The organism is Paracoccus litorisediminis (assembly GCF_009711205.1).
Taxonomy (GTDB): domain Bacteria; phylum Pseudomonadota; class Alphaproteobacteria; order Rhodobacterales; family Rhodobacteraceae; genus Paracoccus; species Paracoccus litorisediminis.
In genome coordinates this window covers 669,156-726,075 of the sequence record NZ_WMIG01000001.1, presented here as the reverse complement: position 1 = coordinate 726,075, position 56,920 = coordinate 669,156, and the positions used below count along the sequence as shown (strand labels likewise).

The following is a 56,920-nucleotide window of genomic DNA, read 5'->3' as shown; positions in this document are numbered from 1 at the left end:
GTCTCGAACACGCCGGGTGTGGTGACCGAGGACACCGCCGACATGACCATGGCGCTGATCCTGGCCGTGACCCGCCGTCTGCCCGAGGGCATGGCCGAGATGCAGGAGGGCAGCTGGCAGGGCTGGTCGCCGACCAACCATCTGGGCGGGCGCATCGGCGGCAGGCAGCTGGGCATCCTTGGCATGGGCCGGATCGGTCAGGCGGTGGCCCGCCGCGCGCGGGCTTTTGGCATGGGTGTGCATTACCACAACCGCCACCGCCTGCGCCCCGAGGTCGAATCCGCGCTGGAAGCGACATGGTGGGAAAGTCTCGACCAGATGCTGGCGCGCGTGGATATCGTCAGCGTGAATGCGCCCCATACGCCGGCGACCTTTCATTTGCTGAATGCCCGCCGTCTGAAGCTGATGAAACCGACGGCGGTGGTGGTGAACACCTCGCGCGGCGAGGTGATCGACGAAAACGCCCTGACCCGGATGCTGCGCGCCGGCGAAATCGCGGGTGCAGGCCTTGATGTGTTCGAACACGGCCATGACATCAACCCGCGCCTGCGGGCGCTGCCCAATGTCGTGCTGCTGCCGCATATGGGCTCGGCCACGGTCGAGGGGCGTATCGAGATGGGCGAAAAGGTCATCATCAATATCAAGGCTTTCATCGACGGCCACCGGCCACCGGATCTGGTCCTGCCCAATATGGTCTAGGGCGCGCGCGGCGTTTGCGTCCGTTCCGTCGCTGATTTGCGTCATGTCGTTTTTCGGCGACAGAATGTCGCGGGCGTCATGCCGGTCAGGCCGCGCGCTCTGTCACAACTCGGTCAGGGAAGCTCGCGCGCGAAAGGAATGCTGGCCATGAATACCCATGTGAAGGCTCTGGTGGTCGGAGGCGGCGCGGTCGGCTGCGGGATCGCGTTGCATCTGGCGCGCGCTGGCTGGGACACCATGCTGGTTGAGCGCGATGAACTGACCGCGGGCTCGACATGGCATGCGGCGGGGCTGCTGCCCTTGTTCAACATGGGCTATGCGACCGGCCATATCCACGACTACTCGGTCAAGCTTTATGCCGGGCTTGAGGCCGAGACCGGGCTGAATGCCGGTTTTACCCGCTGCGGCAACCTGCGCATGGCCCAGACCGACGCGCGGATGGACGAATACCAACTGTATTCTGCCACCGCCGAGACCATCGGGGTCGAGCATGAATTTCTGACACCCGCGCAGATCAAGGAGCGCTGGCCGCTGGTCCGCACCGAGGATCTGAAAGGCGCGCTGTTCCACCCGACCGACGGCTATATCAACCCTGCCGACGTGACGCAGGCGATGGCCAAGGGCGCGCGCATGGCTGGCGCGCGGATCGAGCGGCGGATTCAGGTCAACGGCTATCTGTGGACCGGTGACGAATGGATCGTCACCTGCGAGCGCATGGTGGAAAAAGGCGGCAACCTGATCCCCTCGGGCGAGGTGTTCGAAATCCATGCCGAACATGTCGTGACCGCGACCGGCAACCACGCGCAGCGCACGGCGCGACTGCTGGGCATCAAGATCCCGGCGATTCCCGTGGAACACCAGTATATCGTGACCGAGCCCGACCCGGCGCTGGCCGCATGGCGCGCGGCAGGCAATCCGGAACATCCGGTCCTGCGCGATGCCGATGCAAAATGGTATGTGCGCGAGGAGCGCGGCGGCTGGATCCTTGGCCCCTATGAACGCAACGCCCCGGCGCGCTTCCTGTATGACGTGCCCGAAAGCTTCCGCGCCGATCTGTTCCCGCTGGATCTGGAGCGGATCGAGGAAGAATACATGTCGATGATCCACCGGATTCCGACCTCGGAGACGGTGGGTCTGAAGGACGATTTCAACGGCCCGATCTGCTACACGCCGGACGGCAACCCGCTGGTCGGTCCGGCACCCGGCCTGCGCAACATGTGGCTGGCCGAGGGCTTCAGCTTTGGCATCACCGCCGCTGGCGGTGTCGGCCATTACCTTGCCCAGATGATGACGGCGGGCGAGGCCGAGATCGACATGGCCGCCCTTGACCCGCGCCGCTTTGGCGGTTGGACGACCACCGAATATGCCGCGAAAAAGAACGAGGAATGCTATGAGCATGTCTTCGTCCTGCACCATCCCGATGAGGAACGCGAAGCCTGCCGCCCGCTGCGCACCGCCCCTGCCTATGATCGCCAGATCGCGGCAGGCGCGCAGATGGGGCAGGTGAATGGCTGGGAGCGCCCGAACTATTACGCCCCCGCCGGTTTCGACGACCATGCCGCGCGCAGCTTCCGTCGCGGTGGCTGGTGGCAATTTGCGAAAGCCGAGGCCGAGGCGATCCGCCAGACCGCCGGCCTGATCGATGCCAGCGCCTTTGCCAAGCATCGCGTGACCGGTCCCGGCGCGACGGCTTTCCTTGACTGGTTCACCACCAACAAGCTGCCCAAGGTCGGGCGCATCAACCTGACCTATGCCCTGACCGAGACCGGCACCACGCGCACCGAATACACCATCGTCCGGCTGGCCGAGGATGACTACTATCTGATCTCGGCGGGGGCATGGACGGATTACGACTCGGACAACCTGCGAAAGCTGGCCGAGGAGAAGCGCGTCGCATTCGGGCAGGTGATCGTGCAGGACATCACCACGCAATGGGGCGTCTATGCCATTGCCGGGCCGAACAGCCGCAAGATCCTGCAGGAGATTGTTCGCGACGCCGATCCGGCGACCGTCCTTGGCAACAAGCGCTTCCCGTGGCTGACGATGCGCAATATCGAACTGGGCATGTGCCCGGTCCGCGCCATTCGTGTCGCCTATACCGGCGAGCTGGGTTGGGAGCTGCATTACCCGATCGAGTTTGGCCGCTACCTGTGGGACCTGTTGCTGAAGGCTGGTGAGAAACACGGGCTGAAGCTGGTCGGCGCGCGGGCGCAGAACTGGCTGCGACAAGAGAAATCCTATCGCGCCTTTGGCACCGAACTGGGCCGAGACGCCACGCCGCTTGAAGCCGGGCTGGACCGCTTCGTCGATCTGGACAAGGACTTCCGTGGCAAGCAGGCGATGCTGGACAAGGGCATTCGCAGCAAATGCGTGACCCTGCTGATCGACGGGCCGGACGACGCCGATCCCTGGGGCCGCGAGGGGCTGTTCCTGGACGGCACCCGCGTCGGGCGGCTGACCTCGGGCGGGTATTCGGCGGCTTTCGGCAAGCAGATCGGCATGGGCTATGTCCGCCCCGATCTGGCCCAGCCGGGGACGAAGCTGAAGGTGCGGATGCAGCTTCAGCTATGGGACGCGGTGGTGACCGAGGACAGTCCCTATGACCCGGAAAACAAGGTGATCCGCATCGACGGCTGACCTGATGCAAAGGCCCGCCCGCAAGCGGGCCTTTTGCGCCACATGCGGGTCGGCTATGCGCCGGGGCTTGGTTGACCCGTTGAAAGACGCGGTATAGGTCCAACGCAAGCGAGGACGACCTCCCCCGTTCACCGGGCTGTTTTTGTTCGGGACGACCCGAGATTTCCGGAGGTCATGATGCGCAAGGTCGGCGATCGCATTCGTCACGCACTCAGCTTTGAAATTCTTGGCCTGCTTATCGCCACGCCGCTGGGCGCGTTGCTTTTTCACATGCCGGTGCATGAGATGGGCGTGGTCGCGCTGGTCGGTGCCACCATCGCGACGACGTGGAATTTCATCTATAACTACGTCTTCGACGTGATCTTGCAGCGTTTCACCGGAACGACGCTGAAAAGCGGCGTGGTCCGCATCTTTCACGCGGTCCTGTTCGAGGCGGGTCTGCTGCTGATGCTGCTGCCCTTTGTCATGTGGTATCTGGGCGTCACGTTCTGGCAGGCGCTGGTGATGGATATCTCGTTCGCGGTCTTCTACATGGTCTATGCCTTCGTGTTTAACTGGGCCTATGACCGGATCTTTCCGCTGCCGGAATGGCAGACGGCCTCATCCTCGCAGCGTCTCTAGGCGCCTTTCCAGCTCGGCATGCAGGCTTTGGCGTTCCTCGGGTGACAGGAACGCCCCCAATTCGATCTCGCGCTTGCCGTCGGTCAGGACAAGGTAGTCCTCGACCGGGCCGTTATGGCGTAAAGCCACGCGGACCCAATAGGGATTGGTCTGCCAGACCCGATCCGGCCTGCCGGGGTCGGAACGCGTCAGGGTCAGATTGCCCCGATCAAGCAACATGACCTCTCGCATGCCCGCGTCGCGATAGCTGCGGCTTATGGCATGCCACAGCCCCCAGACCGCCAGACCGGCAAAGGGCAGCAACCCCCATAGTTCCGGCGTTCCCAGCAGGGCCAGCAGCGGCAGCGCCAGCCCGGCGGCGGTCAGCGCGATCACCCAGACGAAACCCCGTCGGGGCAGGGACCGATAGGGCCAGACCTCCAGACGAAAAATGGCCCCGGATCGCTCCGGGGCCATGTTTTGCCATTGGTAAGGCATCGCGGGATCAATGCGCGTGGCTGCGATCCCAGTCTTCCTGCTTCGGCAGCGTCTCGAACGTGTGTTCGGGCGGCGGCGAGGGCAGGGTCCATTCCAGCGTATCGGCATGCTCGTTCCAGTAGTTCGGGACGTTCACGCGCTGACCCCGGAACAGGGTGTAGAAAACGATGCCGATGAAAAACAGGAACGAGGCGAACGAGATATAGGCCCCGATCGACGAGATGTTGTTCCAATAGGCAAACTCGACCGGATAGTCGATGTAGCGGCGCGGCATGCCCTGACGGCCCAGGAAATGCTGCGGGAAGAAGATCATGTTCGAGCCAAGGAACATCATCCAGAAATGCAGCTTACCCGCCCATTCCGGATATTGCCGGCCCGACATCTTGCCGATCCAGTAATAGACCCCGGCAAAGATCGCAAAGACCGCGCCCAGCGACATCACGTAGTGGAAGTGGGCCACGACGTAATAGGTGTCGTGATAGACCCGGTCCAGCGGGGCTTGGCTCAGCACGACGCCGGTGACGCCGCCCACGGTGAACAGGAACAGGAAGCCAAAGGCCCAAAGCATCGGCGTCTTGAACTCGATCGAGCCGCCCCACATCGTCGCGATCCACGAAAAGACCTTGATGCCGGTAGGCACGGCGATGGTCATGGTGGCCAGCATGAAATAGCTTTGCTGGGTCAGCGACATGCCGACGGTATACATGTGGTGGGCCCAGACGACGAAGCCCAGGATACCGATCGCGGCCATGGCCAGAACCATCGGCAGATAGCCGAAGATCGGCTTCTTGGCGAAGGTCGAGATGACGTGGCTGATGATGCCAAAGCCCGGCAGGACGATGATGTAGACTTCCGGGTGGCCAAAGAACCACAGGATGTGCTGATACAGGATCGGGTCGCCGCCGCCGGCGGGATCAAAGAAATGCGTGCCGAAGTTGCGATCCATCAGCAGCATGGTGATGGCGCCCGCCAGAACCGGCAGCGACAGCAGGATCAGCCAGGCGGTGATGAAGACCGACCACGCAAACAGCGGCACCTTGAACAGGGTCATGCCCGGCGCGCGCATGTTCAGGAAGGTGGTGATGATGTTGATCGCGCCAAGGATCGACGACGCCCCCGAAACGTGGACGGCAAAGATCGCAAGGTCCATCGAGTAACCGGCCTCGGTCGTCGACAGCGGCGGATACAGCACCCAGCCCACGCCCGAACCCGGCTGGTCGCTTCCCCCCGGAGCAAGCAGCGAGGCGATGCCAAGGCAGACGCCGCAGACATACATCCAGTAGGACAGGTTGTTCAGGCGCGGAAAGGCCATGTCCGGCGCACCCAGGTGCAGCGGCATGAAATAGTTGCCGAAACCGCCGAACAGCGCCGGAATCACCACGAAGAACATCATCAGGACGCCGTGATAGGTGATCATCACGTTCCAAAGATGGCCGTTCGGGGTGCATTCCGCCGAGGCGTCGGCGATGAAGCGCGCGCCCTCAAGGCACATGAACTGCACGCCGGGATGCTGCAGTTCCATCCGCATGTAGACGGTGAACGACACCGAGATCAGGCCGACGAGACCGGCCGTGAACAGGTACAGGATACCGATATCTTTGTGATTTGTTGACATGAACCAGCGGGTGAAGAAGCCGCGGGTGTCATGATGGTCTCCGTGGCCGTGAACGGCTGCGTCTGCCATGCTGAACTCCCTAAACATGCGCGGGCCGGCCGTTCGGGGCCGACGGACTCGGCTCAAGTTCTAGAATGAAAAATCTGACCCGGCAATCGCGGCTGCTGCTGCCAAGAGCGTTCCCAAGGGTGACGAGGCACGCTGGGAACGCCCCTGTTGCAGGACCGCGACAGGTCGCGAGGTCAGTTGGTCGCCGGAGCCGCTGCCGGGGCCGCCGCTGCATCCGCCGCGGGGGCTGCACCCGCCTCGGGCGAATGCTGGGCAAGGAACGCAACCACGTCGGCCTGATTCTTGGCCATCTTGAAGGTCATCTTGGTCTTGAGCGTCTTATCCCCGACCTTTTCTTCGACATATTTGTTCGGGTCGGTGATGTAGGCGGCCAGATCATCGGTGGTCCAGACCTCGCCGGCCTCGCCCAGTTTCACCAGCGCGTCGGAATACTTGAAGCCTTCCTGGGTCCCGGCCTTGCGACCGACGACGCCGAACAGGTTCGGGCCGGTCTTGCCGCCCTTGACCACATCCGTGCCGTCGGGCGACTGGATCATGTGGCAGGCCTTGCACTTCTTGAACTCTTTTTCGCCATTCGCGGCGTCCTGAGCCATGGCCGGGGCAGCAAGTGCGACGGCGGCGAGCGTGGCGAAAATGGTCGTCTTCATGGCATTTCCTCTGGGTCGTTGTCCTGAAAGCGGATGGGACCTCTCCCTCCCCCTGATGCGAATTGGCTATCATGGGCGAGGGCGTCAGGATACCGTCAAAAAGTCGCAAGAAGCGTAAAGCTGCTTGTTGGTGCGGGATAAAATCAGCCTTGGATCGGCGGGAAATTCTGCGGAAAGGTTCGCATCAAGGCCACGTCCAGATCGTCCAGCCCGACAGGGTGGCCCAGATCGACAAGGCTGGTCACGCCATGACCCGAGATTCCGCAGGGCACGATGCCCGCGTAATGCGTGAGGTCGGGCTCCACGTTGATGGAAATGCCGTGGAAGCTGACCCATTTGCGCAGCTTGACGCCAATGGCCGCGATCTTGTCTTCGCGCATCGTGCCGTCGGGCAGGGCGGCCTTGTCGGGGCGCGCGATCCAGACGCCGACGCGGCCGTCGCGGATTTCGCCCTTCAGGTTGAATTCGGCCAGCGACTGGATCACCCAGTTCTCCAGCGCGGCGACAAAGGCGCGGATGTCGCGCCCGCGGCGGTTCAGGTCCAGCATGACATAGACGATGCGCTGGCCCGGCCCGTGATAGGTATATTGCCCGCCGCGCCCGGCCGCGTGGACCGGAAAGCGCGCGTCCAGCAGGTCGTCAGCTTTCGCGCTGGTGCCAGCGGTGTAAAGCGGCGGATGCTCGACCAGCCAGATCAGCTCATCAGCCTCGCCCGCGTGAATGGCGGCGGCGCGCGCCTCCATGAAGGCGACGGCGTCGTCGTAATCGGTCAGTCCGGGGGCGGTGATCCATTCGGTCATGGCCGTCATTTGGCGGCAAAGCGCGCCCGCTGCAAGAGGGGCGGCGCTATGATGAATCCTGCTCATCATCATTGTGCGGATGTTGAATTTCACTAAATGCCCCTGAACGTCTATATAGACGGTTCACCTAGCCCGGAATCCGCCATGACCCTGCCTCTTTCGCCTGTCTTCGAAGCCCTGCGCGCGGCTGCCCGCGACCGCATCCTGATTTTGGACGGGGCGATGGGGACGCAGATCCAGCAGCTTGGCTTTGGCGAGGGCGACTTCCTTGGCCATGGCGGGGCCTGCGCCTGCGGCTGTCACCCGCCCGCGCTTGGCGAGCATCCCCAGCAGGGCAACAACGACCTGCTGATCCTGACCCAGCCCGAGGCGATCGAGGCGATCCATTACCGCTATGCCAAGGCCGGCGCGGATATCGTGGAAACGAACACGTTTTCCTCGACCACCATCGCGCAGGCTGATTACGGCATGGAGCACGCGGTCTATGACCTGAACTTCCACGGCGCGCGTCTGGTGCGTCAGGCGCTGGACCGCGCCACGGCCGAGGATGGCCGCCCGCGCTGGGTTGCGGGCGCGTTGGGGCCGACCAACCGCACGGCCTCGATCAGCCCGGATGTGAACAATCCGGGCTACCGCGCGGTGACCTTCGATCAACTGCGCATCGCCTATGCCGAGCAGATCCACGGTCTGATCGACGGCGGTGCCGATATCATCCTGATCGAGACGATCTTTGACACGCTGAACGCCAAGGCCGCGATCTTTGCCTGCGAAGAAGTCTTCGAGGAAAAGGGCCTGCGCCTGCCGGTGATGATTTCCGGCACGATCACCGACCTGTCGGGGCGCACGCTGTCGGGCCAGACGCCGACCGCCTTCTGGTATTCGCTGCGCCACGCGACGCCGATCACCATTGGCCTGAACTGCGCTTTGGGTGCCGAGGCGATGCGCCCGCACCTTGCCGAACTTTCGGTCGTCGCGGATACGCTGATCTGTGCCTATCCCAATGCGGGCCTGCCCAACGAAATGGGCCAATATGACGAGTCGCCTGAGGATATGGCCGCCCAAGTCGCCGATTTCGCGCGCGAGGGGCTGGTCAATATCGTCGGCGGCTGCTGCGGCTCGACTCCGGAACATATCGCGGCGATTGCCCGCGCCGTGGCCGATATCCCGCCGCGCGCGCTGCCGGAAATCGAGCCGCGCCTGCGCCTGTCGGGGCTGGAACCCTTCGTCAAGACCGACGAGATCCCCTTCGTGAACGTGGGTGAGCGCACCAACGTCACCGGCTCGGCCCGTTTCCGCAAGTTGATCACCAATGGCGATTTTGCCCCCGCTTTGGATGTCGCCCGCGATCAGGTCGAGAACGGCGCCCAGATCATCGACATCAACATGGATGAGGGGCTGATCGATTCGAAGCAGGCGATGGTCGATTACCTGAACCTGATCGCCGCCGAGCCCGACATTGCCCGCGTGCCGGTGATGATCGACAGCTCGAAATGGGAGGTGATCGAGGCCGGGCTGAAATGCGTGCAAGGCAAGCCGGTGGTGAACTCGATCAGCCTGAAGGAAGGCGAGGAGCAGTTCCTGAAGCAGGCGGATCTGTGCCGCCGCTACGGTGCCGCCGTCGTGGTCATGGCCTTTGACGAAACCGGGCAGGCCGACACGGAAAACCGCAAGGTGGAAATCTGCGCCCGCGCCTATGACCTGCTGGTCAACAAGGTCGGCTTCCCGCCCGAGGACATCATCTTTGACCCGAACATCTTCGCCGTCGCGACCGGGATCGAGGAACATGACAATTACGGCATGGACTTCATCGGCGCGACCCGGCGGATCACGCAATCGCTGCCCCATGCCCATATCTCGGGTGGGGTCTCGAACCTGTCCTTCAGCTTCCGCGGCAATGAACCCGTGCGCGAGGCGATGCATGCCGTGTTCCTGTATCACGCCATTCAGGCGGGCATGGACATGGGCATCGTCAATGCCGGGCAGCTGGCCGTCTATGACCAGATCGCGGCCGACCTGCGCGAGGCCTGCGAGGATGTGGTCTTGAACCGCACGCCCGCCAATGGCCGCACGGCCACGGAAAACATGCTGGACATTGCCGAGCGCTTCCGCGGCGAGGGCGGTGCCAAGGCCCGTGAAAAGGACCTCACCTGGCGCGAATGGCCGGTGGCGCAGCGTCTGGCGCATGCGCTGGTCAATGGCATCACCGAATACATCGACGAAGACACCGAGGAAGCCCGCCTGTCGGTCGAGCGTCCGCTGCATGTCATCGAAGGCCCGCTGATGGACGGGATGAACGTCGTCGGTGACCTGTTCGGCGCGGGCAAGATGTTCCTGCCGCAGGTGGTGAAATCTGCCCGCGTGATGAAACAGGCCGTGGCCCATCTGCTGCCCTATATGGAGGCCGAAAAGGCCGAGAAGGGCGGCTCGACCAGCGCTGGCAAGGTGCTGATGGCGACGGTCAAGGGCGATGTCCATGACATCGGCAAGAACATCGTCGGCGTCGTTCTGGCCTGCAACAATTACGAAATCATCGACCTTGGCGTCATGGTTCCGGCAGCGAAGATCCTTGAGATCGCCAAGGCCGAGAATGTCGACATCATCGGCCTTTCGGGCCTGATCACGCCGTCCCTGGATGAGATGGTGCATGTCGCCGCCGAGATGGAGCGCGAAGGCTTCGACATTCCGCTGCTGATCGGCGGCGCGACCACCTCTCGCGTGCATACCGCCGTGAAAATCCACCCCCGCTATGCCAAGGGGCAGACGGTCTATGTGACTGACGCCAGCCGCGCCGTGGGCGTGGTGGGCAGCCTGCTTTCGGGCCAGAAGACCGCCTATGTCGACACCATCCGCACCGAATATGCCGATGTGGCGAACAAGCATGCTCGCGCCGAGGCCGAGAAGAAGCGCCTGCCGCTGGCCTCGGCCCGCGACAATGCCGTCAAGATCGACTGGACCGGCTATGAGGCCAAGACCCCGGAATTCCTTGGGTCAAAGGTGATCGACGACTTCGATCTGGCCGAGATCGCGCGCTATATCGACTGGACCCCTTTCTTCCAGACATGGGAGCTGAAGGGCGTCTATCCCCGCATCCTTCAGGACGAGAAACAGGGTGAGGTCGCGCGGCAACTGTTCGCTGACGCGCAGGCCATGCTGAAGCGGATCATAGACGAGAAATGGTTCCAGCCCCGCGCCGTCATCGGCTTCTGGCCAGCGAACCGGCTGGGTGACGATATCCGCCTGTTCACTGCGGACGACCGCGAACAGGAGCTGGCGACGCTGCACACCCTGCGCCAGCAGATCGCCAAGCGTGACGGCCGCCCGAACGTGGCCATGGCCGATTTCGTCGCCCCCGAAGGTGTCCGTGACTATGTCGGCGGCTTCGTGGTGACGGCGGGGGGCGAGGAGCAGGCCATCGCCAACCGCTACAAGGCCGCGCATGACGATTTCTCGGCCATTCTGGTGCAGGCACTGGCCGACCGCTTCGCCGAGGCCCTGGCCGAGATGATGCATGAGCGCGTCCGCAAGCAATACTGGGGCTACTCGACTGAGGATTTCGCCCCCGAGGAGCTGATCGGCGAACCCTATCCCGGCATCCGTCCCGCGCCCGGCTATCCGGCCCAGCCCGACCATACGGAAAAGCTGACCCTGTTCCGGTTGCTGGACGCCACGGCGGCCACTGGGGTCGAGCTAACCGAATCGATGGCGATGTGGCCCGGTTCCTCGGTTTCCGGCCTCTATCTGGGCCATCCCGACGCCTATTACTTCGGCGTGGCCAAGGTCGAGCACGATCAGGTGCTGGACTATGCCGCGAGGAAGGGCATGATCGTTTCCGAGGCCGAACGCTGGCTGGCCCCGATCCTCAACTACATTCCGCAAGCTGCCGTGGCGGCGGAATGAAAGAACTTCGCGGCGGCTGCAAAAGACCCCTTTTCATCCGCCGCGCAACCGTCTAAGAGGCGCTTGCTACGAAGATGCGGTCGTGGCGGAATTGGTAGACGCGCAGCGTTGAGGTCGCTGTTCCTTAACCGGAGTGGAAGTTCGAGTCTTCTCGACCGCACCAAAGCAATGAAAGCCGTGCAGCCTTGAATGGCTGCGCGGCTTTCGTCTTTTTCGCGATCATGACAAGGCTGCGACAAAGAAATGGCACGTTTGCGCCAGTGCTGTGACGGCATCCGGGTGCTGGCGATTGCTTGGGCGTGGACCTGCCCGAATCCCCGATTGCGGACCTGCCCAAAACCCCAGCCACATGAACGGCTTGGATGCCAAAGCGCATTCCCGCAGTGGCGTAAGATGCGCAGCCGGGCAGGGGCCTCTGCCCGATTTTGGGGCAGGCTTGGGCCGCTGCACAACATCTGCACATGCCAGTTGCCATACCGCATCGCCCCCGCTTAGGCTTGAATTGCGGAAAACAAGAACCACGAGAAACAGGGAGTCCCGCATTTGGCAGTCGCAGCCGGTAACGACGCATTCGTCGTCTTCGATCATGTGCAGAAAAGCTATGACGGTCAGACCCTTGTCGTGAAGGATCTGAACCTCAGCATCGGCAAGGGCGAGTTCCTGACGATGCTGGGGCCTTCGGGATCGGGCAAGACCACCTGCCTGATGATGCTGGCAGGCTTCGAGACCGCGACTCATGGCGAAATCCGCCTGAACGGGCGCAACATCAACGACGTGCCGCCGCATAAGCGCGGCATTGGCATGGTGTTCCAAAGCTATGCGCTGTTCCCGCACATGACCGTGGGCGAGAACCTGTCCTTCCCGCTGGAAGTGCGCGGCATGAACTCGTCCGAGCGCAATACCCGCGTCGCCCGCGCGCTGGACATGGTGCAGATGTCGAAATTTGCCGCCCGCCGTCCGGCCCAGCTCTCGGGTGGCCAGCAGCAGCGGATCGCGCTGGCCCGGGCGCTGGTCTTTGACCCGGAACTGGTGCTGATGGACGAACCGCTTGGCGCGCTGGACAAGCAGCTGCGCGAACACATGCAGTATGAGATCAAGGCGCTGCATGACCGGCTGGGCATCACGGTCGTCTATGTGACCCATGACCAGGGCGAGGCGCTGACCATGTCGGACCGCATCGCTGTCTTCAACGATGGCCGCATCCAGCAGCTGGCCCCGCCTCCGGTGCTGTATGAGAAGCCCGAGAACAGCTTCGTCGCGGGCTTCATCGGTGAAAACAACGCGCTGCAGGGCAATATCGAGCAGCTCGAAGGCGGCAAGGCGCTGGTGCGGCTGGGCAATGGCGATCTGATCGACGCGACTCCGGGGAATATCTGCGAAATCGGCAAGCCCACCACCGTCTCGATCCGGCCCGAGCGGATCGAGTTCAAGCCCAGCCTGATGCCCGCCGGCGCCCATACGCTGGAGGCCGAGGTCAAGGACGTGGTCTATATGGGCGACATCCTGCGGGCGCGGCTGAAGGTGGCGGGTCACGACAATTTTGTCATGAAATACCGCAACACGCTGGGGCAGGTGAAGCTCTCCCCCGGTGAGACGATCCGCATCGGCTGGCATCCCGAAGATGCCCGCGCGCTGGACCCGGTCTGATTTTCAACAAGAATTTTCTATCCAATGTGAGGGAGCACTACATGAAACGGACGCTCATCCTGACCTCGGCGCTGGTGGCGATTGCCTCGGGTGCCTATGCTCAGGACAAGGAAGTGAACCTGCTGAGCTGGGGCGGCGCCTATGGCAACAGCCATGTCGAGGCCTATGCCAAGCCCTTCGAGGCCAAGACCGGCATCAAGGTCAAGGTCGCCGATGCCGACAACCCGGCCACCCCGATCAAGGCGCAGGTCGAGGCGGGCAACGTCTCCACCGACGTGGCCTCGGTTGAATATGCCGATGCCGTGCGCCTGTGCGACGAGGGCCTGCTTGAGCCGATCGACGCCTCGATCCTGGTCCCGGCCGCTGATGGCACCGGCGCCTCGGCCGATTTCATCGAGGGCGCGGTGACGGATTGCTTCGTCGGCACCGATGTCTATTCGATGATCCTGGCCTATGACGACAGCAAATTCGCGGATGCCAAGCCCAGCGGTGCCGCCGATTTCTTCGACACAGCCAAGTTCCCCGGCAAGCGCACCATGCGCAAGGGTGCCAAGTTCAATCTGGAATTCGCGCTGATGGCCGATGGCGTCCCCGCCGCCGAGGTCTATCAGGTTCTGGGCACGCCCGAGGGCGTCGACCGCGCCTTCAAGAAGCTCGACAGCATCAAGAAGGACGTGATCTGGTGGGAAGCCGGCGCGCAGCCGCCGCAGCTTCTGGCCGATGGCGAGGTCAGCATGGCCTATGCCTTCAACGGCCGGATTTTCAACGCCGCGCAGGGCGAGGGCAAGCCCTTCAAGATCGTCTGGGACGGCCAGATCTATGAGATGGAAGGCTGGGTGATCCCGAAAGGCGCGCCGAACCTTGAAGCCGCCAAGGAATTCGTCGCCTTCTCGACCTCGCCCGAGCCGCAGGCTCGCGCCGCCGAGTTCATCAGCTATGGCCCGCCGCGCAAATCGGCTGCCGCGCTGGTCGGCAATATCAACGGTACCGACGTTCCGATGGGTCCGAACCTGCCGACCACCGCCGACAACATGAAGGCGGCGCTGGGTTCCAACCTCGACTTCTGGGTCGATCACGATGCCGAGCTGAACGAGCGTTTCAACGCCTGGCTCGCCAGCTGATTTTTTGGCCGCGGCGGCAGGTTCGCCGCGGCCTTTTCTGCACCCGCCGGGTGTCAAAAATCACGGCCAAAGAGCCGGATACGCAAACAGGGAGTTAAAAAAGCCATGAGAAGAACACTGATTCTGACTTCGGCCCTCTGCGGTCTGGCCTTTGCGGCCCAGGCCCAGAACAAGGAGGTGAACGTCGTCTCCTGGGGTGGCGCCTATGAGAAGTCGCAGGTCGAAGCCTATAACAAGCCCTTCGCCGAAAAGACCGGCATCAAGGTCAACATGATCGCCGCCGACAACCCGGCCACGCCGCTCAAGGCGCAGGTCGAGGCCAAGAACGTCACCGGCGACGTCTTTGACATCGAGGTTTCGGACGCGATCCGCCTGTGCGACGAAGGTGCGCTGGTCGAGATCGACCCGGCCTCGCTTCCCGCAGCACCCGACGGCACCGCGGCTGCCGAGGACTTCCTTGACGGCGCGCTGCAGGATTGCGCGGTCGCCAACATCTATTGGGGCACGGTCATCGCCTTCGACACCACGAAGTTCGCGGATACGAAACCGTCGACCGCCGCCGATTTCTTCGACACGACCAAGTTCCCCGGCAAGCGCGGCCTGCCCAAGAACCCCAAGCGCACCCTGTATCTGGCGCTGATCGCCGATGGCGTCGCGCCCGACAAGGTCTATGAGACGCTCTCGACCCCCGAAGGCGTCGCGCAGGCCTTCAAGAAGCTCGACACGATCAAGAAGGATGTCGTCTGGTGGGAAGCGGGCGCGCAGCCCGTGCAGTTGCTGGCCGATGGCGAGGTGGTGATGGCCACCGGCTATAACGGCCGCTTCTTCGACGCCATGGTCGGCGAGGGCAAGCCCTTCGAGATCATCTGGGACGGGCAGTACATGGACATGGACATGTTCGCCATTCCCAAGGACGCGCCGAACCCCGAAGCCGCGATGGAATACCTGAAATTCGCGACCGACACCCAGCGTCTGGCCGATCAGGCAAAATACATCGCCTATGGCCCGGCGCGCAAAAGCTCGGCGGCGCTGGTCGGCATGTACCAGGACGGCAAGACCGAGATGGCCCCGCATATGCCGACCGTCGCGGATCACATGAAGACCGCCGTCATGGATGACCCGGAATTCTGGGCCGACCACAACGCCGAGCTGACCGAGCAGTTCAACTCCTGGCTGGCGGCAAGCTGACCCAATTCCGCCGCCGTCCATTCCGGGCGGCGGCGCCCTTCGACCGACTGACGACCTTTGAAGGACCAGGATGGCCAAAGCCCTTGACCCCCATGCCGCGATCGTGACCGAGGCCGTCGGCCTTCTGCCCGAGGGCACGCTGCAGACCGCCGACGGACAGCCGCTTTCCCGCGCCTTGGCGCGCAGCTCGCGCCGGGCGCGGCGGCGGGCCTTTCTGCTGGTGCTGCCGCTGCTGGCCTTTATCCTGCTCACCTTCGTGTTGCCGATCGGCCAGATGCTGCAACGCTCGATCAAGAATGACGGCTTTTCCGCGAACATGCCGCAGCTGAGCGCTTGGTTCGATGCCAACCCGCGCGGCACCGAACCCGATGAGGCGGCATGGGGCGCGCTGGCCGCCGACCTGCAGGCCGCCGCCGAGTCCAAGACCATCGGCGTGGTCGGCACGCGGATCAATTATGACATGGCGGGCACGCGCTCACTGTTCACCGGGGCGGGCCGCAAGGTCAGGGACGGGCTTGAGCCGCCCTATCGCGACGCGATGCTGGACATCGACCAGAAATGGGGCGACCCCCGGCTGTGGTCGGTGATGCGCGAGGCGTCCTCGCCCTATACCGGCAACTTCTATCTGGCCGCGATGGACCGGACGCGGGACGATAACGGCAATATCGTGCAGGTGGCCGAACAGCAGCGGATTTACCTCAAGCTGTTCATGCGCACTTTCTGGTTGTCGCTGATCATTACCTGCACGACGTTCTTGCTGGGCTTTCCGATCGCGCATCTGCTGGCGACCTTGCCCATGCGCAAGTCGAACCTGCTGATGATCCTTGTCCTGCTGCCCTTCTGGACCTCGCTGCTGGTCCGGACCACGGCCTGGATGGTGCTGTTGCAGCAGCAGGGCGTGGTGAACGATATCCTCGTCTGGCTGGGCGTCATCCGCGACGATCAGCGGCTGCAGATGATCTTCAACCAGACCGGCACGATCATCGCCATGACCCATATCCTGCTGCCGTTCATGATCCTGCCGCTTTATTCGGTGATGCGCACGATCAATCCGTCCTATGTCCGCGCCGCCCGTTCGCTGGGTGCGACCAGCTGGACCGCCTTCCGCCGGATCTATTTCCCGCAAACCCTGCCGGGATTGGGGGCAGGGGCGCTGTTGGTCTTCATCCTTGCGGTCGGCTATTACATCACGCCTGCCTTGGTCGGCGGCTCGTCCGGGCAGCTGATCTCGAACATGATCGCGATGCATATGACGCAGACGCTGAACTGGTCGCTGGCGGCGGCGCTGGCCACATTGCTGCTGGGCGGGGTGCTGATCCTGTACTGGGTCTATGACCGCCTTGTCGGCATCGACAATCTGAAACTGGGGTAATCGACATGGCGCTTCCAACCTATGCGACCAAGCTGGAGCGGGCCTGGCATTACGCTTATCTCGCGATCTGTGCGGCGATCTTCTTCTTTCTGATCGCGCCGATCGTCGTGGTGATCCCGCTGAGCTTCAACGCCGAGCCCTATTTCACCTTCACCGACAAGATGCTGTCCTTTGACCCGACGGGTTATTCGATGCGCTGGTATGACAGCCTGCTGACCTTCGGCATGGTCAAGCCCGAGGCTCCACGTGATCTGGGCTGGTGGGCGGATGTCTGGCAGAACGCGAAATGGGTGCAGGCGGCGAAAAGCTCGATGATCATCGGCTTCTTCGCGACGATCGTGGCAACCGTGCTGGGGACACTGGCGGCACTGGGGCTGTCACGGCCGGAAATGCCCTATCGCCGGGTGATCATGGCAATCCTGATCTCGCCGATGATCGTGCCGATCATCATCACGGCGACGGGGATGTTCTTCTTTTATTCGAACCCCTGCGAGCCACTGACCTGGATCGGGCTGAACCCGCAATGCGGCAGGCTTGCCGGGACCTATCTGGGCGTGATCCTGGCCCATGCGACGCTGGGCATCCCCTTTGTCATCATTACGGTGACGGCGACGCTGGTCGGGTTCGATCAGTCGTTGTCGCGGGCGGCGGCCAGCCTTGGCGCCAACCCACGCACGACGTTTTTCCGCGTGATCATGCCGCTGATCCTGCCCGGCGTGATCTCGGGCGCGCTGTTTGCCTTTGTCACCTCCTTCGATGAGGTTGTCGCGGTCCTGTTCATCGCCGGCCCCGACCAGCAGACCATTCCGCGCCAGATGTGGAACGGCATCCGTGAGCAGATCTCGCCCGCGATCCTGGCCGTCGCGACATTGCTGGTGATCTTCTCGGTCGCGCTGCTGACGGTGGTGGAACTGCTGCGTCGCCGGTCCGAGCGGCTGCGGGGCGTCACGCCGCATTGAGCGGCTCACACCCCGGCCCTGAACCCGCCGCCCTTCGTGGCGGCGTTTTCATGGCGGTCGCGGCTTCTTCGTTTCCGAAATACCCCCGCCGGAGGCCGCTGCTGGTGCCGCCCGGACCGTCCGCCCGCCGCAGCGCGCCTGCCTCTATGGCAGGACCGAGATCCAGAACCAGATCGTCAGCATCGACAAGGCTGTCGAGACCAGCACCGTCGAGGCTGCGACGCGTTTTGCGGAATTGTAGATCGCCGCGAACAGATAGGCATTCACGCCCGGCGCCATGCTGGCGGTGATCACGGCGGAACGCATCGCCTCGGTTGGCAGCTTGAACATCAGCCCCAGCCCATAGGTGGTGACCGGATGGATCACCAGCGAGCAGATGCAGCAGAGTGCGATGGCAGTGCTGTCGCCCTCGGGGCGGTAGCGATAAAGAACGCCGCCCAGACCGAACAGCGCCGCGGGCAGAGCCGCGCGGGCCATCATGTCGGCGGCGGCCCAGAAGCCCTCGGGCATGACCAGCCCGGCGCTGAGCAGGACATTCATCACCGCACCGCTGAGAATCCCCAGGATCAGCGGCGTATGCAGAACGCCCGACAGCGCCCGCATCGCGATCTGGCCGACGCGCAGGCTTTGGCCGCGCGCGCGGGTGATCTCCATCATGGTGATGCCAAAGGTGTAAAGCAGCGGCGAATGGATCGCGATAATGGCGACGTTGCCGGCCAGCGCCTCATGCCCATAGGCGCGTTCCATGATCGGGATGCCCAGCAGCAGCGAGTTCGAGAACAGGCAGCAGAAGCCGATCGCCACCGCATCCTCGGGGCTGCGCTTGAGATAGAACCGCGAGACGCCCCAGCCCAGGAAATAGGACAGGAACGCCCCGGTATAAAAGGCGATCCACATGCCAAGGTTGAAGTTCGCCGCCAGATCCAGCCGCGCCACATTGGTGAACAGCAGCACGGGCACGGCGAAGTTCTGGGCAAATCGCATCAACCCATCGACGGCGACCTCGGTGAACATCTTTCGCCAGGCAACCAGATAGCCAAAGCCGATGACGATGAAGACCGGAAGGATGACGTCGAAAAGAATGGTCATGTCAGATGTAGCACCAGTCCATCATGAGCAGGGATGACATTGTCCGGCGTCTCGGCCATGACATCGTCGTAATCGAGATCGATATGCATGTTGGTGATCACGCCATGAGCGCAGCCAGAGCGTGCGATCCAGTCCAGCGTCAGCGCCAGATGGGCATGGCTGGGATGCGGCTTGCGGCGCAAGCCGTCGCAGATGAAGGTCTGCGCGCCGATGATCGCGGGCCAGGCCGCCTCGGGGATGTCCTTGACATCGGGCAGATAGACCAGCCCGCCGCGATCGGCGGGAATGCGGAATCCCAGCGCCTCGGTATCGCCGTGATCGACAGCGAAGGGGATCAGTTCCAACGCCCCGCCCGCACCGGTGATGCGGATCGGCCCCTCGATCAGATGCATCTGGCAGATCGGCGGATAGGACGAACCGGGCGGCGTCTCGAACACATAACCGAAGCGCTGCATCAGTGCTGCGGCGGTACGCGCATCGGCATGGACCGGCATGCGCTTGCCCATGTTGAAGACGATCTGGCGCAGGTCGTCGATGCCGTGGATATGGTCGGCATGGGCATGGGTATAGACGACGGCGTCCAGCTCTCCGATGCCGGCATCCAGCAGCTGCGGCACCAGATCCGGACCGGTGTCGATCAGGACGCGCGTCACCCCCATCGGTCCTTCGCGTTCCAGCAGCAGCGCGCAGCGGCGGCGGCGGTTGCGGGGGTTTTGCGGATCGCACTCACCCCAGCGGTTGCCCAGCCGCGGCACGCCGCCCGATGAGCCACAGCCAAGGATCGTGGCACGGATCATGCAGCGGCCTTGGCGAACAGGCGGTCGAAATTCGCGGTGGTCTGGGCGCGGAACTCGGCCTCGGACAGTCCCAATGCCTCGGCCCCGATCCGGGCGGTATGGACGACATGCGCGGGTTCGTTGCGCTTGCCGCGATAGGGCGGGGGGGCCAGATAGGGCGCGTCGGTTTCGACCAGAATGCGGTCGAGAGGGGCGGCGGCGAAGATCTCGCGGATCTCGGTCGAGCGCGGGAAGGCCGCGATCCCGGACATCGACAGGTAAAAGCCCAGATCCAGCGCGGCGCGGGCCAGTTCCGGGCCGCTGGTATAGCAATGCATCACGCAGTCGAAGGCCCCGATGCGGTGCTCCTCGGTCAAGATGCGGGTCATGTCGGCATCCGCGTCGCGCGAATGGATGATCAACGGCAGACCGGTGCGGCGCGCGGCCTCGATATGGATGCGCAGGCTTTCGGCCTGAATGATCGCGCTTTCGGCGGTGTAATGGTAATCAAGGCCCGTCTCGCCGATGCCGACGAATTTCGGGTGACGCGCCAGCAGGACCAGTTCCTCGACCGCGACCAGAGGTTCCTCGGCGGCATACATCGGATGCGTGCCCGCGGCATAGAAGACACCTTCATGGGCCTCGGCCAAAGCGCGGACCGCGGGTTCGTTCTGCAGGCGCGTACAGATCGTGACCATGCGGCGCACGCCAAGCGCATTGGCGCGGGCGATCAGTTCGGCCTGTTGGCCTTGGAAATCGGGGAAGTCCAGATGGCAGTGGCTGTCGACAAGCTCGGGCAAAGCGGGGGTTTCGGACATCGGACAGGCTCCCCGTTTGTGGCAGGCTTCAGGATGCGGGCTGGTTCGCAAGCCCGATCAGCATATCCATCACCAGCGCGGAAGGGTCAAGGTTGACCGCCCGGCCCAAGCGCGCACGTGCCGATAGTTCGGCTTGCGCTGCCGCCCAAAGCTGCGCTGCCCGCTGATCGGGCGCAATGCGGGCCAGAACCTCGGCCTCGCCCTCGGCGGCTTCGGGATAGGGTGGACCCAGAAGGCCCGCGCGTGCGGCGCGGGTCAGGAAGCGGTCGATCAGCGTGACGATCAGATCGAAAGGGTCGCCATCGGCACTGGGGCGGCCTGCGGCGGTGTCGGCCAGCGCCGCCACGGCCCGGCGGTCGATGCGGGGGTAATCGGCGAACAGACGGACGATGGCTTGATACAGGTCCAATCCGCCCTGACCGGCAAGGCGAACCGCCTCTCCGACCGAACCGCCTGAAAGGGCAGCCAGCCGCGCGGGATCGCCCTCGATTCCCAGATCGCGCAGGATGGCGGCCATGCCATCTGGGGCCAGTGGCAGCAGCCGCAATTCGCGGCAACGCGAGCGGATGGTGGGCAGCAGGCGACCCGGCTGATGCGCGACAAGGATCAGGACCGCACCTTTCGGCGGCTCCTCAAGCTGCTTCAGCAGCGCATTGGCGGCGGCAAGGTTCATCTCATCGGCGGCGTCGATGATCGCCACACGGCGGCCACCTTCGGCTGCGGACATGTGGAAAAAGGATTGCAGCCGGCGGATTTCATCCACGGTGATCTCGGTGCGGATACGGCCGGTCTTTTCATCGACGGGACGGCGCACCAGCATCAGGCGGGGTTCCGACAGCGCCCGGATGCGGCGCACGACCGGGGCTTCGGGGTCGGTCCACAGGCGGTCCGGCGCGCCGCCGGACAACAGCCATTTCGCCAGGGCCCAGGCAAGGGTAGCCTTGCCCGTCCCGCGCGGACCGGTCAGCAGCCAGCCGTGATGCAGGCGATCCGCACGGGCCGCGCCAAGGAAATCCGCGACCGCCTGATCCTGACCCAGAACCTGGCTCGCCTCGCGCGGATGCGGGGCACCGGGGGCACGGTCGGGTTCGGGGATATCCTCGTCGCTCATGGCAGGGCGGCAAGGACGCGGGCCGCGACCTCGTCCTGCGAGCCGCTGCCGTCGATCAGCCGGATGCGGTCGGGAAACTCCTGCGCCAACGCCAGAAAACCTGCCCGCAGCCGTTTTTGGAACTCCAGCCCGAGGCTTTCGAAACGGTCCTCGGTCCCGCCGCGTTCCGCGCCGCGACCACGGGCGGTGGCGGGATCGGTGTCGATGATGCAGGTCAGGTCGGGTTCGATGCCGATGACCAGACGGTGCAGATCTTCGACCAGCTGGCGGTTTTCGGCCCGGACCAGTCCCTGATAGACCCGCGAGCTATCGGCGAAGCGATCTGAAATCACAGTCTCGCCCCGCGCCAGCGCGGGCCGGATCAGGCGTTCGACATGGTCGCGTCGTGCAGCGGTGAACAGCAGCAACTCGGTTTCCGGGGACCAGCGTTCGCCGCGACCCTCAACCAGCAGCTTGCGGATCTGCTCGGCGCCTTCGCTGCCGCCGGGTTCGCGGGTCAGCGAGACCGTCACGCCACGGCTGCGCAGCGTATCCGCCAGCCGCCGCGCCTGCGTCGATTTCCCCGAACCGTCAATCCCCTCGAAGCTGATGAACATCCCGGCCAGCGGCTTAGTTGTTCACGGCCTGCATGGCGTGCTGGCTCAGGCGCGAGGCCGCGTTCTGCAGCCGCCCGAACACGCCTGCGCGGCCGACATCGCTGGCCGCCAGCAGCGGCAGGCGCGACTGGCCGGCGCCGGGGATGTTGACCAGCAACTCACCCAGCTTGTCGCCCTTGGTGATCGGTGCCTCGATCGGGCCGTTGAACACGGCCTCGGCGGTGACGCCCGATTGCGAGCCGGCGGGCAGCAGCACCTTGACGCCGTCTTCGGTGGTCAGGCCGACCTTGCTTTGGTCACCCAGCCAGACCGGAGCCTGCGCGACGATTTCGCCCTTGGGGACGATAGTGCGCATGGTGAACTGGCGATAGGCCCAGTTAACGATCCGCTCGGCCTCTTCGGCGCGGGCGCGATCGCTGGGCAGGCCGGAAATCACAAAGATGATGCGCCGTCCGCCCTGAACCGCCGAGCCGACCAGACCGTAGCCTGCTTCCTGCGTATGGCCGGTCTTGAGCCCGTCAGCCTTCCAGTCGCCGCCGCCAAGATGCAGCAGCGGGTTGCGGTTGTTCTTGTTGGAGGGCACCCGCCCTTTGTAGCTGAACTGCGTCATGCCGAAATTCGGGTAAAGATCGGGGAATTCGGTGATCAGTCGCAGCGCCAGCGTGCCCAGATCGTGCATCGACATGACATGTTCGGGGTCCGGCCATCCCGAGGCGTTGGCGAAATGCGATTTCGTCATGCCCAGTTCCTTGGCGCGCTGGTTCATCGACCGGGCAAAGGCCTCCTCGGTCCCGGCGAGTTCCTCGGCGACCACGACGCAGGCATCGTTGCCCGAGTTGATGATGATGCCGTGGATCAGTTCCTCGACGCTCGGCCGGTCGGCGGGTTCGACAAACATCCTCGACCCGCCCATCTTCCATGCCTTGGTCGACACCGGAAGGGTCTGATCCATGGTCACACGGCGATCATGCAGGGCCTCGAACAGCATGTTCAGGGTCATCAGCTTGGACATCGAGGCCGGGGGCAGCGGGGTGTCGGCGTTCTTCTCCATCAGGACCGTGCCTGTCGCGACATCATAGACCCAGGCGGCGCTGGCATTGGTGTCGAAGGCGCGCGCGGGCAGGGCGAACGCCATGACAAGGGCGATGATGCGAAGCGTCATGAGGCGCATGGAGTATCCTTGAGACCTGTCGGTTTGGGCATATGACTATCGCAGCCGTCGCGTGGCCGCAACGCCGCACGGGCCGTCGCGGCCCGCGTTTTTCATGATGCGCGACATGGGCAGGCCCGTGGTTCGGGCCTTCTTTCAGTAGCTGCGGATCAGGCCGACCAGACGGCCCTGCACGCGCACCTTGTCCTCGGGCAGAACGCGGGTTTCATAGGCCGGGTTTGCGGCCTCCAGCGCGATCATCCCGCCCTTGCGGCGATAGCGCTTCAAGGTCGCCTCAAAGCCCTCGACCAGCGCCACGACGATATCGCCATTCTCGGCGGTGGTCTGTTCGCGGATCACCACGACATCGCCGTCGTTGATCCCGGCTTCGATCATGGAATCACCTTTTACTTCAAGCGCATAGTGGCTGTCCTGCGCGCTGAGCATGGTGCTGGGAACGGCAATGTGATGCGAGACTTCCGAGATCGCCTCGATCGGAACGCCGGCGGCGATGCGGCCCATCACCGGCAGCTCGACCGCCGAAATCGCGACCTCCATCGCGCCGCGCGGGGCGGGGGCGGGACGTTCCGGGGCGCTGCCCGCGATCACGCGCGGCTGAAAACCCGCGCCCTTGCTCAGGTTGTCGGGCAGGCGCAGGATTTCCAACGCACGAGCGCGATGCGGCAGACGGCGGATGAAACCGCGTTCCTCAAGCGCCGTCACAAGACGGTGAATGCCCGATTTCGACCGCAGATCCAGCGCCAGTTTCATCTCATCGAAGGACGGAGGCACGCCGTCGCGGGCCATGCGCGCCTGAATGAATTCAAGCAGCTGGATTTGCTTCCTGGTCAGCATCGTCTTTTCCTGCTCCGCCGCGAATGTCATGATGTTCCTTGAATGTTCTAGAACGATCAAACCCTTGCGTCAATGACTATGCCGATTCGCGTAAATAAGCGGTTAACCACGCTGTGACTTACAGCGCGATGAAGCTGACCTGCTCGCCCGCCTTGCGTGCCGGGTCATGGGCAGGGCGCACCAACAGGGCGTCGGCCTCGGCCAGAACCCACAGGCGGGCGCTGTCCTGATCCTCAAACGGCGCGATCCGGGGCAGGCTTTCGCCGGGGATCAGCCGCGCGCGCAGGTAATGCTGGCGGTCGCCCTCGGGGGGAAGGTCGCGGTCCAGTACGGCCTGTGCCACGCCGTCGCCCGCGGGCAGACCCTGCATGGCGCGGATCAGCGGCTGCATGAACAGCTTTGCGCAGACAATGGCCGAGACCGGGTTGCCCGGCAGGCCCAGCATGGCGGTGTCGCCGATCCGGCCCGCCATCAGCGGCTTACCGGGGCGCATCGCCAGCTTGTAGAAGGACCGCTCCATCCCCAGCCCCTCGGCCACGCGCGCGATCAGGTCGTGATCGCCGACCGACGCGCCGCCGATGGTCACGATCAGGTCGGCACCTTCGGCCTCGGCAAAGCGGGCGCGCAGGCTGTCTTCGGTGTCCCGGGCAAGGGGCAGGATAAAGGGCTCGGCCCCGGCCTCGCGCGCGAGCGCCGCAATCGCGATGTCGTTCGAGCTGACGATCTGTCCCGCGCCGGGCTGCTGGCCGGGACGGACCAATTCATCCCCGCCCGCCAGCACCGCGACGCGAGGGCGGCGGGCGACGCTGACCCGCGCCACGTTCATTGCCGCGATCAGTCCCAGATCCGAGGCCCGCAGCGCCCGGTCCGGCCGGAACGCTGTGCCTTCGGTGAAATCGTTGCCCCGCAAACGGATATTCAAATTCGCGCTCGCACCCTCGACCGTGATGCGGTCTCCTTCGCGGGTGACATGTTCCTGCATCACCACGCGGTCATAGCCGGACGGCACCTCGGCCCCGGTAAAGATGCGGATGGCCGAGCCGGGTGGGGTTTCCCCGGCAAAGGGCTCGCCCGCCGCCGCCGTGCCGATCACCTCGACCGGGCCGGGCAGATCCGAGGAGCGCAGCGCATAGCCGTCCATGGCCGAGGCATCGAAGGGCGGCTGGGTAAGGCGTGCCACGGCGGGGGCGACCATCGCACGACCCAGCGCCTCGGCGACCGCGATTTCCTCGGACTCGGGCGGTTGCGCCAAGGCAAGGACAAGGGAGCGGGCTTCGTCGACGCTGATCATGGGGGACCCTTTCAGGGGCGGAACTCAGGGGGCGCGGAACTCGCCCGATTTGCCGCCGGTCTTGGACAGCAGGCGGATGCCTTCGATCCGCATGTCCTTCTGCGCCGCCTTGAGCATGTCATAGACGGTCAGGCAGGCGGTGGTGACGGCGGTCAGGGCCTCCATCTCGACACCGGTCTTGCCGGCGGTCTTGACGGTGGCGGTGACGCGGATGCCGGGCAGATCGGGTTCGGCCGCCAGTTCGACGGCGACCTTGGTGATCGGCAAAGGATGGCACAGCGGGATCAGATCCGAGGTGCGCTTGGCCCCCATGATTCCGGCCAGACGCGCGACGCCCATGACATCGCCCTTGGCCGCGCCGCCTTGGGCCAGCGCCAAAGTTTCCGCCGACATGATCACCACACCTTCGGCCACGGCTTCGCGCGCGGTCTCGGCCTTGTCCGAGACATCGACCATATGGGCCTGACCCTGCGCGTCGAAATGCGTGAGCGTCATGCGGCAAGGCCCAGAATATTGCGGGTGGCCCCGGTCACATCGGCCTGCCGCATCAGGCTTTCGCCGATCAGGAAGCGCTTGACCCCGGCACCCGCCATCAGGTTCAGGTCGGCAGGGGTGAACAGCCCGCTTTCGCAGACCAGATCGCGGTCAGAGGGCACATGCGGGGCCAGATCCAGCGTGTTCTGGATGCTGATCTCGAAGGTCTTCAGGTTGCGGTTGTTGACCCCGATCAGCGGCGATTTCAGGCGCAGCGCGCGGTCCAGTTCTTCGCGGTCATGGACCTCGATCAGCGCGTCCATGCCCCAATGCAGGGCCGCGTCCTCAAGCTCGGCGGCCAGCGCATCATCGACGGATGCCATGATGATCAGGATGCAATCGGCACCCCATGCGCGGGCCTCGGCCACCTGATAGGTGTCGTAGAGGAAATCCTTGCGCAACGCGGGCAGGTTGCAGGCGGCGCGGGCCGCGGTCAGGAATTCCGGCGCGCCCTGAAAGCTGGGGCCATCGGTCAGCACCGACAGACAGGCGGCACCACCGGCCTCATAGGCCTGCGCCAGCGACGGCGGGTCGAAATCGGGGCGGATCAAGCCCTTGGACGGGCTGGCTTTCTTGATCTCGGCGATCAGGGCATGGCCGGTCGCAGCTTTGTCAGACAGCGCACGGGCGAAACCGCGCGGAGCATCAGCGGCGCGGGCGGCTTCCTCGACCCCGGCCAGCGGGCGAGCGGCCTTGGCGGCTGCGATTTCCTCAAGCTTGTAGGCTTTGATGCGGTCAAGAATATCCATGCGCGTTTTTACCCTGCGACGGCTGTTTCGGAAAGGGCCCAGTCAATGGGCATATCGCCGCGGGCCGCCAGCCAGTCATTGACCCGGCTGAACGGACGCGAGCCGAAAAACCCGCGCCGGGCCGACAAGGGAGAGGGATGGGCGGTCTCGATCACCAGATCCTGTGCGCGCGGCAGACCGGCCAGTGCCTTTTGCGCATGCGCGCCCCACAGGATGAAGGCCAGCGGGCGTTCCTTCTGCGCGCGGGCAACGGCCTGACGCGCCAGACGGTCCCAGCCCCATTTCGCATGCACCCCCGCCTGTCCGGGCAGCACGGAAAGCGAGGTGTTGAGCAGCAAGACCCCTTGCCGCGCCCAATGGCTGAGGTCGCCATTCGGTGGGGCGTGGCCCAGATCCTCGCGCATCTCGGTGTAGATGTTCTTGAGCGAACGCGGCAGCGCGGTTTCCGGCGTGACCGAAAAGGCCAGCCCGTTCGCATGTCCCGGCGTCGGGTAGGGGTCCTGACCCAGAATGACGACGCGGGCGGCTTCGGGCGGGGTCAGCTTCAACGCGGCAAAGACGCGGGACGCGCCCGGCAGCCAGTCCTGACCGTCCAGCCGGGCGCTGATGCCCGGCCAGTCCTGATCGAAAAAGGGCAGTCCGGCCCAGGCTTCGGGCAGGCTCATGCCTCGGGCGCGCCGACATGTGCGGCGAGGGCCTCCAGCTTGGCCTTGGCCTTGCCGCTGTCGATGGAGTCGCGCGCCATTGCCGCCCCCTCGCGCAGATCGGCGGCCTTGCCCGCGATCAGCAGGGCGGCGGCCGAGTTCAGCAGCACCGCATCGCGGTAAGCACCGCGGTCGCCCGCCAGCAGCCCGCGCAGGGCACCCGCATTCTGCGCCGGATCGCCGCCAAGGATGGCATCGAACGGGTGGCTGTCGATCCCGGCATCGGCGGGGGTGATCTCGAATTCGGTGATCTCGCCCTCTTTCAGCTGCGCGACCCAGGTCACCCCGGCGATCGAGATCTCATCCGTGCCGTCCGAGCCATGCACCAGCCACGCCATGTCGCTGCCCAGCTCGCGCAGGGTTTCGGCCATCGGGCGGTTCCAGATCCGGTCGAAGGTCCCGGTCAGCTGCCTGCGGACCGAGCCGGGATTGGTCATCGGTCCCAGCAGGTTGAAGATGGTGCGCGTGCCCAACTCGGCGCGGGCCGGTCCGACATGGCGCATGGCCGGGTGGTGCATCGGCGCCATCATGAAGCAGATGCCGATCTCGGCCAGCGCCCTTTCCGCGACCTCGGGCGGGGTCATGACGTTCAGGCCCAGATGGGTCATCGCGTCGGCCGAGCCAGATTTCGAGGACAGGTTGCGGTTGCCATGCTTGGCGACCGGCACGCCCGCACCCGCCACGACAAAGGCCGTCGCAGTCGAGATGTTCAGCGTGCCCTTGCCGTCGCCGCCGGTGCCGACGATGTCGATGGCGTCGTCGGGGGCCTTGATGCGGTTCATGCGGGCGCGCATGGCGCGGGTGGCGGCGGCGATTTCCTCGACCGTTTCGCCGCGCACGCGCATCGCCATCAACAGGCCACCGATCTGGGCGGGGGTGGCCGCACCCTCGAACAGCGCCGAAAAGGCGGCCTCGGCTTCGGACCCGGTCAGGGGACGCTCGGCGGCGATGCCGATCAGCGGGCGGATATCCGACGCGCTCATGCCGCCGATTCCATGTTCGAGCAGCGGCGCAGGAAGTTGCGGATCATGTCATGGCCATATTCCGAGGCGATGCTTTCCGGGTGGAACTGCACGCCCTCGATCGGCAGGGTCCGGTGCATCAGCCCCATGATCGTGCCATCTGCCGCCGTCGCGGTGACGCGCAGGCAGTCGGGCAGGCTTTCGGGTTCCACCGTCAGCGAATGGTAGCGCGTCGCGGTCAAGGGCGAGGGCAGGCCGGTGAAAACGCCGGTGCCGTCATGGCTGATCGCATCGGTCTTGCCGTGGACGATCCGGCTGGCGCGGACGACCTTGCCGCCGAATGCCTCGCCAATGGCCTGATGGCCAAGGCAGACGCCGAACAGCGGAATCGCACGTTCCGACGCGGCCCGGATCAGCGGGACGATGATCCCGGCCTGTGCCGGATCGCAGGGACCGGGAGAGATCACGATCCCCTGCGCGCCCATGCCCAAAGCCTCGTCCACGGTCAGCGCATCGTTTCGCCAGACCCTGACATCGGCTCCTGCCTCGCCCATGTAATGCACGAGGTTCCATGTGAAGCTGTCGTAATTGTCGATGAGCAGGATCATGGCAGGGCCTTGCATTGGGGGGTGAACCCCGGAAAATCTGCGGCTATAGATGGTGCAAAGCCTGCACAAGGGTCAACCCCGCGGGCAATAAAAACAGGGGCGGAGGGCCGTATCGCGCATGGCAAAGGGATTTGCGGCGGGACTGTTTCACGGGGCGCTGACCTGCGCCGCCGCCTTGGCCGCTTTGTCGCTGATCCTGCCGCAACCGGCCCGGCGCGACCAGACCTCGACCCCCGAGGCGATCACACCCGCCCCGCCACCAGCACCGGTGGTCAAGGTTGATCCGCCAGCTATCCCAGACAGTTCGCCCCCGCCCGCCGCGCCCCCGCCCGCCGCTCCGGTGCCCGCCCCATCCCAATCCCCGGTGGTCGAGGATATGACCCCGCCCGAAGGATCGGAGTTCGCGCGCGGCACCGATATCGCCCCGGTCTCACCCGCGCCGATGGCCGCGGTCGCGCCGCGATCGGTCGAGGCTCCTGTCGCGCCGGCCCCGCAGGCCGAATCCCTGCCCGCCCCCGCCGATCCTGCCCTGCCGCCCGAGGCGCGGGGCGAAGTCCCCGAAGTTTCGGGCATGTCCGCCCCGGCCCCCGACCCGATCGCGCTGCCGGACACCCCGCCCGACAGCCCCGCCGCCATGCAGTCCGCGTCACGCGCGGCCCCGCAGGGGCTGGCGGCACCGGCTGACGAGCCGGTCTTTGCACTGCCATCCGAACCGCAGCCCGATCCGCAACCGGCCAGTGCGCCCGCGCCGGAACAGGGCCTGAACCTTTCCACCCCTCCCGATTTTGGCGCCCTGCGCCTGAACGGGACAAACGAGTGATCCGATGCTTCCCCTGAACCCCGCCATTGCCGCCACCTTCCGCCCGCCCGTAATGGAGGCGCGGCGCTGGCTGGAAGGCGTCACCTTCACCCCCGAGCGCCCGCTGATCAACGTGAGCCAGGCCGCCCCGGTCGATCCGCCGCCGGAACCGCTGCGCCGTGCCATGTCGGAAGCCGCGCTCAACCAGCCCGACGCGCATTTCTACGGCCCGGTTTTGGGCCGCAGCGAGCTGCGCGAGGCCGTGGCCACGGATTGGAGCCGCGCCTATGGCGGCGTGATCCGCCCCGAGCAGGTCGCGATCACTCAGGGCTGCAACCAGGCCTTCTGCGCCACGATCCAGACGCTGGCCGGGCCGGGCGATGAAATCATCCTGCCGCTGCCGTGGTATTTCAACCACAAGATGTGGCTGGACATGCAGGGCATCCGCTCGGTCGGGCTGCATTGCGGGCAGGGGATGATCCCCGATGCCGCCGAGGCCGCAAAGCTGATCACCGACCGCACCCGCGCCATCGTGCTGGTCAGCCCGAACAACCCCTCGGGGGCGGAATACCCGGCGGAAACGCTGCGCGCCTTCTTTGATCTGGCCCGCTCGCGCAATCTGGCGCTGATCGTGGATGAGACCTATCGCGATTTCGACAGCCGCAGCGGCGCGCCGCATCACCTGTTCGCCGATCCCGATTGGGGCGACACGCTGATCCATCTGTACAGCTTTTCCAAGGCTTATCGCCTGACAGGGCACCGCATCGGCGCTGTGGTGGCCAGCGAAGCCCGGATGATCGAGATCGAGAAGTTCCTTGATACCGTCGCCATCTGCGCCAGCCAGATCGGCCAGATCGGTGCGGCTTGGGGCATGGCGAACCTGACCGAATGGCTGGCCGGTGAGCGGGCCGAGATCCTTGCCCGCCGCGCGGCGATGGATGCCGGGATGGCCTCGTTGGAGGGCTGGAAGGTCAAGGGCTGCGGGGCCTATTTCGCTTGGGTCGAGCATCCTTTTGACCTGCCTTCGCCGGAACTGGCCAAGCGGTTGGTGCGCGAGGCGGGCGTGCTGCTGCTGCCCGGCACCATGTTCATGCCCGAGGGCGACGCGGACGGCGCGCGCCATGTCCGCATCGCCTTTGCCAATGCCGACGTCGCCGGGATCGGCACGTTGATGCGGCGGCTGGCGGGTTTTCGCGGCTAAGCGCGCGCCCCGCGCGCTTGTGAGCAGGCCTGCCGCGTCCGTCAGGGTCGCGGCACTTGCCGTGGGGCCCGCAGCACCCTAAAGACTGCAAGGACGAAAAAAACGGGCAGGACAGCTAATGCGCGGCAAGGGCAAATCGACCATCGTCTGGTTGCTGATGGGGATGCTGGTCCTGGGGCTTGGAGGCTTCGGCGTCACCAATTTCTCGGGCGGCACGGCGGATATCGGATCGGTGGGCGAGGTCGAAGTGTCCTCGCAGGACTATGCGCGGGCCTTGCGCAACGAAATGCAGGACTTCGCGGCACGTACCGGCAAGCAGCCGACCGCTGCCGAGGCCAAGGCCATGGGGCTGGACCAGATGGCGCTGTCGCGGCTGATGGTCTCGGCCGCGCTTGAGGATCAGGCGAACCGTCTGGGCATCTCGGTCGGCGATCACGCCGTGGCCGAACAGATCACCAATGCCGCCGCCTTCAAGGGCATCGACGGCAAGTTCGACCGCGCCCGCTATGCCGATACGCTGCAGCGCGAAGGTATCCGCGAAGCCGATTTCGAACATGACCTGCGCATGGACGCGGCACGCGTCATCCTGCAACAGGCGACGCTGGCCGGGATCAAGGCCCCGCAGCCGGTCACCGACCGCTCGCTGGGCTGGCTGCTGGAAACCCGCGACATCCACTGGCAGGAACTGACCGCCGCCGATCTGGCCGCGCCGATTGCCACGCCCGACGATGCGACGCTGGAAGCATGGCACAAGGCCAATGCCGACCGCTTCACCCATCCCGAGATCCGCAAGATCACCTATGTCTGGCTGACCCCCGAGATGATCGAAAAGACCGTCGAGGTGGACGATCAGGCCCTGCGCGACCTTTATGAGCAGCGCAAGGACGAATACCAGCAGCCCGAGCGCCGCATGGTCGAGCGTCTGGTCTTTCCGACCGTCGCCGCCGCCGAAGAGGCCAAGGCCCGTCTGGACAAGCATGAGATCAGCTTTGAACAGCTGGCCGCCGAACGTGGCCTGACGCTGGCCGATCTGGATCTGGGCGAGGTCTCGCAGGCCGATCTGGGTCCGGCGGGTGCACCCGTCTTTGCGCTGGACCAGCCCGGCATCGCCGGCCCGGTCAGCAGCGATCTGGGCCCGGCGCTGTACTCGATGAACGCCATTCTTGAGCCGGTCGACGTCACCTTCGAACAGGCCAAGGGCGATCTGCGCCTTGAGGCCGCGATCGACCGCGCCCGTCGCCAGATCGATGAGCAATCGGCCTCGATTACCGACCTGATGGCTGGCGGCGCGACGCTGGAGGATCTGGTCAAGGAAACCCACATGCAACTGGGGCAGATCGACTGGACCGCCAGCACCGGCGACGATCCGGGCAGCATCGCGGCCTATCCCGAATTCCGCCAGCACGCCGCCGAGGTCACCCAGTCCGACTTCCCCGAGCTTTATACCTTCGAGGATGGCGGCATCTTCGCCCTGCGTCTGGACAAGATCGAGCCTCCGGCCCTGATCCCCTTCGCCGAGGTGAAGGACCGCGTTGCTGCCGACTGGCTGCAGAACGAAACCATGCGCCAGCTGATGGCGCTGGCCGAGGAACGCAAGCTGGCCAATGCCGCCGCGATCGAGCCCGCGAATCCTGCTCCGGCGGCGGCGACCGCCCCGGTCGCGCAGGCCGTGGGCGCGGCCCCCGCGCCGACCCCGGTCATCCCCCAGCAAGCCCCCGAAAAGGGCCATGCGGAAACCGGCCTGACCCGTGGCGGCTTCATCAACGGCGTGCCGCAGGAAGTCGTTAGCAAGGCCTTTGAAATCACCGAGCCGGGCGAGGCCGAGATCGTCGATGCCGACAATCGCGTCTTCCTTGTCACGCTGGATCAGGTCCATGCCGCCGCGACCGATGCCCCCGAGGCTGGGCAGATGCGCGACAGCATCGCCAACCGTCTGGGCGATTCCATGCGTCAGGACGTGTTCGACTACTTCACCCGCGCCGTTCAGGCGCAAAGCGGCGTGACCGTGAACCAGACCGCGATCGACGCGGTGAACACGCAGATGCAGTGATGGACATCTCTCCCGACTTTACCGATTTCGAACGCGGCTGGAGCGAGGGGCGCAACCAGCTTCTGACCATCCGTCTGGCCGCCGATCTGGATACCCCGGTCAGCCTGATGCTGAAGCTGGCCGAGGCCGCGCCCAACAGCTTCATGCTGGAAAGCGTGACCGGCGGCGAGGTGCGGGGCCGTTATTCCTTTGTCGGCATGAAGCCCGACCTGATCTGGGACTGCCGCGACGGCGTGGCCCGGATCAACCGGACGGCGCGCTATTCGGATGAGTTCACCACCGATGACCGCCCGGCGCTGGACAGCTTGCGCGCCCTGATCACTGAATCCCGCATCGACATGCCCGACGGCGTGCCTGCCGGGGCAGCGGGGCTTTTCGGCTATCTCGGCTATGACATGATCCGTCTGGTCGAGCGCCTGCCGCATGTGAATCCCGACCCGCTGGGCCTGCCTGATGCGGTGATGATGCGCCCCTCGGTCGTGGCAGTGCTGGACGGCGTCAAGGGCGAGGTCCTGCTTTGCGCCCCGGCATGGCATCAGGGCGGCACGCCCGCCCGCGCCGCCTATGCCCAGACCGCCGAGCGCCTGATGGAGGCGCTGCGCTCGCTTGACCGTCAGCCCAGCGAGCCGCGCGCGCTTGGCCATGACCTGAAGGTCGGCGAATTGCGCAGCAATTTCAGCAAACCCGCCTATCTGGCCGCAGTCGAGAAGGCCAAGGACTATATCCGCGCGGGCGACATCTTTCAGGTCGTGCCCTCGCAACGCTGGGCGATGGATTTCCCGCTGCCGCCGTTTGCGCTGTATCGCAGCCTGCGCCGCACGAACCCCTCGCCCTTCATGTTCTACCTGAACTTCGGCGGCTTCCAGATCGTCGGTGCCTCGCCCGAGATCCTCGTGCGTCTGCGCGGCGGCGAGGTGACGGTGCGTCCCATCGCGGGCACCCGCAAACGCGGTGCCACGCCCGAGGAAGACAATGCGCTGGAAGCCGATCTGCTGTCCGACCAGAAGGAACTGGCCGAGCATCTGATGCTGCTGGATCTTGGCCGCAACGATGTCGGTCGGGTGGCGAAAATGGGCACGGTGAAACCGACCGAGCAATTCATCGTCGAGCGCTACAGCCACGTCATGCATATTGTCTCGAACGTGGTGGGTGAGCTGCGCGAGGGCGAGGATGCCCTGTCCGCGCTGCTGGCAGGGATGCCCGCAGGCACGGTCTCGGGCGCGCCGAAGGTCCGCGCCATGCAGATCATCGACGAGCTGGAGCCCGAAAAGCGCGGCGTCTATGCCGGTGGCGTGGGTTACTTCGCCGCGAATGGCGAGATGGACATGTGCATCGCGCTGCGCACCGGTGTGGTCAAGGATCACACGCTTTATATCCAAGCCGGTGGCGGCGTCGTCTATGACAGCGACCCCGAGGCCGAGTTCATGGAAACGGTGAACAAATCCAACGCCCTGCGCCGCGCCGCCGAAGAAGCCGCACGTTTCGTGCGCGGGAACGGGTAGCGCGATGACAACGATCATCACCGGCGCAAACCGAGGGATCGGGGCAGGGCTGCTGGCAGCCATGGCGGCGCGCGGTGATGATGTCATCGGCACCAGCCGCAAGGCCACTGGCGATCTGGTTCCCTGCGACGTGGCCCAACCCGATGGGCTGACACCTTTGGTCACGGCATTGGGCGCGCGTCCGCTGGACCTGCTGGTCTGCAATGCCGGGGTCTATCTGGATCGCGGGCAAAAGCTGGATCGCGGCTTTCCGCCCGAGGATTGGGCCGCCGCCTTCGCCGTGAACGTGACCGGCGTGTTCCTGACGGTGCAGGCACTGCTGCCCGCGCTGCGCAAGGCCGGTGGCAAGATCGCCATCATCTCATCGCAGATGGGCTCGGATACCCGCGCGCCCGGCGGCAGCTACATCTATCGCGCCTCCAAGGCGGCGGTGCTGAACCTTGGTCGCAATCTGGCCGCCGACCTGCGGCATGAAGGCATCGCGGTCGGCATTTACCATCCCGGCTGGGTCCAGACCGATATGGGTGGATCAGGCGCCGAAATCACCGTCGAGACCTCGGTGCAGGGCCTTATCGCCCGCTTCGACGCGCTGGACCTGCATAGCACCGGCAGCTTTCTGGATTATGACGGACGTTCCTTGCCGTTCTAGGCAAGGAACGCGCCCCTGCAACATCCAGCCCCAAGGGGCTGCTTGACGCATATCGTCCGCAAGCGGCGCGCCGGAACTTGACGCCGCAACTCTTCATTGCTCAACATTAGTTGATCTGAACGGTCACCTGAAACCCGAAGCAGAAACAGGGCGATGCCCTGCTGTCATGGGTCCGGTTTTCGACTGCCCCGCAGATCGGGGCACGCCGCAGGAGTTTAACGACAAGGCACTACATTTACCTGGGAGAGAACTGAATGCATCTGCCATCCGTCTACCCACGTCTTTCTGCCAAAACCGTACTCATCTTGTCTGCCCTTGCCGCGCAGACATTGTTTGGCTCTTCCGCCATCGCCCAAGAGGCGACTGCCGATAAGCCAAACATCCTGATCATCTATCCTGACGATGTCGGCTGGATGAACGTCAGCGCCTATGGCCATGGCGTCGTAGGCTACACGACGCCGAATATCGACAAGCTGGCCAAGGAAGGGCTGATGTTCATCGAACACTATGCCCAGCCTTCCTGCACCGCGGGCCGCGCGGCACTGATTACCGGGCAATATCCCATCCGTTCGGGCATGACCTCGGTGGGCTTGCCGGGCTCGCCTTTGGGCCTGAAGGCGGGGTCGCCGACCTTGGCCGAGGTCCTGAAGGCCGAGGGTTACGCCACCGGCTAATTCGGCAAGAACCATCTGGGTGACAACAACTCGCACCTGCCCACCGTCCACGGCTTCGACGAGTTCTTCGGCAACCTCTATCACCTGAATTCGGAAGAGATCCCCGAGCAGAAGGATTATCCCCAAGACCCCGCCTTCAAGGCCAAATACGGCCCGCGGGGCGTGCTGCACAGCTGGGCCACCGATACGGATGACGCGACGGTCGATCCGCGCTTCGGCGTCGTGGGCAAGCAGCGGATCGAGGATACCGGTCCGCTGACCATCGAGCGGATGAAGAATGTCGACGAAGAGTTCATGAATGCCAGCCTTGATTTCGTGAAGCGCGCGGGCGAGGCGAACAAACCGTGGTTCGTCTGGCTGAACCCCAGCCGGATGCATCTTTACCAGCATCTCAACGACAAGAACCGTTACCTCGCGCTGGATGCGACGATGGAGGACGATGTCTACGGCTCGGGCATGATCGAGCATGACATGCAGGTCGGTGAGTTGCTGGGCAAGCTGGAGGCCATGGGCGAAATGGATAACACCATCGTCGTGTGGTCCACCGACAACGGCCCCGATGTGGGTGCCCGCGTCAATGGCGGCAGAACGCCCTTCCGCGGGGGCAAGATGACCACCTATGAAGGTGGCAACCGCGTGCCCTTCATCGTCAGCTGGCCGGACCATATTCCGGGCGATCGGGTGATGAACGGCATCCAGACCAATATGGATGTCTTCACCACCCTCGCGGCGGCGGCTGGCGTCCCGGATGTGGCGGACCGCGTCATGAAGGAAAAGAACCAGGTAATCGACGGCGTGAACAATCTGGACTGGTGGCTGGGCAAGTCCGACCACACGAACCGGAATGATTTCATCTATTACGAAGGCAACACCATCCGCGCCGTCCGGCTGGGCAAATGGAAGATGCATTTCGCCATCTCGGAAGGCTTTTTCGGGAATTGGGAAAACCTCAAGTTTCCGATGGCGATCAACCTTCACTACGACCCCTTCGAGGAGTTCGATCTGGAGACCGACCGCACCTACACCAACGAGCGCAAACAGTGGTTGATGGGGCCGATTCAGGACTTGCTGGCGGCACATATGAAGACGCTGGCCGAGCAGCTCCGCTGCAGGTCGCGCCCTCCTTCGATCTGTCGAAGGGCGTGGAACTGCCTGCTGGCGCGGATTGATCTGAGAACCGGCGCGCCCCGCAATGGGCGCGCCGGTCATTGATAAAGATAGCAGGACAGGTTGATCAAACTGCGCGTCGACGGCGTGCAAGCGATCAGCAATCCACCGGGGCAATCCCTCGTTGCCCAACGGGAGATCGTTCCCCGCACTCACTGCCGATCGGCTGAAACACTTACCCTCATCTGCAATGAAACGCGCGGCGCTGCGCCAAGCGCGCATGTCGTCAATGGGGTGTTGTATAACGATTGCGGTGTATGGCCCGTCTACGCGCAGTGTCCGTGGGTCACAGCAAAAAACCCCAGCAATTGCCGGGGTTTTCAGACATATCGCGATGTGGTTGCGTGCAGCGCGCAGGCGTTGCGGGGATCAGTCTTCTCCGCGATAGGGCTGGACGTATTGCAGCGCCATGTCCCAGGGGAAGAAGATCCAGGTGTCCTGGCTGACCTCGGTCACATAGGTCTGGACCATCGGGCGGCCTTTCGGCTTGGCATAGACGGTGGCGAAATGCGCCTTGGGATACAGCTTGCGGACATGCTCCAGCGTGCGGCCGGAATCGACCAGATCGTCGATGACCAGGATGCCCTCGCCATCGGCCATCAGCTCATGGTCGGGGGCTTTCAGGACTTGGATCTCGCCCTGCTTGGCCTCGGCGCCGACGGCCTTGTAGGATTTGACCGAGATCGTGTCGATGGTGCGCACGTCCAGCTCGCGGGCGACGATCATCGCGGGGACCAGGCCGCCACGGGTGATCGCAAGGATGGCGCGCCATTCGCGTCCGTCCAGGCGCCATGCCAAGGCCCTCGCATCGCGGTGCATCTGGTCCCAGCTGATATGGAAGCCACGCTCATGCGGCAGGCGGTCGTTCATTCGTTCAGTCCTTTCAGTGCTTGATGATCAACATCAGGCCCAGCAGTGCCAGCGCAATGGCCGCAGCCCGGTCGATCCAGATTTTTGCGCCAAAATAGCGCCTCCGCATCCCCGCTGTCGACATCAGAACTGCAACAAGCGTGTACCAGAACAGCTCGGTGGCAAGACATATCGCATAAATCAAGGCCTGACGCTGCGGAGCCATCGGCTCGGGGAACACCGACAGAATCAGTGCCGCATAGAACAGCGCCGGTTTGGGGTTCGAGAGATTCAGCGCGATCCCGCCCCAGAAGCCCTTGGAGGTGCCTCCTGCGGCCTGAGGCAGCGGCTGGGTCGAGGCGCGCCATAGCGCCCATGCGAACCACAGCAGGTAAACTCCGCCAAAGACCTTCATCGCCATGAACAGCGGCGGGTGCAGCTTGAACAGCACCGCCAGTCCCGCCAGCGCAAAGATGCACCACAGCGATGCGCCCGTGGCCAGACCCAGTGCATAGGGCAGGGCGCGTGCCCGACCATGCGCGAAGGCGGTCTGCACCGTCGCGATGATCGCCGGGCCCGGCGTCAGGATCGCCAGCGACAGCGCCGAGACAAGCGCAATGACCTGCTCGACGCTCATGGCTGGGGATCAGTCCTTCTTGGTGGTGGCGATGTCGGGCGCGTCAACGGCCTTCATGCCGACGACATGATAGCCCGCATCGACGTGATGGGTTTCGCCGGTGACGCCCGAACCCAGATCCGACAGCAGATACAGGGCCGACTTGCCGACCTCGTCCTGCGTCACGTTGCGGCGCAGGGGCGAGTTCAGCTCATTCCATTTCAGGATATAGCGGAAATCGCCAATGCCGGATGCCGCCAGCGTCTTGATCGGACCGGCCGAGATGCCGTTCACGCGGATGCCGTCCTTGCCCAGATCTTCGGCCAGATAGCGGACGCTGGCTTCCAGCGCGGCCTTGGCAACGCCCATGACGTTGTAATGCGGCATGACGCGTTCCGCGCCGTAATAGGTCAGCGTGACCATCGAGCCGCCATTCGGCATCATCGCGGCCGCGCGGCGCGCCACGGCGGTGAAGGAATAGACCGAGATGTCCATGGTCAGCAGGAAGTTGTCGCGCGTCGTGTCGGCATAGCGCCCGCGCAGCTGTTCCTTGTCCGAGAACCCGATCGCATGGACGATGAAGTCGATGCTGTCCCAGCGCTCGGCAATGGCGGCGAACAGCCCGTCGATCGAGGATTCATCCCCAACGTCGCATTCCGCGATCAGGTCCGAGCCAAGCTGCGCGGCCAGCGGCTCGACGCGCTTCTTCAGAGCATCGCCCTGATAGGAAAAGGCCAGTTCGGCCCCTTGGTCGGCCAGCGCCTTGGCGATGCCCCAGGCGATTGACTTGTCGTTTGCGAGCCCCATGATGAGGCCGCGACGGCCTTTCATCAGCCCCATACCGGCTTCACTTGACATGATGCTGCCCCTAGCGCTTCTACGTTTCGGCAGGATTAGGACAACTGCAAGGAGGCATCAAGCAGTATCACCATGACTGATCGCACGGGAATTTTTGCCGGGGATGACCCTTTCGTCATTGCGCGCGACTGGTTGGCCGAGGCCAGCAAAACCGAACCCAATGACGCCAATGCCATCGCGCTGGCCACGGTCGATGCCCAAGGGCTGCCCGATGTGCGCATGGTCCTGCTGAAAGAGATCGAGGGCGAGGGTGAAAACGGCGCCTTTGTCTTTTATACCAATTTCGAAAGCGCCAAGGGCAGCCAGATCGAGGCCACCGGCGTCGCGTCCTTCGTGATGCACTGGAAAAGCCTGCGCCGTCAGATTCGGGTGCGCGGCCATGTCAGTCGGGTCGAGCCGGAGTTGGCCGATGCCTATTACGACTCACGTGCCCTGCAATCGCGGATCGGGGCCTGGGCGTCGAAGCAAAGCCGACCGCTGGAAAGTCGAGCGGCCCTAATGGCTGAGGCTGCAAAGCAGGGTATCAATCTGGGGTTGCGACCGTCACGTCCTCCGCACTGGGGCGGATACAGAATTCGTCCGGTTCAGATCGAATTCTGGGCAGACGGTGCCTTCCGTCTACACGACAGATTTCAGTGGATTCGCCGTGATTTTGCCAAACATAATAGCGATTTGCGAAGTTCCACTAATGTATCAGATCAAAGTTTATGGTTGGTAACACGTCTTAACCCTTGATGAGAGGGAATGTTTTATACATGGTATGGAAAACCTGACCAGGACTGAGCAGTCCGGGACCCGTTCATCTTTGCGTTGTGAATTGATCCCTAAGACACGTCTGAGCAAGATCAGGGCCATGAGTAGGGTGGACGCATGAGTGTGGGCGACGATCAGCTCCGAGAGATAGTCGGAGTCGTCAAATGGTTCGATGGCGGGAAGGGTTTCGGTTTTCTGACCGATCCTGACGGCGGATCGGATATCCTGCTGCATTCCAACGTTCTGCGTAATTTTGGACAAAGCTCGGTGGCCGAGGGCGCGCGTGTTCGCGCCATGGTCCAGAATACCGCGCGCGGCGTGCAGGCGGTCGAGGTGTTGTCGATCGACGCCCCGGCCAGCGAGCCGATGCCCGCCATTGCCGATCTTTGCGCCGCCACCCCCGATGAGGTCGCGCGCCTGCCGCTGCTGCCGGCGCGGGTGAAGTGGTTCGACAAGGCCAAGGGCTTTGGCTTTGCCAATATATTTGAACAAAAGGCCGACGTGTTCCTGCATGTCGAGGTCCTGCGCCATTCCGGTTTTTCCGATCTGGCGGTGGGCGAGGCGATCGCGCTGCGCGTCGTCGATGGCCGGCGGGGGCTGATGGCCGCGCAGGTCATGTCATGGGAGCGTGCAGCGCAGGAGGCCAAGGGGCCAATGTTGGGGGGAGCGGCCGCGCTCGCTAAAATGCGGCTGGTTGCGGGCGCGGTATGAATTGGCTGGTCGCAGCTGTTCTCGTGATGATGACCTCACCGGTGGCGGCGCTTGCCGCGGCCCCGGTCTGTAGCACCGACAAGGCGATCTTTCTGGGCGGGGCCGCGCCGGTCTCGGTCACGGTCGAGATCGCGGACGATCCCGACGAACGCGCGCAGGGGCTGATGTTCCGCCGCGAACTGGCCCCAGATGCGGGCATGCTGTTCATCTATGAACAACCGCAATCGGTCAGCTTCTGGATGCGCAACACGCTGATTCCGCTGGACATGATCTTTATCGATTCGCGCGGTGCCGTGCGTCACGTGCATCCCAATGCCCGCCCGCTGGATGAGACTTCGATTCCCGGTGCGCAGGTGGGCGACCCTGCTCCTGCCCGTCTGATGGTGCTGGAAGTCGCGGGCGGAGAGGCCGCGCGACTGGGTATCCGGCCGGGTATGGTGCTGGCCCATCCCGCGCTGCCGCAGAAAACCGCCCTCGCGCGCTGCAACTAAGCGCGGCGACTGCGATTTCCTCTTTCCCCTTCCCGCGGCAGCGGCTAGACAAGCCTCGGTTCGGGGCGTAGCGCAGCCTGGTAGCGCGACGGTTTTGGGTACCGTAGGCCGGAGGTTCGAATCCTCTCGCCCCGACCAGTTTTCCCATAGTTCAGCGATGTTTGCCGCATTGGCCCGAAAAGGCTGCCGGCAAATGATCCCACGTCCTTTCCTCCCTTGCCCTTTCGCCGTGCCCCCCCTAGAACGCCCCGAAATATGTGGCTGCTGGGGGGCAAGGGATGCCGCTTCTGGTGATGAAATTCGGCGGCACTTCGGTGGCCGACCTTGAGCGCATCAAGAATGCTGCTCAGAAGGTCAAACGCGAAGTCGAACGCGGATATGACGTCATTGTCATCGTCAGTGCCATGTCGGGCAAGACGAATGAACTCGTGGGCTGGGTCGAGGCGACCTCACCCCTGTTCGACGCACGCGAATATGACGCGGTCGTCGCCTCGGGCGAGAACGTGACCGCGGGCCTGATGGCGCTGACGCTTCAGGAAATGGACGTGCCGGCGCGCAGCTGGCAGGGCTGGCAGGTGCCGATCAACACCACCGCGCAGCATTCCTCGGCGCGCTTCGTCGACATTCCGCGCAAGAATATCGACACGAAATTCGCCGAAGGCATGCGCGTCGCCGTGGTCGCGGGCTTCCAGGGGCTGTCGCCCGAGGGCCGTATCACCACGCTGGGCCGGGGTGGTTCGGATACCACCGCCGTGGCCTTTGCCGCTGCCTTCGATGCCGAACGCTGCGACATCTATACCGATGTGGACGGGGTCTATACCACCGATCCGCGCATCACCTCCAAGGCGCGCAAGCTTGACAAGATTGCCTTCGAGGAGATGCTGGAACTGGCCAGCCTGGGCGCCAAGGTCCTACAGACCCGCTCGGTCGAGCTGGCGATGCGCTACAAGGTCCGCCTGCGTGTGCTGTCGTCCTTTGAGGACACGGATGAGAAATCCGGCACCCTGGTCTGCGATGAGGATGAAATCATGGAATCGAAAGTCGTCAACGGCGTCGCCTATTCCCGCGAAGAAGCCAAGATCACCCTGGTCACCGTCGAGGACAAGCCGGGCATCTCGGCCGCGATTTTCGCGCCTCTGGCCGAAGCGGGCGTGAACGTGGACATGATCGTCCAGAACATCTCGGAAAAAGATTACGACGATCACCCCGGCAACGTGACCGACATGACCTTCTCGTGCCCGGTCAATCAGGTCGCCCGCGCCAAGAAGGCGATGGAAGAGGCCAAGGCCGCCGGTCAGATCGCCTATGACGATCTGGTCGTCGACACCGAAGTCGCCAAGGTTTCGGTCGTGGGCATCGGCATGCGCAGCCATGCCGGCGTCGCCGCGCATATGTTCAAGGCGCTGGCTGATGAGAACATCAACATCAAGGTCATCTCCACCAGCGAGATCAAGATTTCGGTGCTGATCGACCGCAAATATATGGAACTTGCGGTGCAGGCGCTGCATGATGCCTTCGAACTTGAACAGGCCTGAGTGAGCGACCGGGCCGTGATCGGAGGATCCGTGCCCGACCGCAAGGACAGCGACTCGCGCAAGCTGCTTTTGCGGCTGCGCGAGATCTTGGCAGCCCCCGGAGGCGGGCAAGACCGGCTTGACCGCATCACCCATCACATCGCCGATTCGATGGGGACGCAGGTCTGTTCGATCTATCTGTTCCGCGACCCCGAAACACTTGAACTTTGCGCGACCGAGGGGCTGAAATCAGCCGCCGTCCACAAGACCCGGCTACGTCTGGGCGAGGGTCTGGTCGGTCGCGTTGCCCGTTCCGGGCGCTATGTGAATACCGCCGACGCGCCGTCAGAGCCCGGCTTCCGTTTCATGCCCGAGACCGGCGAAGAGGTCTATTCCAGCTTTCTTGGCGTTCCCATCCAGCGTGTCGGCGAAAAGCTGGGCGTGCTGGTCGTCCAGTCCCGCGATGTGCGCCGCTTCAGCGACGATGAGGTCTACGGGCTTGAGGTCGTCGCCATGGTGCTGGCCGAGATGGTCGAGCTGGGCGCGTTTCTTGGTTCGACCGATGGCATGCCCGCCCAGCACCGCTTTCCGATCATGCTTCGCGGCGGCATCGCGCAAGAAGGCGTGGCCGAGGGCCGCGTCTGGCTGCACGAACCCCGCGTCGTGGTCACGAATCCGGTCGGAGAAGACCCGCTGAAGGAAAAGGCCCGGCTGAACGAGGCCGTCGCCATGCTGCGCGTGACCGTGGACACGATGCTGGCCGCGACCGACATGGGCTCGGGCGACAGCGCCGAGGTGATGGAGACCTATCGCCTGTTCGCCCATTCCCGCAGCTGGCTGCGCCGCATGGAGGAAGCGATCGACCTTGGCCTTTCTGCCGAGGCTGCGGTCGAAAAGGAACAGAGTCAGGCCCGTGCGCGGCTGGAAAGCGCCGCAGACCCCTATCTGCGCGACCGGCTGCATGATCTGGACGACCTGTCGAACCGCCTGCTGCGCATCCTGACCGGGCAGGGCGGCGATACCGGGGCCGAGATGCCCGACAACCCGATTCTGGTCGCCCGCAATATCGGCCCTGCCGACCTGCTGGATTACGGCCGCAAGCTGCGCGGCGTGGTGCTGGAGGAGGGCTCGGTCGGCAGCCATGCCACGGTGGTGGCGCGGGCCTTGGCGATCCCGCTGGTCATCCATGCCGAGCGTATCACCTCTGAGGCGCTGAACGGCGATCCGATCCTTGTCGATGGCGATATGGGCATCGTCCATCTGCGCCCCGAGGAAACCGTCGCCAATGCCTTCCGCGACAAGATGGCGATGCAGGCCGAGGCGCAGAAGCGCTATGCGGGCCTGCGCGACCTGCCCGCCACCGCCACCTGTGGCACCACGATTCAGCTTTATATGAATGCAGGGCTGATGGCCGATCTGCCCAGCCTTGAAAGCTCGGGCGCGGAAGGGGTGGGGCTGTTCCGGACCGAGCTGCAGTTTCTGGCCCGCACCCGCGTCCCGCGCCGGGGCGAACTGGCAGCGCTGTATGCCAAGGTGCTTGAGAACGCCCAGAACAAGCCGGTGATGTTCCGCACGCTGGATATCGGCTCGGACAAGGTGCTGCCCTATATGAAGCCGCAGGACGAGCCCAACCCCGCCATGGGCTGGCGTGCGATCCGGGTGGGGCTGGACAAGCGCGGCGTGCTACGGATGCAGTTGCAGGCGCTGATCCGCGCCTCGGTCGGGCGTCCGTTGCATGTGATGTTCCCCTTCATCACCGAGATGTACGAATTCGAGGAAGCCCACCGTCTGCTGATGGAGCAATTCGCGCGCGAGCAGCGGCTGGGTCACGACGTGCCGACCGATCTGCGGGTGGGCGCGATGCTGGAGACGCCCTCGCTGGCCTTCGCGCCGAAGAAGTTCTTCGAGATGTGCGATTTCATCTCGGTGGGCGGCAATGATCTGAAGCAGTTCTTCTTTGCCGCCGACCGCGAGAATGAGCGCGTCCGCCGTCGTTACGATTCGCTCAACACCTCGTTCATCGCGCTGCTGGAACAGATCCTGCAACGCTGCTCTGACGCGCGCGTGCCGGTGTCCTTCTGCGGTGAGGATGCGGGTCGCCCGATCGAGGCGGTGACCTTTGCCGCCTTGGGTTTCCGCCGCCTGTCGATGCGTCCGGCTTCGATCGGGCCGGTCAAGCACCTGATCCGGCGCGTGGACCTGAATGAACTGAAGCGCGTGATCGACGATGCCCGCGACATTGGCGAAACCAACCTGCGTCGCCCGGTCACCGACTGGCTGGCCCGGCAATCCTGAGCCTTTGACGGTCTGATACCAGAACAAGCAAAAGCCGCCCGAGGGGGCGGCTTTTTGCATTGGTCGTGAGGGAAGGTGGCGGACCCGGAGCGATTCGAACGCCCGACCCCCAGATTCGTAGTCTGGTGCTCTATCCAGCTGAGCTACGGGTCCGCAATATGGCGGTGATCTAGAATGACCGGCCTGCAGGTGCAAGGCACAATCTGAACTTTTCACCACCTGTCTTCGCGCGGTTTGGTAGTCATTCCCTGATGGGAAAACTGCCGCTCCTGCGAAGGAAGTGACATGGCGGACCCGGAGCGATTCGAACGCCCGACCCCCAGATTCGTAGTCTGGTGCTCTATCCAGCTGAGCTACGGGTCCGCTGTGAGGCGGTGATTTAGAGACAGCGGCCGGGGGGCGCAAGGCTAAAAATCACCTTTCTTGTCCGAGGGGCTGAAATAATTCCCCCGGCCGGTTCGCGCCCTATTCCACGGCCGCCTCCTCGCGCAGCGCGATGCCCGCCAGATCGCGGGGCAGGTGCAGGCAGAATTGCGTGCCGTCCTCGTCGCTGCGCAGCAGCTCCAGCCTGCCGCCGTGGTTGCGCACCAGATCCGAGGCAATGGCCAGTCCCAGCCCGGTGCCACCCTTGCGTGAGCCGCCCGAGAAGGGCTGGAACAGGTAGTCGCGCGCCTTTTGCGGCAGGCCCGGTCCGGTATCGCCGATGCGGATGAACCATTCCTGCTCATCCTCGCCCGCGCCGATCTCGATGGTGCCGGGCTTGCGGGTGGCCTCGATCGCCTGCCGCCCGTTGCGGACAAGGTTCGACAGCACGCGGAACAATTGCTCACGGTCGGCGCGAATCGTCAGCCCGGCGGGAATGTCGGTCAGGAATTCGATGGCCGGGGCATCATCCGCCGTCTCGGCGGCCAGCGCCTCGGCCTCGGTCACCTCCGCTACCAGTGCCGACAGGTTGAAGCGCGACAGCGACGGCGCGGGTTCCTCGGCCTTGCCGAAGGCCAGAGTTGTTTCGCACAGATTCACCGCGCGGCTGATCGAATTGACCAGCTTGGGCGCGGCACGACGGACGGCGGGGTCTTCGCTGGTTTCCAGCCGGTCGGCAAAGATCTGTGCCGTGGTCAGGATATTGCGCAGGTCGTGGCTGATCCGCGCCACCGCCTGTCCCAGCTGCGCCAGCCGCGCCTTTTGCTTCAGCGCCGAGGTGACGGTGTGCTGCATGGCGGCCAGCGCGGCCTCGGCCTCGTTCAGCTCGGCCAGACGCGCGGTGGGGGTGATGATCGAGCGCGCATCCTCGGGGGCATTGGCGTAGGCGGTCATGTGGTTGATGACGCGCCGGATCGGCACCAGCAGCATGCGCTGCGCTGCGACGTTCAGCAAAAGTGCCGTCAGAATCGAGAAAGCCGCCGAAATCGCCAGCAGCCGCAGCCCGTAATCGATCATCTCGGTGCGCAGCTGCTTGGTGTCGGTGGTGATCTCGATCAACTGGCCGGCCTGATTGACCGGCTCTCCGATGACGCGGATGACGCGATTCTCGGGGTCCAGAAGCTGCTGCATGGCATTCTTGGCCGAGGTCCAGAACGGCTGCGCACGCAGGTCATAGGTCGCCGCAATCGGTCCCGGAATGGGCGAGGACAGCACCAGCTGCCGTACCTCGTTGCGGCGAAGGACGACGTTGAACACGCCGGCATTGCTAAGCAGCTCGGATTCGAGGTCCGAGGCCAGCGACTCATCGGTCGCCAACAGCGCGAGGCTGGCAATCTGCGCCCGTTCCAGGCGCGATTCCAGAAAATCCAGGCGATAGTTCGCAATCGCTGGCAGCAGGATCAGCACTTCGGCCAGAAGCACGAAGATCCCTGTCAAAAGTGCGAATCGCCCGGAAAGGGTATTCAGGGTCATGTTAGCCTTTTGTATTCCACCCTAATCCGTGGCGTAGGCGGCGCAGTATCAGGTTGCACCGCACCCGATCAAACATCCGTGACCGGGCGCGAGTTCCCCGTGAAGCTGCATCGCGGCAAATAATCGGCAATGTGGTTGACTCAGGCTCGGGGTCCGACTATGCAGCGGGCCTCGAATAGACCGGCGCGTCTTGCGTGGGCTTTGTGCCCATACCCTGACCCGCCCTGACCCGGAGTTACAAGATGTCGAAACGCACCTACCAGCCGTCGAACCTGGTTCGCGCCCGTCGTCACGGCTTCCGTGCCCGCATGGCGACCAAAGGTGGCCGTCGCGTGCTGAACGCCCGCCGCGCCAAGGGCCGCAAGTCGCTGAGCGCGTAAGTCCTCGCCGAAAGGCGTAGGGCTAAGTCTCATGACGTGTGCAGCCGAAGTCGCCGCCGCTGACCGGAATGTTCCGCAAGGGCAACCGGACAGGGCGGCTTCCGGCATTTCCGGGGGCAATCCCGTCAAGCCGGAGATCCTGCGCAAGCGGGCTGATTTCCTGCGCGCGGCGCAGGCAAGGCGTCAGGGCATGCCCGGCTTTCTGCTGCAGGCCCGTCGTCGGGCCGAGGGCGAGGCCGAGGGCGTCGTCCGGATCGGCTATACCTGCTCAAAGAAGATCGGCAATGCCGTTGCCCGTAACCGCGCCAAACGCCGGCTGCGGGCGCTTGCGCATGAGATCCTGCCCCTGCAGGCCCGGCCCGGCTGGGACTATGTGCTGGTCGGGCGTCCCGGCGCCACGATCGAGCGCGATTTTGCCGAATTGAAGCGCGATCTGGAGCAGGCGCTGTCACGCGTCCACGGCGAAAGCCGGGGCCGGGCATGAGCCCGCTTGCCCGCATCGTCGCACTTCCCGTCCATGCCTATCGCCTGATCGCCAGCCCCTGGGTTGGTCATGGCTGCCGCTTCCAGCCGACCTGCTCTGCCTATGCTCTTGAGGCGCTGGAGCGACATGGCGGGCTGAAGGGCGGCTGGCTGACGGCCCGGCGCATCTGCCGCTGCCATCCCTGGGGCGGGCATGGCTACGATCCCGTGCCGGGTTCCGAGCCGCAGGACTGACGCCCGCGCGTCATCCGTGATATGAACCTGCGCGACAGCGCCAAGACCAGGACAGGACCGATGCGGGACGAACTCGACACCGACGATTCCTTCGATCAGGACATCCACCCGCTGTTTCGCGGCGCGCCGACCTCGACCGAGTTCCGGAAACTGAGGAAACGTCTGGTCCGCGAGACCCGCTCTGCCATCGAGACCTATGACATGATCCGCCCCGGCGATCGTTGGCTGGTCTGCCTGTCGGGCGGCAAGGACAGCTACACGTTGCTGGCGGTCCTGCATGAGCTGAAATGGCGCGGTCTGCTGCCGGTCGAGTTGCTGGCCTGCAATCTGGATCAGGGCCAGCCGGGTTTCCCCGCCACCGTGCTGCCGGAATTCCTGACCGATCGTGAGGTCGCGCATCGGATCGAATATCAGGACACCTATTCCATCGTGAAGGAAAAGGTCCCTGAAGGCCGCACCTATTGCAGCCTGTGTTCGCGCCTGCGCCGGGGGAACCTGTATCGCATCGCGCGCGAGGAGGGCTGCTCGGCCGTCGTGCTGGGCCACCACCGCGACGATATTCTTGAGACCTTCTTCATGAACCTGTTCCATGGTGGGCGGCTGGCCTCGATGCCGCCGAAGCTGTTGAACGAAGAGGGCGACCTGAACGTGCTGCGTCCCTTGGCCTTCATCGCCGAATCCGATTGCGAGCGTTTCGCCCGTGCCATGAATTATCCAGTGATTCCTTGCGATCTGTGCGGCAGCCAAGAGGGCCTGCAGCGCATGCAGGTCAAGAAGCTGTTGGACGAATGGGAAACGCGCGCGCCGGGCCGTCGCAATGTGATGTTCCGCGCATTGATGAATGTGCGCCCCTCGCATCTGCCTGATCCCAAGCTGTTCGATTTCACCTCGTTGATTCCGAATGCATCGGATTTTAACGAAAAATCGGCTGAGGATGTGCCGCAGCTGCGGGAACTTTAACCGAACGAAAAGATTCCCCCACCTAGGCTTCGGGTCATGAAACATGATTCGGTGCGCTATGGTTTTGGGAATTGGCACGGCGGTTGAGCGGCTCCGGCAGGCGATGCGGCTGCCCATCGCGCTGATGACGGGCGCAAGCAGGTCTGTTCTGGTGTTGCGGCTGGTCGAGGGCGAGGCCTTGCGCCGCCGCCTTGGTCCCGCGCTGTTTGAGCGGATGCTTGATCACGTGATGCTGCGCCTGACGATCGAACTGGGGCTGAACCCGCAGGCGCGACGACCCGGTCAGACCGAGATTTCAGGCCTGCTGTCGACACGGGCGGATGCGACTCTGCCGCAGCGGGTGGCCCTGCTGGGCCGGATCTGTGCCGATAGCGTCGATCTGGGCGAGATGCCTGTCGCCATCCGGGCCGAAGGTGTGATCGTGCGCGGCGACATGGCAAGCGATCCGGCGCGGATGATCGATTTCGGACGCGCGGCCTTGGCTTCGGCGGGGCAGGGCGGGCCGATCGAAACCATCCGCATCCTGTCCTATTTGCCCGACCAGCCATTCCGGCCCATGATTTCGTCGATTGAGGCGACGCCGCATATAGAGCCACGCTTTCAGCCGCAGATTTGCTGCGATACCGGTCGGCTGATCGCGCTGGACGTTGAAGGCTGGCGAATTGAGGGCGACCTGCCCCCGACACCGCTGGACCAGATCGCGCCAAGCTTGAACGATGAAGGTTGCAGCGCACTGGTGCTGGCCACGCTGCGGCAGGCGCTTTCGGCCCTGTGCGGCTGGGATCGCGATGGTCACGACATTCCCTTCCTGTCCTTGCGCCTGCCCGAGCGCGCCCTGAGCGATCCGGCCTTGGCCGAGTCGATCCTGTGGGAACTGGACCGTCAGGATCTGTCTCCGGACCGCATCGAGATCGTCTTTTGCGAGCCGATCGGCACCGGGGCCAAGGGGCAGGCGGCGAAAGACAACCTGCAACGGCTGGCGGCTGGCGGTTGCCGCATGGCGGTCGGCGATTTCGGCACCGGCAGCGCGGGTCTGGCCGACCTGCGCGGCTTCGGCGTCAAACGGGTTCGGATCGGCAGGGCCTTTGTCGACGGTTGCCACCACCGGGGCGATCAGCAGCGCATGATCCTCGCCATTCTGGCATTGGCCGAGAACCTGCGGCTTGAGGTTCTTGCCGATGAGGTCGCGGTGCTGGACGAACGCGCCTTCCTGTCGCAGATCGGCTTCAGCGCGGTGCAGGGCAGCGCCGTCGCTCCCGCCATGGAAGCGGACGCGATCGAGCCCTTTCTGCTGAGCCATCGCCACTCATTGCCGCGGGCCCTTCCGCTGGGGCGTGGCCGCTAGGATCGAAACTCTCCCCTTGTTCATCGGTTGTCAGGTCTCGATCACGGGGAAATGGGCGCGGGGCGGGTCCCCGCGCCCCTGTTCTTCTTGCAATCTTGGGGGAACGGGGGCAAAACCCGGCCTCGCATGCGCCGGGCCGGTGCGGCGGAATGACCGGGAAGCGTCCTGCCACGGCGCGGCACCGGGCAAATTCCCTTGACCTTTGGTGGTCGGTTCTGTTGAAGCGGCCCGAACCCATTGGGTCATAGACGACGAAGGGCTGGTCCGGAATGGAAGACAACAACCGCAACCTCATATTGGCGATGGTGCTTTCCGCCCTCGTCATTCTCGTCTGGTCGATCTTCTTCGCCCCGGAGCCCGCTCCGCCGGTGCAGGAAACTGCGCAGACTCAGGCGGTTGACGGACAGGTCGCGCCCGGCACCGCGGCTGCACCCGCAGCTGGCCAGACCGGCACGGCCCCCGCCCTTGCTGGTGCCAGCGCCGATCCGTCGCAGGCTGCCGCCCGCGTCGGCATCGAATCGCCCTCGCTGAAAGGCACGATCTCGCTGGCCGGTGGCCGCATCGACGATCTTGAGCTGACCGGCTACCACGAGACGCTGGACCCGAATTCCCCCAATGTCCGCCTGCTGTCGCCGACGGCGCAGGCCGGGCTGAAAGCCGAAGGCTCGCCCGTCGCGCCCGGCGGCGCTGCTGCGGTGACGGTGCAGAAGCCCTATTACGCCGTCTATGGCTGGATGCCTGCCGCGGGCACCGACCCGGCGTTGGTCCCCGGGCCGGCGACGGTCTGGAGCGTTGAGTCTGGCGATGTGCTGGCCCCCGGCAAGCCGGTGACCCTGCGCTGGGACAACGGTGCCGGCCAGATCTTCCGCCGCACCTATGAGCTGGACGACAAGTTCCTGTTCACCATCAGCCAGTCGCTGGAAAACCAGGGTCAGGCCCCCTTCGCAGCCGCGCCCTATGGCATCCTTGCCCGCCACGGCAAACCCGACACGCAGAACTACTACGTCCTGCACGAAGGCGCTGTCGGCATGACCGACGGCAAGCTGCTGGAAAAGAAATACAAGAACATCACCGAGCTTGACGCCGCCGCTGGCGAAGGCCCGGCCGAGCTGATCGAGGTCAAGGAAAACGGCTGGATCGGCTTTACCGACAAATACTGGATGACGACGCTGGCCCCCGCGCCGGGCAGCTCGTTCACCGCCGTGGTGAAATACGCCCCCGGCGCCGACATCTTCCAGACCGAAACCCGGATGCCGGTGCAGACCGTCGCCCCCGGCGCGACCGGCACCAGCGCGAGCTATCTGTTCGCTGGCGCCAAGGTTTGGGAAACCATCAACGGCTATCAAGAAGCTCCCGGCATCGACCGTTTCGTCGACTCGATCGACTGGGGCTGGTTCTACTTCCTGACCAAGCCGATCTTCCGCCTGCTGCATTGGCTGCATGGCTTCATCGGCAACATGGGCTGGTCGATCATCGGCCTGACCTTCATCCTGAAGCTGCTGGTCTTCCCGCTGGCGCGCAAATCCTACATCTCGATGGCCAAGATGAAGGAATTGCAGCCGCAGATGGAGGCGATCAAGGAGCGTACCGGCGAAGACCGGATGAAGTACCAGAAAGAGGTCATGGAACTGTACAAGCGTGAGAAGGTGAACCCCGCCGCGGGCTGCCTTCCGGTGCTGCTGCAGATCCCGATCTTCTTCTCGCTCTACAAGGTGATCTTCGTCACGATCGAGCTGCGTCACGCGCCGTGGGTCGGCTGGATCCATGACCTTTCCGCGCCCGATCCGTCGAGCCTGTGGAACCTGTTCGGCATGCTGCCCTGGGCAGCTCCGGGTCAGGGCAGCTTCCTGCACAGCTTCACCCTGCCGGTGCTGGCGATCATCCTGGGCATCTCGATGTGGATGCAGCAGAAACTGAACCCGGCTCCCGCCGATCCGGCGCAGAAGATGATCTTTGCCTGGATGCCGTGGATCTTCATGTTCATGCTGGGCGGCTTCGCCTCGGGTCTGGTGCTGTACTGGATCACCAACAACCTGATCACCATCGCGCAGCAGTACACGATCATGTCGATGCACGGCCACCGCCCGGACTTCTTCGGCAATATCAAGTCTGCCCTGCCGACGCGGCCCAAGGCCGATGACAAGAAAGGCGGAAAATGACCGGACATATCGCCCGGATCCGTCGCTACCCGATCAAGTCGCTCGGGGGCGAGGACATGACGGCTGCGTCGCTTCGGGCGGCGCACCGGCTGCCGGGCGACCGTGTCTGGGCCATGCTGACCGAGGCGGGTGAACGCCATGCCGGGGACGGGCCGCAGCCCGAACGCTGGCTGCCGAAATCCTGCTTCCTGCGCGGCGTGGCCTCGGCCACGCTGCAAGCCGTTTCGGGGGGCTGGGGTGAGGGCGTGCCCGAAGGGTCAATCCGCCTGAGCCATCCCGAACTGCCCGACCTGAGCTTCGACCCAGAAACCGAGGGTGCGCGCCTGCTGGACTGGGTTGCGCCGCTTTGGCCCGCCGACAAGCCTGCCGCCACGCGGCTGGTGCGCGGTCCGACCGGCTGGACCGATGTGAACCAGCCATGGGTTTCGATCCTGTCGCTGTCGAGCCTGCGTGATTTGGAAACGCGTCTTGGCCAGCCGCTGGGCATCGAGCGCTGGCGTGCGAACCTGTGGGTCGATGGCTGGGAGGCTTATGCCGAACAGGACATGATCGGCCAGATTTTGACCATCGGCGATGTCGAACTGCGCGTGACCGAGGCCATCGGCCGCTGTGCCGCGACCAGCGCCAATACTGAAACCGGCCGTCTCGATTGCGACATGCCCGCAGCGCTGACCGAGCAATTCGGCCACCACCAGTTCGGCATCTATGCCGAGGTGGTCACGGGCGGCGAGATCGCCCTTAATGACGAGATCCGCCCATGAAGGTTTCCTTTCCCATTGCCCCCGAACCCGATTTCGACACCGCCGAAGCTGCGCGGAAGTTGTTTGCGGGGCCTGTCGATTTCCTCAAGGGCGTCGTCGCCATGGACGGCCTGCCGCCCGCCGACCGTCCCGAGGTCTGCTTTGCCGGACGCTCGAACGTGGGCAAGTCCAGCCTGATCAATGCGCTGACCGGGCGAAATCACCTGGCGCGTGCCTCGAACACGCCGGGCCGTACCCAAGAGGTGAACTATTTCACCCTGGGCGAACAGGCCTATCTGGTCGACCTTCCGGGCTATGGTTTCGCCAAGGCCCCGGTGCCTGTTGTCGCCAAGTGGCAGGCGCTGCTGAAGAAATATCTGTCTGGCCGCCCGACCCTGCGTCGCGCCTTTGCCTTGATCGATTCGCGCCATGGCGTGAAGGATGTCGACCACGAGATCATGCGTCTTCTGGACCGCGCGGCCGTACCGTTTCAGGTCGTCCTGACCAAGACCGACAAGATCAGCCGTCAGGAACTTGAGGCCGTCGTCGTTCAGGTCGAGGAGGCGCTGCAAAAGCACCCCGCCGCCTATCCGGAACTGGTCATCACCAGTTCGGAAAAAGGCCATGGCATTGCGACCTTGCGCGCGATCATCGCCGGTCTGGAATAAGCCCGGCCTCGGCAGGCCAAGGCCTGCCGGTCTGGACCTTGGCGGGGCTTGGACTTAGTCTCTCGCCCGACGAACAGGGGCCCCTGATGAGAAAGCAGAACATGAACCGTGATTGGATCGCCACCGCCCGCACACTCTCGGAAGCGCTGCCCTATATGCAGCGATATTCGGGCGCGGTCGTCGTCGTGAAATTCGGCGGCAACGCGATGGGCGACGATGAGGCCATGGCCGAATTCGCCCGCGATATCGTGCTGATGCGGCAGGTGGGCATTCACCCGGTCGTGGTCCATGGCGGCGGCCCGATGATCAATGAACTGCTGAACAAGCTGGGCATCGAAAGCCGCTTCGTGCGCGGCAAGCGCGTCACCACCCGCGAGACCGTCGAGGTGGTCGAGATGGTGCTGTCGGGCCTTGTGAACAAGCGCATCGTGCAGGCGATCAACGATGCGGGCGGCCGCGCTGTCGGCATTTCCGGCAAGGATGACGACCTGATGGTCTGCGAGGCGGACGACCCCGAACTGGGCTTTGTCGGTCGCCCGGTCGAGATGAACGTCCAGATCATCCGTGACCTGTACAGCGCCGGCCTGATCCCGGTCATCGCTCCGGTGGCGACGGGGATGGAGGACAATGAGACCTTCAACGTCAATGGCGACACTGCCGCTGGTGCGATCGCCGGGGCGCTGAAGGCCGACCGCCTGCTGCTGCTGACCGATGTCTCGGGCGTCAAGGACGCGAGCGGAGAGGTCGTGACCCAGATGACCCCCGAGCAGGTGCGCGGCATGATCGCTGACGGCACCATCGCTGGCGGTATGATCCCCAAGACCGAAACTGCGCTGAAGGCGGTCGAGGAAGGCGTGCGCGCCGTGGTCATCCTTGACGGGCGCGTTCCGAATGCCAGCCTGCTGGAACTTTTCACCGAACATGGTGCCGGTTCGCTGATCCGTTCGACCGAACCGCGGGTCAAACCGCGCGGTTTGCGGCAAGGCGGAAGCGGGCTGTAAGCCGACTGCGACAAACGAGTCCCTTGCCCGCCCGGCGAAAGCTGTGGCAGGTTTGCGTTCACTGACTCCATTGGCGGCAAAGGCACGCGCATGACCCCACTCGGACACTGTCGGCTGATCCTCACCCGCCACGCCAAATCCTCTTGGGACGATCCGGAACAGCCGGACCACGACCGCCCGCTGAATGACCGCGGGCGGCGCTCGGCGCGTGCGCTGGGGGATTGGCTGGCGAGTCGCGGCTATGAGCCCGAGGAGGTCATCTGCTCGACCTCGGCCCGCACCCGCGAGACATGGGAGCGGGTGGCCGTGGCGCCACTTGAGGTGCGCCCCCATCTGCGGCTTGAACCGACGCTGTATCAGGCCTCGGCCGATAAGATGCTGGAGATCCTGCGCGGCGCGACCGAGCCTACGGTGATGATGCTGGGCCATAATCCGGGCATTGCCGAATTCGCTGCGCTGCTGCCGGCGCGGGCTCCGGTTGATCCCGAGTTCCGCCGCTATCCCACGGCGGCGACGCTGGTGGTCGATTTCCAGATCGACAAATGGGGCGACCTGCAGCCGGGAGAGGGCAGCGTGCTGGATTTCGTGCGAATGGACGGTCGGGTCTGACGGCCCCGACTCAAGCAGGAAAACCAAGACGGCCGCGAGAGATCGCGGCCTTTTTCATTGCGGCTGTTTTGGGGGGCTGGAAAAGCAAATGGCCGGACCCGAAGGTCCGGCCATTTCGCGGTTTCCCGATGAAGGGAAATGGTAGCGGAGGAGGGATTTGAACCCCCGACACAAGGATTATGATTCCTCTGCTCTAACCAGCTGAGCTACTCCGCCGCGGTGCGGGCTAACTACGGCGAGTGGCGGGGAGGGTCAAGGGCATTTTCGCGACTTTTTTCACGCAAGCAATTTTCCCTGTGGATAGGCTGTGGATAGCCATGAGGCGCGCGACAGGGGCGTGCTTTGCGTGCGGAATCAACAAAGGGGCGGGATGGATTTTGGCCAGCATTCGCTGGGATTCGCGCTGTGATCTGCGTGCAGCGCGCGTACGCTGACTATACACCGGGCGTATACCGGCAATGGGGCAGGGCGTTGCGTAGGGTGCGCTTAAGCGCACCCTACAAGAGCTTCAGCCGCGGGCGCGGACGACTTGCAGAAGCGGCATCACGTCGGACATGTCCGGGCCATGCGCCTGCCCGGTCAGCGCCTTGCGCAGCGGCATGAACAGGCCCTTGCCCTTGCGGCCGGTGGCCTCTTTCACGGCGCTGGTGAACTCGCTCCAGCTGGTGTCGGTATAGGGCGGCGGCGGCAGCAGCGTCATCGCTTGTGCGATGAAATCGGCATCCTCGGGATCGATCTGGGGTTCGGCCCCTTTCGAGAAGATCTCCCACCAGCCTGCCAGATCATCCAGCTTGGTGATGTTCTGGGACGCCACGCGCCAGAAACGCTCGGCCTGATCGGCAGGGACGCCAAGCGCCGCGATGCGGTCCTTGACCACGTCGAAGGGACGGGCCTGGTTCGCCTCGCGGGTCAGCGGCCACAGGTCCTCGGCATCGAACTTGGTCGGCGAGGCGCCGAATTGCGACAGCTCGAAGCCATTGGCCAGACTGTCCAGATCCATGCGCAGCTCGACCGGCTGGGACGAACCCAGACGCGCCATCAACGACAGCAGCGCCTCGGGCGAGACGCCAGCTTCGCGCAGGTCCTTGATCGCCAGAACGCCAAGGCGCTTGGACAGCTCCTCGCCCTGCGCGCCGGTCAGCAGGCTGTGATGGGCGAAGGCCGGAGGGGTCGCCCCCAGCGCGCGGATGATCTGGATCTGGGTCGCGGTGTTCGTCACGTGGTCGGCGCCGCGCACGATATGGGTCACGCCCATGTCAGCGTCATCGACCGAAGACGCGAACGTATACAGCACCTGACCGTCGGCGCGGATCAGCACCGGGTC

General features: G+C 64.3%; 52 protein-coding genes, 5 tRNA genes and 1 pseudogene (2 of these 58 only partly in view). 33 read left to right on the top strand and 25 right to left on the bottom strand.

Annotated features, from left to right (window positions below; translation table 11 throughout):
• From GL300_RS03685 to GL300_RS03675, 3 genes are all read left to right on the top strand, one after another.
• Positions 1–699 carry the 3' portion of a 2-hydroxyacid dehydrogenase gene (locus tag GL300_RS03685; protein WP_155038194.1) on the top strand. The gene continues 303 nt to the left of window position 1, outside the view, so the window shows 699 of its 1,002 coding nt (coding positions 304–1,002); its start codon lies beyond the left edge, outside the window; it ends in the stop codon at positions 697–699.
• A 147-nt stretch (positions 700–846) separates the two neighbouring features.
• The gene (locus tag GL300_RS03680) at positions 847–3,336 is read left to right on the top strand and encodes a GcvT family protein (protein WP_155038193.1); all 2,490 of its coding nucleotides are present in this window, start codon (positions 847–849) and stop codon (positions 3,334–3,336) included.
• A gap of 177 nt (positions 3,337–3,513) precedes the next feature.
• A complete protein-coding gene (locus GL300_RS03675; protein ID WP_155038192.1) occupies positions 3,514–3,957 on the top strand; it encodes a PACE efflux transporter in 444 nt (147 codons plus the stop codon).
• On the opposite strand, the gene GL300_RS03670 is transcribed toward GL300_RS03675, so the two are convergent.
• From GL300_RS03670 to lipB, 4 genes are all read right to left on the bottom strand, one after another.
• Positions 3,937–4,434, bottom strand: a complete 498-nt coding sequence (locus GL300_RS03670; RefSeq protein WP_155038191.1) for a DUF2244 domain-containing protein — start codon at positions 4,432–4,434, stop codon at positions 3,937–3,939. The genes GL300_RS03675 and GL300_RS03670 overlap by 21 nt on opposite strands.
• Positions 4,435–4,441: 7 nt before the next feature.
• Positions 4,442–6,118 carry a cytochrome c oxidase subunit I gene (ctaD, locus tag GL300_RS03665; RefSeq protein WP_155038190.1) on the bottom strand — a complete coding sequence of 559 codons (1,677 nt, stop codon included), beginning with the start codon at positions 6,116–6,118 and terminating at the stop codon, positions 4,442–4,444.
• Positions 6,119–6,291: 173 nt separating this feature from the next.
• Positions 6,292–6,765, bottom strand: coding sequence for a c-type cytochrome (locus GL300_RS03660; protein ID WP_155038189.1), 474 nt, complete (start codon positions 6,763–6,765; stop codon positions 6,292–6,294).
• Positions 6,766–6,908: 143 nt separating this feature from the next.
• Positions 6,909–7,637, bottom strand: a complete 729-nt coding sequence (gene lipB, locus GL300_RS03655) for a lipoyl(octanoyl) transferase LipB (RefSeq protein ID WP_394206457.1) — start codon at positions 7,635–7,637, stop codon at positions 6,909–6,911.
• Positions 7,638–7,709: 72 nt separating this feature from the next.
• Between lipB and metH the strand changes: the two genes are divergently transcribed.
• The 7 genes from metH (at position 7,710) to GL300_RS03620 (ending at position 17,749) form a co-directional block, all read left to right on the top strand.
• Entirely contained in the window at positions 7,710–11,462 is a 3,753-nt protein-coding gene (gene metH / locus GL300_RS03650) for a methionine synthase (RefSeq protein ID WP_155038187.1), read from the top strand.
• A 76-nt stretch (positions 11,463–11,538) separates the two neighbouring features.
• Positions 11,539–11,625, top strand: a tRNA-Leu gene (locus GL300_RS03645).
• A 380-nt stretch (positions 11,626–12,005) separates the two neighbouring features.
• Positions 12,006–13,109, top strand: a complete 1,104-nt coding sequence (locus GL300_RS03640; protein WP_155038186.1) for an ABC transporter ATP-binding protein — start codon at positions 12,006–12,008, stop codon at positions 13,107–13,109.
• Positions 13,110–13,150: 41 nt separating this feature from the next.
• Entirely contained in the window at positions 13,151–14,230 is a 1,080-nt protein-coding gene (locus GL300_RS03635) for an ABC transporter substrate-binding protein (protein ID WP_155038185.1), read from the top strand.
• A gap of 105 nt (positions 14,231–14,335) precedes the next feature.
• Positions 14,336–15,418 (top strand): ABC transporter substrate-binding protein, encoded by a 1,083-nt coding sequence (locus GL300_RS03630; RefSeq protein WP_155038184.1) that lies wholly within the window; start codon positions 14,336–14,338, stop codon positions 15,416–15,418.
• A 70-nt stretch (positions 15,419–15,488) separates the two neighbouring features.
• On the top strand, positions 15,489–16,790 hold the full coding sequence (locus tag GL300_RS03625; RefSeq protein WP_155038183.1) for an ABC transporter permease: 1,302 nt from the start codon (positions 15,489–15,491) through the stop codon (positions 16,788–16,790).
• 5 nt (positions 16,791–16,795) lie between these two features.
• On the top strand, positions 16,796–17,749 hold the full coding sequence (locus GL300_RS03620; RefSeq protein ID WP_155038182.1) for an ABC transporter permease: 954 nt from the start codon (positions 16,796–16,798) through the stop codon (positions 17,747–17,749).
• A 144-nt stretch (positions 17,750–17,893) separates the two neighbouring features.
• On the opposite strand, the gene GL300_RS03615 is transcribed toward GL300_RS03620, so the two are convergent.
• The 13 genes from GL300_RS03615 to GL300_RS03555 all read right to left on the bottom strand — a co-directional run bounded on the left by GL300_RS03615 (position 17,894) and on the right by GL300_RS03555 (position 28,992).
• The gene (locus GL300_RS03615; protein ID WP_155038181.1) at positions 17,894–18,838 is read right to left on the bottom strand and encodes an AEC family transporter; all 945 of its coding nucleotides are present in this window, start codon (positions 18,836–18,838) and stop codon (positions 17,894–17,896) included.
• Complete coding sequence (locus GL300_RS03610) at positions 18,835–19,635, bottom strand: MBL fold metallo-hydrolase (RefSeq protein WP_155038180.1); 801 nt, start codon at positions 19,633–19,635, stop codon at positions 18,835–18,837. The genes GL300_RS03615 and GL300_RS03610 overlap by 4 nt, the downstream gene beginning before the upstream one ends.
• Complete coding sequence (locus GL300_RS03605; protein WP_155038179.1) at positions 19,632–20,432, bottom strand: TatD family hydrolase; 801 nt, start codon at positions 20,430–20,432, stop codon at positions 19,632–19,634. Before GL300_RS03605 ends, GL300_RS03610 begins: the two co-directional genes overlap by 4 nt.
• Positions 20,433–20,460: 28 nt before the next feature.
• Positions 20,461–21,543: a DNA polymerase III subunit delta' gene (locus GL300_RS03600; RefSeq protein ID WP_155038178.1), complete on the bottom strand. Its 1,083-nt coding sequence runs from the start codon at positions 21,541–21,543 to the stop codon at positions 20,461–20,463.
• Positions 21,540–22,139 carry a dTMP kinase gene (gene tmk, locus GL300_RS03595; RefSeq protein ID WP_155038177.1) on the bottom strand — a complete coding sequence of 200 codons (600 nt, stop codon included), beginning with the start codon at positions 22,137–22,139 and terminating at the stop codon, positions 21,540–21,542. Before tmk ends, GL300_RS03600 begins: the two co-directional genes overlap by 4 nt.
• Positions 22,140–22,152: 13 nt before the next feature.
• Positions 22,153–23,310, bottom strand: a complete 1,158-nt coding sequence (locus GL300_RS03590) for a D-alanyl-D-alanine carboxypeptidase family protein (RefSeq protein WP_155038176.1) — start codon at positions 23,308–23,310, stop codon at positions 22,153–22,155.
• Between the two features lie 135 nt (positions 23,311–23,445).
• Complete coding sequence (gene lexA / locus GL300_RS03585) at positions 23,446–24,144, bottom strand: transcriptional repressor LexA (RefSeq protein WP_155038558.1); 699 nt, start codon at positions 24,142–24,144, stop codon at positions 23,446–23,448.
• A 118-nt stretch (positions 24,145–24,262) separates the two neighbouring features.
• Entirely contained in the window at positions 24,263–25,435 is a 1,173-nt protein-coding gene (locus GL300_RS03580; RefSeq protein ID WP_155038175.1) for a molybdopterin molybdotransferase MoeA, read from the bottom strand.
• A 24-nt stretch (positions 25,436–25,459) separates the two neighbouring features.
• Positions 25,460–25,930 (bottom strand): cyclic pyranopterin monophosphate synthase MoaC, encoded by a 471-nt coding sequence (gene moaC, locus GL300_RS03575; RefSeq protein ID WP_155038174.1) that lies wholly within the window; start codon positions 25,928–25,930, stop codon positions 25,460–25,462.
• A complete protein-coding gene (gene trpC, locus GL300_RS03570) occupies positions 25,927–26,718 on the bottom strand; it encodes an indole-3-glycerol phosphate synthase TrpC (RefSeq protein ID WP_155038173.1) in 792 nt (263 codons plus the stop codon). Before trpC ends, moaC begins: the two co-directional genes overlap by 4 nt.
• Positions 26,719–26,726: 8 nt before the next feature.
• Positions 26,727–27,383, bottom strand: coding sequence for a uracil-DNA glycosylase (locus GL300_RS03565; RefSeq protein ID WP_155038172.1), 657 nt, complete (start codon positions 27,381–27,383; stop codon positions 26,727–26,729).
• Positions 27,380–28,405 carry an anthranilate phosphoribosyltransferase gene (gene trpD, locus GL300_RS03560; RefSeq protein ID WP_155038171.1) on the bottom strand — a complete coding sequence of 342 codons (1,026 nt, stop codon included), beginning with the start codon at positions 28,403–28,405 and terminating at the stop codon, positions 27,380–27,382. The genes GL300_RS03565 and trpD overlap by 4 nt, the downstream gene beginning before the upstream one ends.
• The gene (locus GL300_RS03555; protein ID WP_155038170.1) at positions 28,402–28,992 is read right to left on the bottom strand and encodes an anthranilate synthase component II; all 591 of its coding nucleotides are present in this window, start codon (positions 28,990–28,992) and stop codon (positions 28,402–28,404) included. The genes trpD and GL300_RS03555 overlap by 4 nt, the downstream gene beginning before the upstream one ends.
• Before the next feature lie 118 nt (positions 28,993–29,110).
• On the opposite strand from GL300_RS03555, the gene GL300_RS03550 reads away from it, so the two are divergent.
• From GL300_RS03550 to GL300_RS26585, 7 genes and pseudogenes are all read left to right on the top strand, one after another.
• Positions 29,111–29,812 carry a hypothetical protein gene (locus GL300_RS03550; RefSeq protein WP_155038169.1) on the top strand — a complete coding sequence of 234 codons (702 nt, stop codon included), beginning with the start codon at positions 29,111–29,113 and terminating at the stop codon, positions 29,810–29,812.
• Between the two features lie 4 nt (positions 29,813–29,816).
• A complete protein-coding gene (locus tag GL300_RS03545; RefSeq protein ID WP_155038168.1) occupies positions 29,817–30,992 on the top strand; it encodes an aminotransferase in 1,176 nt (391 codons plus the stop codon).
• A gap of 118 nt (positions 30,993–31,110) precedes the next feature.
• Positions 31,111–33,042: a peptidylprolyl isomerase gene (locus GL300_RS03540; protein ID WP_155038167.1), complete on the top strand. Its 1,932-nt coding sequence runs from the start codon at positions 31,111–31,113 to the stop codon at positions 33,040–33,042.
• Positions 33,042–34,544 (top strand): anthranilate synthase component I, encoded by a 1,503-nt coding sequence (gene trpE, locus GL300_RS03535; RefSeq protein WP_155038166.1) that lies wholly within the window; start codon positions 33,042–33,044, stop codon positions 34,542–34,544. Before GL300_RS03540 ends, trpE begins: the two co-directional genes overlap by 1 nt.
• Before the next feature lie 4 nt (positions 34,545–34,548).
• Positions 34,549–35,193 carry an SDR family NAD(P)-dependent oxidoreductase gene (locus GL300_RS03530; protein ID WP_155038165.1) on the top strand — a complete coding sequence of 215 codons (645 nt, stop codon included), beginning with the start codon at positions 34,549–34,551 and terminating at the stop codon, positions 35,191–35,193.
• Between the two features lie 254 nt (positions 35,194–35,447).
• Positions 35,448–36,551, top strand: a pseudogene (locus GL300_RS26590) (sulfatase-like hydrolase/transferase); the annotation flags it as partial.
• Positions 36,552–37,079 (top strand): alkaline phosphatase family protein, encoded by a 528-nt coding sequence (locus tag GL300_RS26585; RefSeq protein WP_343042902.1) that lies wholly within the window; start codon positions 36,552–36,554, stop codon positions 37,077–37,079. It begins immediately after the preceding pseudogene.
• 324 nt (positions 37,080–37,403) lie between these two features.
• Here GL300_RS26585 and gpt read toward each other — a convergent pair whose 3' ends face one another.
• From gpt to fabI, 3 genes are read right to left on the bottom strand one after another with little or no spacing between them, the layout of a single operon-like run.
• Positions 37,404–37,904 carry a xanthine phosphoribosyltransferase gene (gene gpt, locus GL300_RS03520; protein WP_155038164.1) on the bottom strand — a complete coding sequence of 167 codons (501 nt, stop codon included), beginning with the start codon at positions 37,902–37,904 and terminating at the stop codon, positions 37,404–37,406.
• A 13-nt stretch (positions 37,905–37,917) separates the two neighbouring features.
• Entirely contained in the window at positions 37,918–38,520 is a 603-nt protein-coding gene (locus tag GL300_RS03515) for a LysE family translocator (protein ID WP_155038163.1), read from the bottom strand.
• A 9-nt stretch (positions 38,521–38,529) separates the two neighbouring features.
• Positions 38,530–39,357 carry an enoyl-ACP reductase FabI gene (gene fabI / locus GL300_RS03510; RefSeq protein ID WP_281353094.1) on the bottom strand — a complete coding sequence of 276 codons (828 nt, stop codon included), beginning with the start codon at positions 39,355–39,357 and terminating at the stop codon, positions 38,530–38,532.
• Positions 39,358–39,429: 72 nt separating this feature from the next.
• Between fabI and pdxH the strand changes: the two genes are divergently transcribed.
• The 6 genes from pdxH (at position 39,430) to ptsP (ending at position 45,121) form a co-directional block, all read left to right on the top strand.
• Positions 39,430–40,092 (top strand): pyridoxamine 5'-phosphate oxidase, encoded by a 663-nt coding sequence (pdxH, locus tag GL300_RS03505; RefSeq protein WP_155038162.1) that lies wholly within the window; start codon positions 39,430–39,432, stop codon positions 40,090–40,092.
• 135 nt (positions 40,093–40,227) lie between these two features.
• On the top strand, positions 40,228–40,821 hold the full coding sequence (locus tag GL300_RS03500) for a cold-shock protein (protein WP_155038161.1): 594 nt from the start codon (positions 40,228–40,230) through the stop codon (positions 40,819–40,821).
• A gap of 26 nt (positions 40,822–40,847) precedes the next feature.
• Entirely contained in the window at positions 40,848–41,312 is a 465-nt protein-coding gene (locus tag GL300_RS03495) for a DUF192 domain-containing protein (protein WP_246195066.1), read from the top strand.
• 61 nt (positions 41,313–41,373) lie between these two features.
• A tRNA-Pro gene (locus GL300_RS03490) sits at positions 41,374–41,450 on the top strand.
• 140 nt (positions 41,451–41,590) lie between these two features.
• Positions 41,591–42,847: an aspartate kinase gene (locus tag GL300_RS03485; RefSeq protein WP_155038159.1), complete on the top strand. Its 1,257-nt coding sequence runs from the start codon at positions 41,591–41,593 to the stop codon at positions 42,845–42,847.
• 30 nt (positions 42,848–42,877) lie between these two features.
• A complete protein-coding gene (ptsP, locus tag GL300_RS03480; RefSeq protein ID WP_192335513.1) occupies positions 42,878–45,121 on the top strand; it encodes a phosphoenolpyruvate--protein phosphotransferase in 2,244 nt (747 codons plus the stop codon).
• Positions 45,122–45,197: 76 nt separating this feature from the next.
• Here ptsP and GL300_RS03475 read toward each other — a convergent pair.
• From GL300_RS03475 to GL300_RS03465, 3 genes are all read right to left on the bottom strand, one after another.
• Positions 45,198–45,274: transfer RNA gene (locus GL300_RS03475), tRNA-Arg, on the bottom strand.
• Positions 45,275–45,407: 133 nt separating this feature from the next.
• Positions 45,408–45,484 (bottom strand) — tRNA-Arg (locus GL300_RS03470).
• 102 nt (positions 45,485–45,586) lie between these two features.
• Positions 45,587–47,017: a sensor histidine kinase gene (locus GL300_RS03465; protein ID WP_155038158.1), complete on the bottom strand. Its 1,431-nt coding sequence runs from the start codon at positions 47,015–47,017 to the stop codon at positions 45,587–45,589.
• Between the two features lie 242 nt (positions 47,018–47,259).
• Here GL300_RS03465 and rpmH point away from each other — a divergent pair, with 242 nt between their 5' ends.
• From rpmH to GL300_RS03415, 10 genes are all read left to right on the top strand, one after another.
• Positions 47,260–47,397, top strand: coding sequence for a 50S ribosomal protein L34 (gene rpmH, locus GL300_RS03460; protein WP_017998233.1), 138 nt, complete (start codon positions 47,260–47,262; stop codon positions 47,395–47,397).
• 31 nt (positions 47,398–47,428) lie between these two features.
• Positions 47,429–47,881: a ribonuclease P protein component gene (rnpA, locus tag GL300_RS03455; RefSeq protein WP_155038157.1), complete on the top strand. Its 453-nt coding sequence runs from the start codon at positions 47,429–47,431 to the stop codon at positions 47,879–47,881.
• A complete protein-coding gene (gene yidD / locus GL300_RS03450) occupies positions 47,878–48,114 on the top strand; it encodes a membrane protein insertion efficiency factor YidD (protein ID WP_155038156.1) in 237 nt (78 codons plus the stop codon). The genes rnpA and yidD overlap by 4 nt, the downstream gene beginning before the upstream one ends.
• A gap of 60 nt (positions 48,115–48,174) precedes the next feature.
• Complete coding sequence (ttcA, locus tag GL300_RS03445; protein ID WP_155038155.1) at positions 48,175–49,074, top strand: tRNA 2-thiocytidine(32) synthetase TtcA; 900 nt, start codon at positions 48,175–48,177, stop codon at positions 49,072–49,074.
• A 58-nt stretch (positions 49,075–49,132) separates the two neighbouring features.
• Positions 49,133–50,419 (top strand): EAL domain-containing protein, encoded by a 1,287-nt coding sequence (locus GL300_RS03440; RefSeq protein ID WP_170297591.1) that lies wholly within the window; start codon positions 49,133–49,135, stop codon positions 50,417–50,419.
• A gap of 269 nt (positions 50,420–50,688) precedes the next feature.
• Entirely contained in the window at positions 50,689–52,578 is a 1,890-nt protein-coding gene (gene yidC / locus GL300_RS03435; RefSeq protein WP_155038153.1) for a membrane protein insertase YidC, read from the top strand.
• A complete protein-coding gene (locus GL300_RS03430; RefSeq protein ID WP_155038152.1) occupies positions 52,575–53,339 on the top strand; it encodes an MOSC domain-containing protein in 765 nt (254 codons plus the stop codon). The genes yidC and GL300_RS03430 overlap by 4 nt, the downstream gene beginning before the upstream one ends.
• Positions 53,336–53,986 carry a ribosome biogenesis GTP-binding protein YihA/YsxC gene (gene yihA, locus GL300_RS03425; protein WP_155038151.1) on the top strand — a complete coding sequence of 217 codons (651 nt, stop codon included), beginning with the start codon at positions 53,336–53,338 and terminating at the stop codon, positions 53,984–53,986. Before GL300_RS03430 ends, yihA begins: the two co-directional genes overlap by 4 nt.
• A gap of 101 nt (positions 53,987–54,087) precedes the next feature.
• A complete protein-coding gene (argB, locus tag GL300_RS03420; protein WP_155038555.1) occupies positions 54,088–54,987 on the top strand; it encodes an acetylglutamate kinase in 900 nt (299 codons plus the stop codon).
• 90 nt (positions 54,988–55,077) lie between these two features.
• Complete coding sequence (locus GL300_RS03415; RefSeq protein WP_155038150.1) at positions 55,078–55,596, top strand: SixA phosphatase family protein; 519 nt, start codon at positions 55,078–55,080, stop codon at positions 55,594–55,596.
• Positions 55,597–55,735: 139 nt separating this feature from the next.
• On the opposite strand, the gene GL300_RS03410 is transcribed toward GL300_RS03415, so the two are convergent.
• Both GL300_RS03410 and gltX read right to left on the bottom strand, forming a co-directional pair.
• Positions 55,736–55,812 (bottom strand) — tRNA-Met (locus GL300_RS03410).
• Positions 55,813–56,104: 292 nt separating this feature from the next.
• On the bottom strand, positions 56,105–56,920 hold the 3' portion of the coding sequence (gene gltX / locus GL300_RS03405; protein ID WP_155038149.1) for a glutamate--tRNA ligase. It continues 510 nt past the right edge of the window; 816 of the gene's 1,326 nt are visible here — the last part of the coding sequence; its start codon lies beyond the right edge, outside the window; it ends in the stop codon at positions 56,105–56,107.

Bases quoted from the DNA above. Each gene is read 5' to 3' on its own strand.
- GL300_RS03440 (WP_170297591.1), top strand. From the start codon at position 49,133: ATGGTTTTGGGAATTGGCACGGCGGTTGAGCGGCTCCGGCAGGCGATG.
- GL300_RS03625 (WP_155038183.1), top strand. From the start codon at position 15,489: ATGGCCAAAGCCCTTGACCCCCATGCCGCGATCGTGACCGAGGCCGTC.
- moaC (WP_155038174.1), bottom strand. From the start codon at position 25,930: ATGACGCTCACGCATTTCGACGCGCAGGGTCAGGCCCATATGGTCGAT.
- rnpA (WP_155038157.1), top strand. From the start codon at position 47,429: ATGACGTGTGCAGCCGAAGTCGCCGCCGCTGACCGGAATGTTCCGCAA.
- tmk (WP_155038177.1), bottom strand. From the start codon at position 22,139: ATGTTCATCAGCTTCGAGGGGATTGACGGTTCGGGGAAATCGACGCAG.
- GL300_RS03620 (WP_155038182.1), top strand. From the start codon at position 16,796: ATGGCGCTTCCAACCTATGCGACCAAGCTGGAGCGGGCCTGGCATTAC.
- pdxH (WP_155038162.1), top strand. From the start codon at position 39,430: ATGACTGATCGCACGGGAATTTTTGCCGGGGATGACCCTTTCGTCATT.
- GL300_RS03670 (WP_155038191.1), bottom strand. From the start codon at position 4,434: ATGCCTTACCAATGGCAAAACATGGCCCCGGAGCGATCCGGGGCCATT.
- argB (WP_155038555.1), top strand. From the start codon at position 54,088: ATGAACCGTGATTGGATCGCCACCGCCCGCACACTCTCGGAAGCGCTG.
- GL300_RS03430 (WP_155038152.1), top strand. From the start codon at position 52,575: ATGACCGGACATATCGCCCGGATCCGTCGCTACCCGATCAAGTCGCTC.
- fabI (WP_281353094.1), bottom strand. From the start codon at position 39,357: ATGTCAAGTGAAGCCGGTATGGGGCTGATGAAAGGCCGTCGCGGCCTC.
- GL300_RS03660 (WP_155038189.1), bottom strand. From the start codon at position 6,765: ATGAAGACGACCATTTTCGCCACGCTCGCCGCCGTCGCACTTGCTGCC.
- GL300_RS03515 (WP_155038163.1), bottom strand. From the start codon at position 38,520: ATGAGCGTCGAGCAGGTCATTGCGCTTGTCTCGGCGCTGTCGCTGGCG.
- GL300_RS03555 (WP_155038170.1), bottom strand. From the start codon at position 28,992: ATGATCCTGCTCATCGACAATTACGACAGCTTCACATGGAACCTCGTG.
- GL300_RS03540 (WP_155038167.1), top strand. From the start codon at position 31,111: ATGCGCGGCAAGGGCAAATCGACCATCGTCTGGTTGCTGATGGGGATG.
- GL300_RS03580 (WP_155038175.1), bottom strand. From the start codon at position 25,435: ATGATCAGCGTCGACGAAGCCCGCTCCCTTGTCCTTGCCTTGGCGCAA.
- GL300_RS03680 (WP_155038193.1), top strand. From the start codon at position 847: ATGAATACCCATGTGAAGGCTCTGGTGGTCGGAGGCGGCGCGGTCGGC.
- GL300_RS03565 (WP_155038172.1), bottom strand. From the start codon at position 27,383: ATGAGCCTGCCCGAAGCCTGGGCCGGACTGCCCTTTTTCGATCAGGAC.
- GL300_RS03465 (WP_155038158.1), bottom strand. From the start codon at position 47,017: ATGACCCTGAATACCCTTTCCGGGCGATTCGCACTTTTGACAGGGATC.
- GL300_RS03415 (WP_155038150.1), top strand. From the start codon at position 55,078: ATGACCCCACTCGGACACTGTCGGCTGATCCTCACCCGCCACGCCAAA.
- lexA (WP_155038558.1), bottom strand. From the start codon at position 24,144: ATGCTGACCAGGAAGCAAATCCAGCTGCTTGAATTCATTCAGGCGCGC.
- yihA (WP_155038151.1), top strand. From the start codon at position 53,336: ATGAAGGTTTCCTTTCCCATTGCCCCCGAACCCGATTTCGACACCGCC.
- ctaD (WP_155038190.1), bottom strand. From the start codon at position 6,118: ATGGCAGACGCAGCCGTTCACGGCCACGGAGACCATCATGACACCCGC.
- yidD (WP_155038156.1), top strand. From the start codon at position 47,878: ATGAGCCCGCTTGCCCGCATCGTCGCACTTCCCGTCCATGCCTATCGC.
- GL300_RS03530 (WP_155038165.1), top strand. From the start codon at position 34,549: ATGACAACGATCATCACCGGCGCAAACCGAGGGATCGGGGCAGGGCTG.
- GL300_RS03615 (WP_155038181.1), bottom strand. From the start codon at position 18,838: ATGACCATTCTTTTCGACGTCATCCTTCCGGTCTTCATCGTCATCGGC.
- lipB (WP_394206457.1), bottom strand. From the start codon at position 7,637: ATGATGATGAGCAGGATTCATCATAGCGCCGCCCCTCTTGCAGCGGGC.
- trpC (WP_155038173.1), bottom strand. From the start codon at position 26,718: ATGGATATTCTTGACCGCATCAAAGCCTACAAGCTTGAGGAAATCGCA.
- gpt (WP_155038164.1), bottom strand. From the start codon at position 37,904: ATGAACGACCGCCTGCCGCATGAGCGTGGCTTCCATATCAGCTGGGAC.
- GL300_RS03545 (WP_155038168.1), top strand. From the start codon at position 29,817: ATGCTTCCCCTGAACCCCGCCATTGCCGCCACCTTCCGCCCGCCCGTA.
- GL300_RS03550 (WP_155038169.1), top strand. From the start codon at position 29,111: ATGGCAAAGGGATTTGCGGCGGGACTGTTTCACGGGGCGCTGACCTGC.
- GL300_RS03630 (WP_155038184.1), top strand. From the start codon at position 14,336: ATGAGAAGAACACTGATTCTGACTTCGGCCCTCTGCGGTCTGGCCTTT.
- yidC (WP_155038153.1), top strand. From the start codon at position 50,689: ATGGAAGACAACAACCGCAACCTCATATTGGCGATGGTGCTTTCCGCC.
- trpE (WP_155038166.1), top strand. From the start codon at position 33,042: ATGGACATCTCTCCCGACTTTACCGATTTCGAACGCGGCTGGAGCGAG.
- GL300_RS03495 (WP_246195066.1), top strand. From the start codon at position 40,848: ATGATGACCTCACCGGTGGCGGCGCTTGCCGCGGCCCCGGTCTGTAGC.
- GL300_RS03675 (WP_155038192.1), top strand. From the start codon at position 3,514: ATGCGCAAGGTCGGCGATCGCATTCGTCACGCACTCAGCTTTGAAATT.
- GL300_RS03635 (WP_155038185.1), top strand. From the start codon at position 13,151: ATGAAACGGACGCTCATCCTGACCTCGGCGCTGGTGGCGATTGCCTCG.
- GL300_RS26585 (WP_343042902.1), top strand. From the start codon at position 36,552: ATGAACGGCATCCAGACCAATATGGATGTCTTCACCACCCTCGCGGCG.
- metH (WP_155038187.1), top strand. From the start codon at position 7,710: ATGACCCTGCCTCTTTCGCCTGTCTTCGAAGCCCTGCGCGCGGCTGCC.
- GL300_RS03600 (WP_155038178.1), bottom strand. From the start codon at position 21,543: ATGAGCGACGAGGATATCCCCGAACCCGACCGTGCCCCCGGTGCCCCG.
- GL300_RS03590 (WP_155038176.1), bottom strand. From the start codon at position 23,310: ATGCGCCTCATGACGCTTCGCATCATCGCCCTTGTCATGGCGTTCGCC.
- GL300_RS03500 (WP_155038161.1), top strand. From the start codon at position 40,228: ATGAGTGTGGGCGACGATCAGCTCCGAGAGATAGTCGGAGTCGTCAAA.
- GL300_RS03610 (WP_155038180.1), bottom strand. From the start codon at position 19,635: ATGATCCGTGCCACGATCCTTGGCTGTGGCTCATCGGGCGGCGTGCCG.
- ttcA (WP_155038155.1), top strand. From the start codon at position 48,175: ATGCGGGACGAACTCGACACCGACGATTCCTTCGATCAGGACATCCAC.
- rpmH (WP_017998233.1), top strand. From the start codon at position 47,260: ATGTCGAAACGCACCTACCAGCCGTCGAACCTGGTTCGCGCCCGTCGT.
- GL300_RS03485 (WP_155038159.1), top strand. From the start codon at position 41,591: ATGCCGCTTCTGGTGATGAAATTCGGCGGCACTTCGGTGGCCGACCTT.
- trpD (WP_155038171.1), bottom strand. From the start codon at position 28,405: ATGAGCGCGTCGGATATCCGCCCGCTGATCGGCATCGCCGCCGAGCGT.
- GL300_RS03605 (WP_155038179.1), bottom strand. From the start codon at position 20,432: ATGTCCGAAACCCCCGCTTTGCCCGAGCTTGTCGACAGCCACTGCCAT.